Annotated in this window: 50 protein-coding genes (1 of these 50 cut by a window edge); 17 read left to right on the top strand and 33 right to left on the bottom strand. The window is 65.5% G+C overall.

All coding sequences use genetic code 11. The features are described 5' to 3' along the window. Window positions 1-844 precede the first annotated feature (844 nt). From ACODTW_RS01740 to ACODTW_RS01725, 4 genes are all read left to right on the top strand, one after another. Window positions 845-4,087: a TonB-dependent receptor gene (locus ACODTW_RS01740; protein WP_488944146.1), complete on the top strand. Its 3,243-nt coding sequence runs from the start codon at window positions 845-847 to the stop codon at window positions 4,085-4,087. Between the two features lie 108 nt (window positions 4,088-4,195). Next, window positions 4,196-5,716 (top strand): tryptophan halogenase family protein, encoded by a 1,521-nt coding sequence (locus ACODTW_RS01735; RefSeq protein ID WP_488944145.1) that lies wholly within the window; start codon window positions 4,196-4,198, stop codon window positions 5,714-5,716. Then, a complete protein-coding gene (locus ACODTW_RS01730) occupies window positions 5,713-7,224 on the top strand; it encodes a tryptophan halogenase family protein (RefSeq protein WP_488944144.1) in 1,512 nt (503 codons plus the stop codon). The genes ACODTW_RS01735 and ACODTW_RS01730 overlap by 4 nt, the downstream gene beginning before the upstream one ends. Before the next feature lie 51 nt (window positions 7,225-7,275). After that, complete coding sequence (locus tag ACODTW_RS01725; RefSeq protein ID WP_488944143.1) at window positions 7,276-8,355, top strand: glycoside hydrolase family 5 protein; 1,080 nt, start codon at window positions 7,276-7,278, stop codon at window positions 8,353-8,355. A gap of 7 nt (window positions 8,356-8,362) precedes the next feature. Here ACODTW_RS01725 and ACODTW_RS01720 read toward each other — a convergent pair whose 3' ends face one another. The 11 genes from ACODTW_RS01720 to ACODTW_RS01670 are packed head-to-tail and all read right to left on the bottom strand — an operon-like array spanning window position 8,363 to window position 16,574. Continuing rightward, on the bottom strand, window positions 8,363-9,133 hold the full coding sequence (locus tag ACODTW_RS01720; RefSeq protein WP_488944142.1) for a prepilin peptidase: 771 nt from the start codon (window positions 9,131-9,133) through the stop codon (window positions 8,363-8,365). Window positions 9,134-9,136: 3 nt separating this feature from the next. Further along, window positions 9,137-9,583, bottom strand: coding sequence for a type II secretion system major pseudopilin GspG (gspG, locus tag ACODTW_RS01715; protein ID WP_488944141.1), 447 nt, complete (start codon window positions 9,581-9,583; stop codon window positions 9,137-9,139). A gap of 17 nt (window positions 9,584-9,600) precedes the next feature. Further along, a complete protein-coding gene (locus ACODTW_RS01710; protein WP_488944140.1) occupies window positions 9,601-10,017 on the bottom strand; it encodes a hypothetical protein in 417 nt (138 codons plus the stop codon). Continuing rightward, the gene (gspM, locus tag ACODTW_RS01705; RefSeq protein ID WP_488944139.1) at window positions 10,014-10,589 is read right to left on the bottom strand and encodes a type II secretion system protein GspM; all 576 of its coding nucleotides are present in this window, start codon (window positions 10,587-10,589) and stop codon (window positions 10,014-10,016) included. The genes ACODTW_RS01710 and gspM overlap by 4 nt, the downstream gene beginning before the upstream one ends. Next, complete coding sequence (locus ACODTW_RS01700) at window positions 10,576-11,505, bottom strand: PilN domain-containing protein (protein ID WP_488944138.1); 930 nt, start codon at window positions 11,503-11,505, stop codon at window positions 10,576-10,578. Before ACODTW_RS01700 ends, gspM begins: the two co-directional genes overlap by 14 nt. After that, a complete protein-coding gene (locus ACODTW_RS01695) occupies window positions 11,502-12,308 on the bottom strand; it encodes a hypothetical protein (RefSeq protein WP_488944137.1) in 807 nt (268 codons plus the stop codon). The genes ACODTW_RS01700 and ACODTW_RS01695 overlap by 4 nt, the downstream gene beginning before the upstream one ends. Continuing rightward, entirely contained in the window at window positions 12,292-12,918 is a 627-nt protein-coding gene (locus ACODTW_RS01690; protein ID WP_488944136.1) for a prepilin-type N-terminal cleavage/methylation domain-containing protein, read from the bottom strand. Before ACODTW_RS01690 ends, ACODTW_RS01695 begins: the two co-directional genes overlap by 17 nt. After that, window positions 12,915-13,304, bottom strand: a complete 390-nt coding sequence (locus ACODTW_RS01685) for a prepilin-type N-terminal cleavage/methylation domain-containing protein (RefSeq protein ID WP_488944135.1) — start codon at window positions 13,302-13,304, stop codon at window positions 12,915-12,917. The genes ACODTW_RS01690 and ACODTW_RS01685 overlap by 4 nt, the downstream gene beginning before the upstream one ends. Beyond that, the gene (locus ACODTW_RS01680; protein ID WP_488944134.1) at window positions 13,291-13,704 is read right to left on the bottom strand and encodes a GspH/FimT family pseudopilin; all 414 of its coding nucleotides are present in this window, start codon (window positions 13,702-13,704) and stop codon (window positions 13,291-13,293) included. Before ACODTW_RS01680 ends, ACODTW_RS01685 begins: the two co-directional genes overlap by 14 nt. After that, window positions 13,688-14,884: a type II secretion system F family protein gene (locus ACODTW_RS01675; protein ID WP_488944133.1), complete on the bottom strand. Its 1,197-nt coding sequence runs from the start codon at window positions 14,882-14,884 to the stop codon at window positions 13,688-13,690. The genes ACODTW_RS01680 and ACODTW_RS01675 overlap by 17 nt, the downstream gene beginning before the upstream one ends. Window positions 14,885-14,888: 4 nt before the next feature. Further along, window positions 14,889-16,574, bottom strand: coding sequence for a GspE/PulE family protein (locus tag ACODTW_RS01670; RefSeq protein ID WP_488944132.1), 1,686 nt, complete (start codon window positions 16,572-16,574; stop codon window positions 14,889-14,891). A gap of 204 nt (window positions 16,575-16,778) precedes the next feature. On the opposite strand from ACODTW_RS01670, the gene gspD reads away from it, so the two are divergent. After that, entirely contained in the window at window positions 16,779-18,896 is a 2,118-nt protein-coding gene (gene gspD / locus ACODTW_RS01665; RefSeq protein ID WP_488944131.1) for a type II secretion system secretin GspD, read from the top strand. 4 nt (window positions 18,897-18,900) lie between these two features. Here the strand turns inward: gspD and ACODTW_RS01660 are convergent, their stop codons facing one another. The 6 genes from ACODTW_RS01660 to ACODTW_RS01635 all read right to left on the bottom strand — a co-directional run bounded on the left by ACODTW_RS01660 (window position 18,901) and on the right by ACODTW_RS01635 (window position 24,924). Further along, entirely contained in the window at window positions 18,901-19,533 is a 633-nt protein-coding gene (locus ACODTW_RS01660) for a TetR/AcrR family transcriptional regulator (protein ID WP_488944130.1), read from the bottom strand. Next, window positions 19,530-20,621 carry a glycoside hydrolase family 88/105 protein gene (locus tag ACODTW_RS01655; protein ID WP_488944129.1) on the bottom strand — a complete coding sequence of 364 codons (1,092 nt, stop codon included), beginning with the start codon at window positions 20,619-20,621 and terminating at the stop codon, window positions 19,530-19,532. Before ACODTW_RS01655 ends, ACODTW_RS01660 begins: the two co-directional genes overlap by 4 nt. A gap of 95 nt (window positions 20,622-20,716) precedes the next feature. Continuing rightward, window positions 20,717-21,985, bottom strand: coding sequence for an ABC transporter substrate-binding protein (locus tag ACODTW_RS01650; protein ID WP_488944128.1), 1,269 nt, complete (start codon window positions 21,983-21,985; stop codon window positions 20,717-20,719). A 3-nt stretch (window positions 21,986-21,988) separates the two neighbouring features. Then, entirely contained in the window at window positions 21,989-22,876 is an 888-nt protein-coding gene (locus ACODTW_RS01645; protein ID WP_488944127.1) for a carbohydrate ABC transporter permease, read from the bottom strand. Then, the gene (locus ACODTW_RS01640) at window positions 22,873-23,766 is read right to left on the bottom strand and encodes a carbohydrate ABC transporter permease (RefSeq protein WP_488944126.1); all 894 of its coding nucleotides are present in this window, start codon (window positions 23,764-23,766) and stop codon (window positions 22,873-22,875) included. The genes ACODTW_RS01645 and ACODTW_RS01640 overlap by 4 nt, the downstream gene beginning before the upstream one ends. 12 nt (window positions 23,767-23,778) lie before the next feature. Beyond that, window positions 23,779-24,924, bottom strand: coding sequence for an ABC transporter ATP-binding protein (locus ACODTW_RS01635; protein WP_488944125.1), 1,146 nt, complete (start codon window positions 24,922-24,924; stop codon window positions 23,779-23,781). 181 nt (window positions 24,925-25,105) lie between these two features. Here ACODTW_RS01635 and ACODTW_RS01630 point away from each other — a divergent pair, with 181 nt between their 5' ends. Then, window positions 25,106-26,638: a UxaA family hydrolase gene (locus ACODTW_RS01630; protein WP_488944124.1), complete on the top strand. Its 1,533-nt coding sequence runs from the start codon at window positions 25,106-25,108 to the stop codon at window positions 26,636-26,638. After that, window positions 26,638-28,089, top strand: a complete 1,452-nt coding sequence (locus tag ACODTW_RS01625; RefSeq protein ID WP_488944123.1) for a mannitol dehydrogenase family protein — start codon at window positions 26,638-26,640, stop codon at window positions 28,087-28,089. Before ACODTW_RS01630 ends, ACODTW_RS01625 begins: the two co-directional genes overlap by 1 nt. 75 nt (window positions 28,090-28,164) lie before the next feature. Here the strand turns inward: ACODTW_RS01625 and dksA are convergent, their stop codons facing one another. Together dksA and ACODTW_RS01615 are read right to left on the bottom strand one after the other, a co-directional pair. After that, window positions 28,165-28,596, bottom strand: a complete 432-nt coding sequence (gene dksA, locus ACODTW_RS01620) for an RNA polymerase-binding protein DksA (protein ID WP_488944122.1) — start codon at window positions 28,594-28,596, stop codon at window positions 28,165-28,167. 127 nt (window positions 28,597-28,723) lie between these two features. After that, a complete protein-coding gene (locus ACODTW_RS01615) occupies window positions 28,724-29,149 on the bottom strand; it encodes a flagellar assembly protein FliX (RefSeq protein WP_488944121.1) in 426 nt (141 codons plus the stop codon). 285 nt (window positions 29,150-29,434) lie between these two features. Here ACODTW_RS01615 and ACODTW_RS01610 point away from each other — a divergent pair, with 285 nt between their 5' ends. From ACODTW_RS01610 to sciP, 6 genes are all read left to right on the top strand, one after another. Then, window positions 29,435-30,577 carry a flagellar basal body P-ring protein FlgI gene (locus ACODTW_RS01610; RefSeq protein WP_488944120.1) on the top strand — a complete coding sequence of 381 codons (1,143 nt, stop codon included), beginning with the start codon at window positions 29,435-29,437 and terminating at the stop codon, window positions 30,575-30,577. Next, window positions 30,577-30,933 carry a rod-binding protein gene (locus ACODTW_RS01605; protein WP_488944119.1) on the top strand — a complete coding sequence of 119 codons (357 nt, stop codon included), beginning with the start codon at window positions 30,577-30,579 and terminating at the stop codon, window positions 30,931-30,933. Before ACODTW_RS01610 ends, ACODTW_RS01605 begins: the two co-directional genes overlap by 1 nt. Continuing rightward, window positions 30,930-31,373: a hypothetical protein gene (locus tag ACODTW_RS01600; RefSeq protein WP_488944118.1), complete on the top strand. Its 444-nt coding sequence runs from the start codon at window positions 30,930-30,932 to the stop codon at window positions 31,371-31,373. The genes ACODTW_RS01605 and ACODTW_RS01600 overlap by 4 nt, the downstream gene beginning before the upstream one ends. Before the next feature lie 297 nt (window positions 31,374-31,670). Continuing rightward, window positions 31,671-34,295, top strand: coding sequence for a flagellar hook-length control protein FliK (locus ACODTW_RS01595; RefSeq protein ID WP_488944117.1), 2,625 nt, complete (start codon window positions 31,671-31,673; stop codon window positions 34,293-34,295). A 30-nt stretch (window positions 34,296-34,325) separates the two neighbouring features. Beyond that, window positions 34,326-35,009, top strand: coding sequence for a flagellar hook assembly protein FlgD (locus ACODTW_RS01590; protein WP_488944116.1), 684 nt, complete (start codon window positions 34,326-34,328; stop codon window positions 35,007-35,009). Between the two features lie 114 nt (window positions 35,010-35,123). Further along, window positions 35,124-35,438, top strand: coding sequence for a CtrA inhibitor SciP (gene sciP, locus ACODTW_RS01585; RefSeq protein WP_488944115.1), 315 nt, complete (start codon window positions 35,124-35,126; stop codon window positions 35,436-35,438). Window positions 35,439-35,623: 185 nt separating this feature from the next. Here the strand turns inward: sciP and ACODTW_RS01580 are convergent, their stop codons facing one another. The 8 genes from ACODTW_RS01580 to ACODTW_RS01545 form a co-directional block, all read right to left on the bottom strand. Continuing rightward, window positions 35,624-36,829 carry a hypothetical protein gene (locus ACODTW_RS01580; protein ID WP_488944114.1) on the bottom strand — a complete coding sequence of 402 codons (1,206 nt, stop codon included), beginning with the start codon at window positions 36,827-36,829 and terminating at the stop codon, window positions 35,624-35,626. Window positions 36,830-36,927: 98 nt separating this feature from the next. Beyond that, the gene (der, locus tag ACODTW_RS01575; protein ID WP_488944113.1) at window positions 36,928-38,343 is read right to left on the bottom strand and encodes a ribosome biogenesis GTPase Der; all 1,416 of its coding nucleotides are present in this window, start codon (window positions 38,341-38,343) and stop codon (window positions 36,928-36,930) included. 12 nt (window positions 38,344-38,355) lie between these two features. Further along, window positions 38,356-39,726: a PQQ-like beta-propeller repeat protein gene (locus ACODTW_RS01570; RefSeq protein ID WP_488944112.1), complete on the bottom strand. Its 1,371-nt coding sequence runs from the start codon at window positions 39,724-39,726 to the stop codon at window positions 38,356-38,358. 21 nt (window positions 39,727-39,747) lie between these two features. Further along, a complete protein-coding gene (locus ACODTW_RS01565) occupies window positions 39,748-40,416 on the bottom strand; it encodes a tetratricopeptide repeat protein (RefSeq protein WP_488944111.1) in 669 nt (222 codons plus the stop codon). 254 nt (window positions 40,417-40,670) lie between these two features. Further along, window positions 40,671-41,345, bottom strand: coding sequence for a helix-turn-helix transcriptional regulator (locus tag ACODTW_RS01560; protein ID WP_488944110.1), 675 nt, complete (start codon window positions 41,343-41,345; stop codon window positions 40,671-40,673). Between the two features lie 600 nt (window positions 41,346-41,945). Further along, window positions 41,946-42,644 (bottom strand): LuxR C-terminal-related transcriptional regulator, encoded by a 699-nt coding sequence (locus ACODTW_RS01555; RefSeq protein ID WP_488944109.1) that lies wholly within the window; start codon window positions 42,642-42,644, stop codon window positions 41,946-41,948. A gap of 928 nt (window positions 42,645-43,572) precedes the next feature. Beyond that, window positions 43,573-43,959 carry a Cu(I)-responsive transcriptional regulator gene (cueR, locus tag ACODTW_RS01550; protein WP_488944108.1) on the bottom strand — a complete coding sequence of 129 codons (387 nt, stop codon included), beginning with the start codon at window positions 43,957-43,959 and terminating at the stop codon, window positions 43,573-43,575. 5 nt (window positions 43,960-43,964) lie between these two features. Further along, the gene (locus tag ACODTW_RS01545; protein WP_488944107.1) at window positions 43,965-46,424 is read right to left on the bottom strand and encodes a heavy metal translocating P-type ATPase; all 2,460 of its coding nucleotides are present in this window, start codon (window positions 46,422-46,424) and stop codon (window positions 43,965-43,967) included. Between the two features lie 413 nt (window positions 46,425-46,837). On the opposite strand from ACODTW_RS01545, the gene ACODTW_RS01540 reads away from it, so the two are divergent. The 4 genes from ACODTW_RS01540 to ACODTW_RS01525 all read left to right on the top strand — a co-directional run bounded on the left by ACODTW_RS01540 (window position 46,838) and on the right by ACODTW_RS01525 (window position 51,306). After that, window positions 46,838-49,213 (top strand): Tex family protein, encoded by a 2,376-nt coding sequence (locus ACODTW_RS01540; protein ID WP_488944106.1) that lies wholly within the window; start codon window positions 46,838-46,840, stop codon window positions 49,211-49,213. A gap of 65 nt (window positions 49,214-49,278) precedes the next feature. Then, window positions 49,279-49,713, top strand: a complete 435-nt coding sequence (locus ACODTW_RS01535; protein ID WP_488944105.1) for a hypothetical protein — start codon at window positions 49,279-49,281, stop codon at window positions 49,711-49,713. Window positions 49,714-50,040: 327 nt separating this feature from the next. Then, on the top strand, window positions 50,041-50,655 hold the full coding sequence (rpsD, locus tag ACODTW_RS01530; protein WP_488944104.1) for a 30S ribosomal protein S4: 615 nt from the start codon (window positions 50,041-50,043) through the stop codon (window positions 50,653-50,655). Window positions 50,656-50,856: 201 nt separating this feature from the next. Continuing rightward, window positions 50,857-51,306 (top strand): DoxX family protein, encoded by a 450-nt coding sequence (locus ACODTW_RS01525; protein ID WP_488944103.1) that lies wholly within the window; start codon window positions 50,857-50,859, stop codon window positions 51,304-51,306. A gap of 77 nt (window positions 51,307-51,383) precedes the next feature. On the opposite strand, the gene grxD is transcribed toward ACODTW_RS01525, so the two are convergent. The 6 genes from grxD to ACODTW_RS01495 form a co-directional block, all read right to left on the bottom strand. Continuing rightward, window positions 51,384-51,722, bottom strand: coding sequence for a Grx4 family monothiol glutaredoxin (grxD, locus tag ACODTW_RS01520; protein ID WP_488944102.1), 339 nt, complete (start codon window positions 51,720-51,722; stop codon window positions 51,384-51,386). A gap of 182 nt (window positions 51,723-51,904) precedes the next feature. Continuing rightward, window positions 51,905-52,690, bottom strand: coding sequence for a hypothetical protein (locus tag ACODTW_RS01515; RefSeq protein ID WP_488944101.1), 786 nt, complete (start codon window positions 52,688-52,690; stop codon window positions 51,905-51,907). 15 nt (window positions 52,691-52,705) lie between these two features. Beyond that, entirely contained in the window at window positions 52,706-52,942 is a 237-nt protein-coding gene (locus ACODTW_RS01510) for a BolA/IbaG family iron-sulfur metabolism protein (protein WP_488944100.1), read from the bottom strand. 139 nt (window positions 52,943-53,081) lie between these two features. Further along, a complete protein-coding gene (purL, locus tag ACODTW_RS01505) occupies window positions 53,082-55,304 on the bottom strand; it encodes a phosphoribosylformylglycinamidine synthase subunit PurL (RefSeq protein WP_488944099.1) in 2,223 nt (740 codons plus the stop codon). Beyond that, window positions 55,301-55,990, bottom strand: a complete 690-nt coding sequence (gene purQ, locus ACODTW_RS01500) for a phosphoribosylformylglycinamidine synthase subunit PurQ (protein WP_488944098.1) — start codon at window positions 55,988-55,990, stop codon at window positions 55,301-55,303. Before purQ ends, purL begins: the two co-directional genes overlap by 4 nt. A gap of 187 nt (window positions 55,991-56,177) precedes the next feature. After that, on the bottom strand, window positions 56,178-57,671 hold the 3' portion of the coding sequence (locus tag ACODTW_RS01495; protein ID WP_488944097.1) for a S9 family peptidase. It continues 492 nt past the right edge of the window; 1,494 of the gene's 1,986 nt are visible here — the last part of the coding sequence; its start codon lies beyond the right edge, outside the window; its stop codon occupies window positions 56,178-56,180.

The raw sequence follows: 57,671 nt of genomic DNA, 5'->3' as shown, positions 1-57,671 counted from the left end.
ATGATGCACCCGCCCTTTTTTTTGCCCGGACAGCCCGCCCGACAGCGGGTCATACCTGCCGCCAGCCGGCCGCCTGGACAGGGTACACAAAGGGGGCGCCGGCGCCCAATCCGCATCGTCAGCCGCGCCGAGCGGCATCCGTATGCCTTTGTTTTTCAATAAGAAGTCAGTTCAGAAGAGCTCACCCCTTGAGTTCGGGGAATTATAAAATCAAATTAATTGACAAAAGATTAGCTGTTTCTTAACCTCATGTTTGTGGGGCCCATCACCATTCCCGCTCGTCTGGGCGCACTGGTTAGACCCCATTTAATAAAGCAAATTAAAAAAAGACTGAGTGGGAGTGAACAATCATGAAGGCAGACATCAGACATCCCTTCATTCCATCCCGCACCAGGATGGAATATGGCGAAATCCCGTCCGTGAACAGCCGACGCGCTGACCACGAAGGCTCCGCACCGCAGGCGCATCACCGCTTATGCGCAGCGCGACGACAAAGCCCCGACTGATCCGGCACCGTCGTCAGCACCCACGGCGATGATCCCTCTGCACGGCCGATTGGCATCTTAGCGTGTGATTGCACCCATTCGCACCCGGATGTTCATGATCGCGTTCCCGTGCCGTCCGCCCGACTGACCGCGGGCTTGAGGAACATCGTCACCACAAGGGCGCTGCCAGCCATAGCCACCGTCTCTCGCCCCCGTTCCGGGAAGGCCGCCGCGTGTCCGCATCGGACGCGCGGCGGACGAACGGGAATCAAGAAAGCCACCAAACAAAGGGCCTCGCAAAGATCATGAGCCTCAGCAAACTCAAAGTATTAGCGCTACTTTCGGCTTCGGGTCTGGCATTGACGGTCACAGCCGCCGCTCAGGCGCAGCAGACTGACAGCGCTGGCACACTGGAAGAAATCATCGTCGTCGGCCAGCGCAAGGCCCTGAACAACGCGCAGGAAACCAAGCGCAACGCGGAGGAGATTGTCGATTCGATCTCCGCCGTGGATATCGGCGCCCTGCCCGACCGTTCGGTGACGGAAGCCTTGCAGCGCGTACCAGGCGTCAGCATCGGCCGCACCAACGAGGTGCGCGACATCGACCGTCTGAATGTCGAAGGCTCCGGCGTGCAGATCCGCGGCCTGACCTGGGTGCGCTCGGAAATCAACGGCCGCGACAGCTTCGGCGCCAAGAATGGCCGCGCGCTGGGCTGGGAAGATGTGACGCCCGAACTGGCCGCCGGGGTGGACGTACACAAGAACCCGTCGGCCGACATCGTGGAAGGTGGTCTGGGCGGCACCGTCAATCTGCGCACCTGGATGCCCTTCGACACTTCCGGTGAGAAGATGGCGGCCTCGCTGGACGCCACCTATGGCGACCTGCGCAAGAAGTGGACGCCGTCCGCGTCGGGCCTTTACTCGAACCGCTTTGATACCGGTATCGGCGAGATCGGCTTCCTGATCGACATCGCGCATTCCGAACTGAACAGCCGCCTGAATGCCATCGAGGTCGATCCTTACAACGTCCATTCGGCGACGACCAAGTCGTCCTATGACGGCGGCGCCTCGCTGAATTTCAACGGCAACAACAAGATCACGGGCCAGCCCAAGGATGTGGTGATGGTGCCGACGGGCGCCCAGTGGCGCCTGCAGGACCGTGACAAGACCCGCGACGGCGTCTACAGCGCGATCCAGTGGAAGCCCAGCGAAACCACCGAGATCTATTCGACCTTCTTCCTGTCAAAGTCGAAGCTGATCAACCAGGATCATTTCGCCCAGACCTCGGCCTGCTGCTCGGCCACCAACAACCAGAACTTCTCCAACCAGCCCGCGTCGGGCACCAATTTCACCTATGACAGCGATGGCAACTTCCTGACCGGCACCATCGTTGATGGCGGCGGCGGCGGCAATGGCGTTGCCAACAGCTTCCTGATGAACCTGGGCACCCGCTATGGCTGGGACAAGGCGCAGACCTGGGACAGTTCCACGGGCGTGAAGTGGGAAGGCGACCGCTGGTCGGTGAAGGCCGATTTCCAGCGGATCGAGGCCAAGCGCGACGTCTATGACATGACCGTCTACAACACGGTCACCATGCCGGGCGGTATCGGTCTGGATCTGACGGGCAGCGTGCCGAAGATCACGGCCAGCAACCTGACCCAGACGCCCAGCGCCTTCAATCTCTATGCCGCGATGGACCATAACGAGATCGACCGCGCCAACCAGAACACCGGCAAGATCGACGTCGCCTATGATGTCGATGGCGATTTCCTGAAGTCGCTGAAGTTCGGCGGCCGCATGACCGACCGTCACTCGGTGCAGAAGGATGGCGGCTATAACTGGGCCCTGATCACCGCCCCCTGGGCTTTCTCCCAGTCAGCGACGGTCGACAAGTTCCCGCAGTATCAGGAAACGGTCAGCTTCGATAACTTCTTCCGGGGCAGCAGCACGCCGCCGTCCCTGCTGATGCCGTCGATGGAATTGGCGAAGACCAATTCCCTGCTGTCAGCACATATCCAGAACCTGCTCTACACCCCCAACCTGGGCAAGGGCCTGTCGGCGCCGACCTCGAACGATTACGGCTATTACTGCTCCACCTGCGGTAACGGCACGATCCCGTCCTGGGCGGCCAATGGCGGCAAGTACAGCCCGTTCCCGGTCGGCAGCCTGGCCTCCTACCTGCCCATCTGGGCCGGTGCGCCGGTGGATGCCAACAACAAGCCGCTGAATCCCAGCCAACCGGTCGGGTCCAACATCAATTTCTGGACGCCCTTCAACGGCAACTACGAATTTGCTCCCACCTCCACCTCCGGCTTCGGCACCAACGACCAGACGGAACGCACCCAGGCCGCCTATGCCACGGCGCGCTTCGGATCGGACACGCTGTTCGGGTCTGATCTGGAATGGGATGGCAATGTCGGGGCGCGTCTGGTCCGCACGGAAAGCATTTCCAAGGGCTTCGCCCACTTCCCGTCCCTGTCGCTGACGGGCGACACCTCCGCCTATTCGGCGGCGGCCCTGGAAGCGACCAAGTTCGCGAACGGCGCCAATACCAAGACACGGTACAAGAACGATTACACCAACTTCCTGCCCAGCCTGAACCTGCGCTTCAAGCCGGATGACGACAAGGCGATCCGCTTTGCCGCCGCCACCTCCATCGTGCGGCCGGACTTCTACCAGCTGCAGCCGTCCTTCACCATGTACGGCACCTACCAGACCCGTCGGGCCACCACGGCCGACAATGTCTTCAACACCTCCACCGGCAAGTCCTATACCCAGGCAGAACTGGACAAGGCGGTCACCGATGGCAGCCCCGTCATGTACAACACGGGCGTAGCCTTCAATTACTTCTCCGGCAACCCCGACCTGAAGCCGATGAAGGCCCATTCGTTCGACCTGTCGTTCGAATGGTATGTGAAGCCGGGTTCGATGTTCGCCTTCGGCATCTTCGACAAGGAAGTACGTAACTATATCCAGGGTCAGCAGACCTCGCTGCAATTGACCAACAACGGCGTCACCCAGACCGTTGTCGGCACCATCCCGCAGAATTTCGGCAAGGGCCGCATCTACGGTATCGAAGGTCAGGCCACGTACTTCTACGACGAACTGCCGGGTATCCTGTCGGGCTTGGGGACGGACTTCAACTTCACCATCCTGCGAAGCTCTGGCACCCGTAACACCACCAGCAACGTCTTCGACGGTGTGCAGATCGGCGCGTCGAAGCTGAACCTGCCGCTGGAACAATTGTCCAAATACTCGTTCAACGCGGCCTTGCTCTATGCCAAGTACGGGTTCGATGTGCGCCTGGCCTATAACTGGCGTTCGCGTTACCTGATGTCGGCCTCGGCCTCCAACGTCCAGGCGCCGGCCTATATGGAGGATTATGGCCAGATGGATGCGTCGCTGATCTATTCGGTCACCGACAATATCAAGGTGGGCGTGCAGGCTGCCAACCTGCTGAACACCAAGAACGTCATCTCCATCGATCAGCGTGACAACTGGTATTACGGCACCCAGGGCATTATGAGCGACAGCCTGATCTACAAGCACAATTACACTGTCGCCGATCGCCGCTACACCTTCGTGCTGCGCGCGACCTATTGATGATCCGGTCGTTGGTGGCCTCTACGGCCACCAACGGTCTGTTGTACAATAGCGGCTCCCCGTCCGGTCCGCCGGCCGGGGAGTTTCGTCTTGATGGAGTATCCGGGCTTGGTCGCATCCCCCATCCGGCATCTGGTCATTGTTGGTGGCGGCACCGCCGGCTGGATGGCGGCCGCCTTCCTGTCCAACCTGTTCCCCGCGCACCGGCTGCGTCTGACCCTGGTGGAATCGGCGGAAATCGGGACCGTGGGCGTGGGCGAGGCGACGATTCCGCCCATCCAGTTCTTCAACCGCGCCGTCGGTATCGACGAGGCGGCATTCCTGAAGGCCACCGAGGGCACATTCAAGCTCGGCATTGAGTTTGTCGATTGGACGCAGCCCGGCCATCGGTACATGCATCCCTTCGGCCAGCCGGGACAGGCGATCCTGGGCGTGTCATTTCATGCCTGGTGGCTGCGCCTGCGGGCCGCCGGCTACACCGCCCCCCTGTCCGATTTCTGGTTGAGCGAGGTTCTGGCCTATCAGAACCGCTTCGACGTGCCGACCGGCGACCAACGCAACCCGAAATCCAGCCTGTCCTACGCCTATCATTTCGATGCCGGGCTCTACGCCCAATATCTGCGCACCATCGCCGAACCGCGCGGGGTGGAACGGGTGGAAGCGACCGTGGCCGACGTCGGCATCGACCCGCAGGACGGCAGTATCAGCCACCTGACCCTGGCCGATGGCCGCCGCATTGAGGGCGACTATTTCATTGACTGCACCGGCTTCCGCGCCCTGCTGATCGGTCAGGCCCTGGGCCGGGACTATGAGGACTGGTCGCATTACCTGCCGGCCAACCGGGCCGTGGCCGTGCCGTCCGCCCGCATGGCCGACCCCATCCCCTATACCCGTGCCACGGCGCGGCCGGCCGGCTGGCAATGGCGCATCAACCTGCGCCACCGCACGGGCAACGGCTATGTCTATGTCAGCGACCATCTGGACGACGCGCAGGCGGCCGACACGCTGCTGGCCAATCTGGATGGGCCGGCCCTGGCCGACCCGCGTTTCCTGCGCTTCACCACGGGCCGGCGGCGACAGTCGCGCTATAAGAATGTACTGGCCGTGGGGCTCAGTTCCGGGTTCCTGGAACCGCTGGAAAGCACCTCCATCCATTTCATTCAGCACGCGCTGATCAAATTCGCCGCGACCTTCCCCATGGGCAAGGATGATGCGCTGTCCGCCGCCCTCTATAATCGGATCATGGGGGAGGAACTGGAGCAGGTGCGCGACTTCCTGATCTTCCACTATCACGTCAATGGCCGCGTGGGTGAACCGCTGTGGGACCGGATGCGGCACATGGCAGTGCCCGACAGTCTGACGGAAAAGATGGACCTGTTCCGAACCCGCGGCTTCGCCATTTTCCCCAACCAGACCCTGTTCCAGGAACCGAACTGGATCGCGGTCATGCTGGGCCAGGGGCTGGACCCGCAGGGCTTCGACCCGCTGACGGAGGGGGCCGACCTGGCAGAGGTGCGCAAGGGCTTTGAGGCCACGCGGGAGATCATCGCCCGCACGGCCGCATCGGCCCCGACGCATGAGGATTATTTGAACCGTCTGGTGGCCCAGGCGGGACGGAGGCCGGCATGAGGAACCTGAACCGCATCCTGATCGTGGGCGGCGGCACGGCCGGCTGGATGGCGGCCTGTGCCCTGAACCAGGCCGTCCGCCGCATGGGCACGACGGTGGAGTTGGTGGAGTCCGAGGAGATCGGCACCGTCGGCGTCGGCGAGGCCACGGTGCCCACCATCCGCGACTTCAACCGCTCCATCGGCCTGGACGAGGTCGCCTTCATGAAGGCGACCAATGGCAGCTTCAAGCTGGGCATCCAGTTCCAGGATTGGCGCAGCAAGGGCAGCCGCTTCTTCCACGGTTTCGGCGATTACATCGTCAATGCCGGGCCCTTTTCCACCCTCAACCATTGGCTGGTCGCCCGGCATCTGACGGGGGAAGACGCTGTCGGATCATTCGACGATTATCATATGGCGGCCGTCATGGCCGAACAGGGCCGCTTCGCCGCCCCCGACAACGACCCCCGGTCGCCCTATCATTATTTCAGCTATGCCTTCCATTTCGACGCCAGCCTCTACGCCCGCCTGCTGCGCGGCAAGGCGGAAGCGGAGGGGGTGACACGTCATGAAGGCCGCATCATTGGCGTGGACCGCCACCCGGAAACGGGTTTCATCCGCTCTGTGACGCTGGCCGATGGGCGGGTGCTGGAAGCGGACCTGTTCATCGACTGTTCGGGCTTCATCGCGCTGCTGGCCGACAAAGCCTTGCAGGAACGCTTCATCGACTACAGCCACTGGCTGCCCGTCGATCGCGCCTGGGCCGTGCCCTGCGCCAGTGCCGGGCCATTGCAGCCCTTCACGCGTTCCACAGCGCTGGAGGCCGGGTGGCAATGGCGCATCCCGCTGCAACATCGCACCGGCAACGGCTATGTCTTTTCCAGCGCCCATATCGGGGAGGACGCGGCGCGGGAACGGCTGCTGTCCAACCTGGACGGGGCGGCCCTGGCCGAACCACGTCTGCTGCGCTTCAAGACCGGCCGTCGGGAACGGTTCTGGGTGGGCAACTGCGTGGCCATCGGCCTCTCGTCCGGCTTTGTCGAGCCGCTGGAATCCACCGCCATCTCCCTGATCCAGGGCGGCATCACGCGGCTGGTCAATCTGCTGCCCGATCTGGATTTCAACCCGGCGCTGGCGGCCGAATATAACCGCATCCAGGCCCTGGAATTCGACCGCATCCGCGATTTCATCATCCTGCATTATTGCCTGACCCAGCGTGACGACAGCGATTTCTGGCGCGAACGCCGCTCCATGCCCCTGCCCGACAGTCTGGCCAGCCGGATCGAGACCTTCCGCGAGACGGGCCATGTCGTGCTGCTGAACGAAGAAACCTTCGTCACGCCCAGCTGGCAGGCCCTGTTCATCGGCCTGGGCGTGATCCCCCGCCGCCTGGACCCACTGATGGCGGCACAGGACAAGGCGGAATTGCTGGAAACCCTGCGCCTGCGCCGCACCAGTCTGGCCCGCGCGGCAGAACGCCTGCCCACCCACGCGGAATTCATCAACCGGCATTGCCGGGCGGCCGCGTAACCAAATCGAACCGAATGCCACGGTCCCGAAATCGGGGCTGAAAGGAGAGCCATGTCCACGACCCGCCGACAATTCCTGTTGACCGGCGCCGCCCTGGCCGCCGCCCTGCCCGCGCGGGCCGGGGCCCCCGCTTTGCTGCCGGCATCGGCATCCAGCCTGCCGCGCTGGCGTGGCTTCAACCTGCTGGAAAAATACACGTTGAAGAACAACGGCCCCTTCCGGGAATGGGATTTCGATTTCATCGCGGAAAACAGCTTTAACTTCATCCGCCTGCCGATGGATTACCGGATCTGGACAAGGCCGACGGGCGGGATCGATGAGGCGCCGCTGAAGGAGATTGATCAGGCGCTGGACTGGGCACGGGCGCGCGGCATCCACCTGTGCCTCTGTCTGCACCGTGCCCCCGGCTATTGCATCAACCCGCCCAAGGAACCGCTGGATCTGTGGGCCGATGATGCCGGTGGCGGGGTGGCGCGACAGGCCTTTGCCGCGCAATGGCGCCTGTTTGCCGCCCGCTATCGTGGCGTGCCGTCCGATGCCCTGTCCTTCGATCTGGTCAATGAACCGGGCGAGGTGACGGGTGCCGCCTATCATCGGGTGGCCAATGCCGCCGTCACCGCCATCCGGGAGGAGGATCCGCAGCGTCTGGTCATCGCCGATGGCACGGGCGGCGGGCGCAACCCGGTGCCGGAACTGGCATCGCTGGGCATTGCCCAATCAGGCCGCGGCTATGAACCGTTCAGCCTGACCCATTTCCAGGCACCCTGGGTGAAGGGTGCGGATGCCTACCCCGTCCCCACCTGGCCCGCCCACGACCCCGCGACGGGGCAGATGATCGATCGCGAAACCCTGCGACAGCGCCATATCGCGCCTTGGCAGGCGCTGCAACGGCAGGGGGTGGGGGTGATGGTCGGTGAGTGGGGCGTCTATCGCCACACGCCCCATCCCGTCACCCTGGCCTGGATGGCCGATGTGCTGGCCAACTGGCGTGATGCCGGCTGGGGCTGGTCCCTTTGGAACCTGCGTGGCGATTTTGGCCCGCTGGACAGCCGGCGCAGCGACGTCCGTTACGAGGATCGACAGGGACGGCAATTGGACCGGGCCATGCTGGACCTGTTGCGCGCGGGTTGAGCGCGCCTTACGCGAACAGCGACAGCAGGTCCGCCGCCGCCCACCCGCTCTGGCCCAGCAGCACCAGGATCAGCAGCGCACCGGCCAGGGCGGGACCGAACGGGATTTCCCCGCTGCTGTCCCCGCCGCGCTGCGACAGCAGCGCAAACCCCAGTCCCAGCAGGCCCGACAGCAGCAGGAAGGGCGACAGGAAGCCCGGCCCCAGCCACAGCCCCGCGCCGGCCATCAGCTTCACATCGCCCAGGCCCAGCGCCTCCCGCCCGCGCCAGCGGCTGACGGCGAAGCGCACGCCCAGGGCCAGACCGCCATACAGCACCGCCCCGGCCAACCCATCCACCGGGTCCAGCAGACCCACCGCCATGGCACAGAGCCCCAGCAGCGCCAGGATCACCTGCCCGACATCGGGCAGATAGCGCCAGTCCAGATCGACCAGGGCCAGGAACAGCAGGTCGGTGCCCAGCAAGGCCAGCAGCAGCGCCTGCACCGGATCGGGGAACAGACAGGCGCAGGTGGCCCAATAAAGCGCCGTCGCCCCCTCCACCAGCGCATAGCGTCCGGACACGCCCAACCCGCAATGGCGGCAGCGACCGCGCAGCCACAGCCAGGACAGCACGGGCACCAGATCAACCGGGCCCAGCGCCGTGCCGCAGGATGGGCAGGCTGACCGCCCCCACATCGTCACACCGCGTGGCAGCCGCCAGGCCATGGCAGCGGTGAAACTGCCAAAACAGGCACCGGTCAGGCCGAAAACCAGGATAGGGAACAGGGCGTCAGCCATGGATCAATGGGCGGGCGCGGGCACGGCGATGTCGGCATCGGCCCCGCTGCCGCCCGGCTTGCCATCGGCGCCCAGCGACAGGATTGTCACATCCTGTCCACCCCGGCCGGGCTGGTACAGATAGGGACGATCCCAAGGATCGCTGGGAACGGCCCCTTCCAGATAGGGACCCATCCAGCGGCGGGCGGCCCCGGCATCGCGGGGCGGGGTGACCAGCAGCGCCAATCCTTCCTCCGGCGTCGGCAGGCGGCCGATATCCAGGCGCAGGGTCTCCAACGCCGTCTTCAGCACACGGGCCTGCGCCGTGGCTGCCGTCACCTTGCCGCGATCCACGTTCGACAGCAAGCGCATGCCGACAAGACCCAGCAGCAGGCCGATGATGACCAGCACCACCAGCATTTCCAGAAGCGTGAAGCCGGCCTGACGGCGGCGGCGGGGATGGCGGATCATCTCTTCTCTCTCAAGGGTCATTTCGAAGCCGGATCGGACAGGGACTGGCCAATATGCAGGCGGTACCGCTCCCCCCCGGGTGACAGCAGGTCGACAGCGTTGTTGCCCACCCCGACCAGCCGCCAGCCGGCCCAGTCCTGGCCCGGCGCCAGGGTGCGGGTGGCGCTGCCGCGGCGCAGCAGGGCCACCCCCTGCCCGTCGCCGCGCCGGCCAATGCCGGACAGCGTCAGCGCAGCCGTGATCGGCGCGGACGCTGGCGCCGCTGTCATGCCCTGGCTTTCCACCGCACCGCGCCGGCCCGGCACAAACAGCGGACGTTCGGCCACGGCCCGCAGATCCTCCAGCGGCGGCAGGGAATAGCCGGTATCCCCGACGTCCTGGGCCGCAACAGGCATCGCCACCACGCAAAGCAGAAGGGCAAAGGTCCGCCTCATGGTGCTTCCCCCCCGTCTGTGTGCCGCAGCCCGACGACCGTCAGCGACAGGGACAGGCGCGTCCCATCCTCTGCCGCCGGCCGCAGCTCCAGGCCCGTCACCACCAGACGCGGCTGCCCGCCTTCCACGACATGCAGCAGACGCCGCAACTGGTCATGGCCCAACGCGGCATCCAGGCGCACGCCCACCCGCCTGTCATCCTCGGGATCGGGGGGCAGGACCTGAACGCTGACCAGTTGCCCGCCCACCTGGGCCAGTTGCTGCACCAGCAGCCCCTGCAAACCGGCGCCGGCCAGCGCCGGACCGTCGCCGGCCACATAATCGACCGACAGCCCGTCCAGACCGGCCAGCGCCGCCTGTTCGGCCAGCAGCCTTTCGCCGCGCTCGGCCAGACGGGCCTGTCCCGCTCGCTCCACGCTCAGGGCGGCGATCTGCGCCCGCTGGTCCAGCAGCAGGTCGGCCAGCGGCCAGACCAGCAGCAGCAGGACCAGCAGCGCCAGCCCCCCATTGATCCCGGCATAAAGCCGGCGCGCCGCGGCCGGATCGGTCAGCATCGTCTCAAGCCGGGGCATCGGCGCTCACCTTCACGGACAGATGGAACCGGTCGCCACGCGGCCCGGCGCGCAGCAAGGCCGCCTCGAACCGCGCATCCTCGAAATGCGGGGACGCGTCCAGCAGCGACAGCAGGGCCGCCCCATCGGCGGCATAGCCTTCCAGATGCAGCCGCCCCTCCTCCACCCGCAGCGCCGTCAGGTGGCTGTCATCGGGCAAAAGCCGGCTCAGCCGATCCAGCATCAGCAGCAGGGATGGCGCATCGCGCCGGGCCGTAACGGCGGCCAGGATGTCGGCCCGCTGCCGGGCGATGCGGTGGCCCAGGCTGCGCAGCTGCTCCTGTTCGGCCTGCCCCGCCGCCACCTCCATCCGCAGGCTGGCCAACTGGCTTTCATTCACAATCGCCGCCGACAGCGGCAGGGCCAGCAGCAGCAGGGCGGCCAGCGTCAGGCGCGGCGGCAGGCGGCGCCCCGCCGGCTCCACCAGGGGCAGGTCGCCCCCCTTCCCCACCCGCACCGACAAAGGCGCCCCCAGCGTCCCCGCCGCCGCCAGTGCGGGTTCCAGCACGGATCGCGGCAGCAGATCGATGCGCAGATGCAGCCCGTCCACCCCCGTCCCCTCCACCGTCACCCCGAACAGGGCGGTATCGGGCGTCAGCGGCGACCATTGGCCCAGTTGCAGCGCCACCACCCGGCGCAGATGCGGCAGGGCCGACAAAGGCAGGGTCCGCCGCAGGGTCAGCACCGGCACCTCTGGCAGTCCCAGGCACCAGGGCCCGGACCGGATCGGCCCGTCCCCAGCCGGCAGCAGTGCGGCCCCCGTCCAGCGGTAAAGCACAGGTTCCCGCAGCCCCGTCAGCCAGCGGGGCAGCAGCGCCAGCGTGCGGTCCAGCCACCAGCCGGCAAGCAGGCGTGTTTGATCGAAAAGGGCCGTCATTCCACCTCCGGGTCCGGATCGATCTCCGGTGCGGGTTCGCGCCATTCCAGCACGCGGAAGGCCTGGGGCCCGGCGATGCTGATCCAGATGACGGCTTCAGCACTGGCACTGGCGCCGTCGGGTGTACGGGTGCGGACGCGCAGCGTGTACAGGCTGCCGGGCGGCCCGCCACGCGTCAGGCCGATGGCCGACAGCGCCGCCGCGTCGCCCTCCCCCACGCCCGACAGGCCGGGCCAGGCGGTGCGCAGGGCCGGGGCCGCATGGCGCAGGTCGACACGGCCATCAGCCATGGCCGGACCATGCACCGTCAGCAGCGGATAAAGCCGGGCAAAGGCGGCGGGCGGCAATATGGCGCCCAGTTCCATGACGCTGTGCCAGGGTTCCCCCTGCCGCCGTCGCGCCGCCATTCCGGCCGACAGGGCGGTCGCCGCCTCAGACCCTGCCACGCGGGACGCGACGTCCGTCAGGAGGGCAGGATCGGCACGGTTCAGGTCCAGCCGCCCGCCCTCGTCCCACAGGCGCAGGGTGATGTGCCCTTCCGGCTCCGCCCAGGCGATCGGGCGGCCATCGGCGGCCAGGCGGCGGGCGGGATCGGGATGCGCGGCCAGCATCACGCCCAGGCTGATCCCCGTTTCCAGCAGGGCGCGGGCAGCCAGCACCTGATCCTGTCCCGCCTGACGGCGCGTGGCCTGATCGGCGGTGGCGGCGATGCCGGCGGCCAGCAGGGCCAGCGCCATGCCGGCCCACAGCGCCATGGGCAAGGCCACCCCCCGCTGTCGCCGATGGTCAGCCCGCACGGTCACGGCACCAGCCCTCCCCCAGCGACAGCACACAGCCCCGGTCAGTATCGGCGCGCACCGGCACCACCAACGCTGGCTGGTCCACCCCGCCCGCCGTCACCGACAGGCGCACCAGGCGCGGCCAGCGCCCGGCATCGGTCCATTCATCGCGCCACCCCTCCCGCGGGTCATCCCCGCGATAGGACAGGCGGAAGCGGAAATCCCCCTCCGCCAGCACGCTTTCATAAGGGATCGCGCCCGGCCGGTTCTGGCGATAGACCAGCCGCTCCCCCTTGCCCGCCGGCTCCACCACGATGCTGGCAAAGGCCAGCCCGCCGCGGCCGGGCAAGGGCGCATCGGCCAGCGGAAAATCCAGCCGGTCCGGCCGGGCCACCAGGCTGTAACGCTCCCGTCCGCCCTCCATCAGGGTCAGCGGCAGGGCACGCGCCACCTGCCGGCGCAGCACGTCGCGGACCAGGGACAGTTGCTCGGCCCGGTCGGCAATGGCACCGACGCGGGTGCGGGTGCGGCCCATGGTGCCCATGGCCGTCGCCGCTACGGCCAGCACCAGCCCCAGCACGACCAGCGCCACCATGGCTTCCAGCAGGGTGAAGCCCTTCTGTGTCGCCCTCATGGTGCCGCCACCAGCTTGGTGACGCTGAGATCGACCAGGGGGCCGCGCCCGTCCGCCACCTCGATCCGCGCGCGATAGGCCGCCATGCCGCGTTGCGCTGCGGCGTCGAAGGGGGCATCGGTGCGCGGCGTGATGGTCAGCGACCAGCGATACCTCCCGCCCTCCCCGTCATATCGGCCGAGGGCCAGCCGCCGTTCCACACCCAATGCTGCCAGTTGCGCCTCCGCAATGGCCTGCGCCTGGGCGCGGCGTTCCACCGACCGCCCCGCCCGCGCCCCACCGGCCATCAGGCTGTAGGCCGGCACCAGCACCAGGGCCAGCAGCATTAGCGCCACCAGCGTTTCCAGCAGGGTGAAACCCGCTTGTGCGGGATCAGTTCGCGTCATGGCGCACCCGTCCCGTCAGCCAGTCCACGGCCACGCGCCGTTCCCCGCCATGCTGGCCGTTCAGGCGGATATCGGCGCCGCTGGCGCTGCCATCGGGCAGGAAGCGGATGCGGGCGATGCCATCGCCCATCAACTCCGCATCGCCAACCACGCGCAGCCCTGCCGTGCCTGGCAATGGCATATCCAGCCGCACATCCACCGCCCGGCCCGTCCGCACCGCCTGTTCGCGCGCGGCCGACAGGGCGGCAGCCAGGGTGCGGGCATCGGCATCCAGGGCCGCCCCGCCCAGCGACAGGCGCGGCGCCACCAGGGCCGTGGCCAGCCCCAGCAGCAGCAGCACGACCAGCATTTCCAGCAGGGTGAAGCCCGCCTGACGGCGGCGATCAGAACGGCAGGTCATTGATCGACACCAGGGCCAGCAGGATCGACACGACAATGCCGCCCACGAACAGGGCCAGCAGCAGGATCAGGGCCGGTTCCAGCAGGGCCAGGAAGCGCTTGATGGCGGTCTCCAGCCGGTCCTCATACATCTCCGCCACCTGCTCCATCACCTCGGGCAGCCGCGCGCTCTGTTCGCCGATGCAGATCAGGGTGACGGCCAGATCGGGCAGCGGATGATCCTTGGGCAGGCCGGCCACCAGCGACCGTCCATCGCGCACCCCGTCGCGCATGGCCAGGGCGGCCCGCGCCAACACGCGATTGCCGGCAATGTCGGACGCCAGTTCCAGGGCGCGTGGCAGCCCCACGCCTGCCCGCAGCAGCACGGAAAGCCCGCGTGAAAACCGCGCCACGCCGGCCATGACCGCCATGGGCCCCAGCAGCGGCAGGCGCAGCAGCAGCCGATCGCGCCCGTCCGCCATCCCCGGCCGGCGCAGCAGCAGCCAGCCGGCCAGACCCGACAGCAGCAGCCCCGCCAGCGCCACATCGCCCCAGTCGCGCAGGAAGCCCGACAGGGCCATCACCCCGCGCGTGGCCAGTGGCAGGGCATGGCGGCTGTTGGCCAGCAGCGGGGCGAATTGCGGCACGACATAAAGCAGCAGCAGCAACAGCGACACGACCGCGACAAAGGCCAGCACCGCCGGGTAGATCAGGGCGGAGGTGACGGCGCGCGCCACCCGCCGCTGCCGGTCCAGCAGCAGGCAAAGCTGTTCCAGCACCAGATCCAGCGCCCCCGCCCCTTCGCCCGCCCGCACCATGGCGGTATAAAGCGGCGGGAAACCGCCGGCCGCGGCCAGCGCCTCGCCCAGCCCCTTGCCATCGCGCAGCCGGTCCAGCGCACGGCCCAGCGCCGGTTGCAGCCGGGCCGGCGCCAGCCCGCCCGCCAGTTGCGCCAGGGCCCGTTCCAGCGGCAGCCCGGCGCGCAGCAGCAGGCGCAGTTCCTTGGTGGCCAGCAGCAGGTCGCCGGTACCGGGTCCTGCCGCCGTCAGGACAATGCGCCGCCGCCCGGCCGGGGTGACCTTTACCGGCAGCCAGCCCTGCCCCTGCATCCAGCCCAGCAGCGCCGCCGCGTCCGCTGCGTCACGCCTGCCATCAATGGTCCGTCCGCCCGCATCCAGGGCGCGATAACTGAATTCGGGCATCGGGTCAGTCCCCGATCTCGGTCACGCGCGCCACCTCGGCAAAGCTGGTCAGGCCGGCCAACACGCGGGCCAGGCCATCCTGACGCATGCTGCGCATCCCCGCCGCCTGTGCCGCCGCCGCCAGGGCCCCGGTGGGCGCCCGCTCGATCACCAGCCGACGCATGGCCTCATCCAGACGGAACAGCTCAAAGATGCCGGCGCGCCCCTGATAGCCGGTGCCCCCGCAATGGTCGCAGCCCACCGGTCCCATCAGCAGGGGCACGGGGGCGCCCGGGGCCAGCAATCCCACCTCCCTAAGCGCCGCCACACAGGCCGCATCCGCCGGTTCCGGCGCCTTGCAATGTGGGCACAGCACCCGCACCAGCCGCTGGCCCACCACGCCGCGGATGGTGGAGGCCAGCAGGAACGGCTCCACCCCCATTTCCATCAACCTTGTGACGGCACCGGCGGCGGAATTGGTGTGCAGCGTGGTCAGCACCAGATGGCCGGTCAGCGCCGCCTGCACCGCGATATCCGCCGTTTCCGTGTCGCGCGTTTCGCCGACCAGAATGACATCCGGGTTCTGGCGCAGCATGGATCGCAGCACGGCAGCGAAATCCAGCCCGATGGCCGGATGCACCTGCACCTGATTGACCCGCGCCATCTGATATTCGACCGGGTCTTCCACCGTCAGCACCTTGCGCATGTCAGCATCGATCAGGCGCAGGGCGGCATACAGCGTCGTCGTCTTGCCGCTGCCCGTGGGGCCGGTGACCAGCACCAGCCCGTGCGGACTGGCCATCATCCGGCGCAACCTCCCCTCATCCGGCGCGGACAGGCCCAGGGCCGGCAGTTCCAGCCCGCCCACCGACCCGTCCAGCAGGCGGATCACCACGCTTTCCCCATGCACCGTGGGCAGGGTGGACACACGCAGGTCGATGGCGCGGTGGCCTGTGCGGTGGCGCACGCGGCCGTCCTGTGGCAGACGGCGTTCGGCTATGTCCAGCCCGGCCAGGATCTTGATGCGGCTGACCAGGGCACGGGCCAGCGACAAGGGCGGCTGCGGCCGCGCCTGCATCACCCCGTCAATGCGATAGCGCAGGATCAGGGCATCGGCGAAGGGCTCGATATGGATGTCAGACGCGCGGGCCTTCACCGCCTCGTCAATAATATGGGCAACCAGACGCACGACGGGGGCTTCGCTGGCCTGGTCCTTCAACCGGTCCAGCGCCTCCTCCTCCGCGCGCCCATCGCCGGCGGCATCATCGACGATGCGGTCCAGCGCGCTGCGCCCGCCGCCCTGGAACCGGTCAAAGGCCTGTTCCCATTCCGGCGCGGGCAGGAAGGCCAGCCGCACCGGGGCCGCCAGCGCCAATGCTGCCATGGACAGCACCTCGTCCGCCACCGGATCGGCGGCGGCCAGCAGCACCGCGCCCTCGATACGGGTCAGCGGCAACAGCCGATGCTGGCGCAGCCAGGAAGCCGACAGGGGCGGCAGATCTTCCGGCGGTTCCTCCAGATCGTCCAGCCGCAGCAAGGGGGTGCCGATCATCTGGGCCAGCGCCGCGGCACGGTCCAGCGGCGTCACCAGCCCCATTTCCACCAGCACCTGATCGACAGGCCGACCCTCACCCGCCGCCAGACCGCTGGCGCGGCGCAGGTCGGCATCGCCAAGGCCGCGCTTTTGCGCCAATATGTCCAATATCGTCATGGGCCAGGTCCGAATATCCGCCACAATGACGGATCAGACATCCCTATGACTTATTTTCGTAATGGTTTCGCGTCGCAATTCTGACAGTAATATTACAAACTCCAGAATTATTACAGATTAATTACGTACGCAGTTTGGGCTTGTCATTGTTACAGCCCGCACGTCATTTACGCGGCATCCTTCTGCTCCGGATTGATGATGCGCGTGCCGTTCTATCGCCTGCGGGTTCCCGTTGTCGCCCTGACCGCAATCGCCCTGCTGTCCGGCTGCGCCCCATCGCCGGCCCCTGACAAGACGCCGCTGACGCTGACCCATCTGGGCCTGTCGACCGCGGCACGCGGCGACACGCGCCCAACAGAGGCGAAAGCGGCAGCGATAAAGGCGGCCCCTGCCCCCGTCATCGTCAAATCCAGCGGGCCGCGCGTCCCCACCGGGGCCGATGAATTGCCCCTGCCGGCGGGACCGGACCTGCAATTGCGCTTCACCGATGCGCCGCTGGCAGCCGTTGTCGATGCCGTGCTGGGCGACCTGCTGCACCTGCCGCACACGATCGACCCCACACTGACCGGCACGGTCAGCATCGACAGCGGCCGGCCGCTGTCCCCGCGCGAGGCTGTGCGGCTGCTGGAAACCGTGCTGACCGGACAGGGGGCGGCATTGGCGCGGGGCGGTGACGGGGTGCTGGCCGTGGTGCCGGCGGCAGACGCGCTGGGCAATGGCCGGACGCTGGGGCTGGCCAGTCCGGGGGCACCGGGCCGCGCCGTCTCCGTGCTGCCCCTGCGCCATATCGCGCCGGACGTGGCCCAGGCGCTGGTGGCGCCGCTGGTCAAGAACGGCACGGTGGCGGCCGAACCCCGCCTGAACCTGCTGATTGTCACCGGTCCCGCCCCGGAACGGCAGGCGGCGGCCGATCTGCTGCGCGGTTTCGATGTGGACTGGATGGAAGGCCGCTCGGTCGGGCTGTTCCCGCTGACCCAGGCGGGCCCCGGCGCCGTGGTGCGCGAAATCGGCCAGATCCTGGGCGATGAACAGGCGGGCGTGCGGGTGGTGCCGGTGGAACGGCTGAATGCCGTGCTGGTCATCGCCAGCGATGCGGCGCAATTGGACAAGGCCGCAGCCTGGGTGCGCCGTCTGGACGGGGGCGACGCCGACACGCCCCGCCTGCATGTCTTCACCCTGACCCACGCCGATGCCGCCAAGGTGGCAAAGCTGCTGGGCCGCCTGTTCGGCGGCAGCGTCAGCGATGGCAGCAGCGCCGCCCCCGGCCGCCCCGTCACCAGCCTCTCGACACCCTCCGCCTCCGCCAACATGGGCAGCAAGTCCGGAAGCGGCGACATGGCCGACAATGCCGCCCGCCTGTCCAGCCTGACCGCCGATGCCGGCGGGGCGGCACCGCGCGATGAAGCCCCCGCCGCCAGCAACGGCGTGCGCATCGCCGCCGACCCATCCAACAATTCCGTGCTGGTCCATGCCACCCCGCGCCAGGCGGAGATTGTGGGCGAGGCGGTGCGCAAGCTGGACGTGGCCCCGTCACAGGTGCTGATCGAAGCCACCATCGCGGAGGTCACCTTGAATGACGAACTGCGCTATGGCGTGCAGAGTTTCTTCAAGGGCGATGGCGGCGACATCGTGGGTGGCATCACCCGCAACAGCACGTCCGGCAGCCTGCTGCCCATCACCCAGGTGCCGGGCTTCAATCTGGTCCTGTCGCGCAATGGCAGCCCGCGCGCCGTATTGTCGGCCCTGGATCAGGTGACCGATGTGCGCGTCGTCTCCTCCCCCCAGGTGGTGGTGATGGACAGCCAGGTGGCGCAGTTGCAGGTGGGCGACCGCGTGCCCATCCTCAGCCGCACCTCCCAATCGGTGGACAATCCCGACGCGCCCATCGTCAGTTCGGTTGAATATGTGAATACGGGCGTCATCCTGCGCGTCGTGCCGCGCATCAGCCAGAGCGGCATGGTGACGATGGAGGTCTATCAGGAGATTTCCAACGTCTCCACGACGCGCAATTCCGGCGACCTGACGCCCACCATCTCCCAACGCCAGATCACCTCCAACGTCGCCGTGGATAATGGTCAGACCGTGGTGCTGGGCGGCCTGATCTCCGAACAGCAGCAGGCGGGGCATGACGGGCTGCCCGTGCTGTCCGGCCTGCCCGGCATCGGGGCCCTGTTCGGGGAAAAGCGGAACAAGAGCGTGCGCACGGAACTGATCGTCTTCATCACCCCCCGCGTCATCCGCGACGAACGCGAGGCAGAGGCCGTCACCGCCGAAATGGTCGGCCGCCTGAAGGGCATCCAGCCGCTGGGTGCAAGCCGGTAGCCGCCTACCGCCCCACGGCACGGGTGAACATGTCGGCCAGATGCGGGGTGATGCCATCGGCATCCGCCTCCATCAGGCCCAGCACGGTGTTGCATTGCAGGGCGGCGACCATCTGCATCAGGGCCCAGCGCACCCGGCCCAAATCCACGGCCTGGCGCCCGCCATCCAGCGCGCGCAGGGCATCGGCCACACGGTCGGCCATCACCTCCGTCTCCGCGGTAAAACGCTGGCGCACAGCCGCATCCGGGCATTGCAGCACGGCGCGGTACAGGTGCCGGTCCGCCCGGTAATGGTGCAGCAGGAAATCGGCCAAGGCCTGGGCAAAGGCGATCAGCGGCCGGCCCGTCCAGCGATCGGGCGCCAGAAAGGCCCTGATCCCGTCCGCCGCCTCCGCCGCATGCAGTTCGAACAGCACGCCCGTGAACGTGTCCTTGTCCTTGAAGCGGGCATAGATCGAGGGCGGGGAACAGCCGGCCAGGGTTGCCACCTCCTCAATCCGGATGGCGTCCATGTCCTTGTATTGCAACAGCTTGCGCATGGCCGCCACGATGCGGCGCATGGTGGTTTCCGCCCGCGACTGGCGCGGCATGCGCACCCCGTCCAACGTCTCCAGCGGCGCCAGTTCGATCATGCTCATGGCCGGCGCATCCCTTCAGACAGGGCCATCATCAAGGCACCTACCCCTTTGGGGTCGTTGGGCACGATCGGTTCGGAAAGGTAATAATCGTAGGACCCGTCACGATAGGGATCGTTGCCCAGCCCGGCAACGCCGCAGATGCCGCCCAATTCCGTTTCGGTCAGGTAATGATCTATGACTGCCTGCAAGGCCGCCTTGCCGGCCTGCCCGTGTGCGGCCGGCAGCAGGCCCAGCCGGGCCCCGGCCATCAGCGCATAGGCGATCATCAGGCTGGCCGACACCTCTTCGTAATTGCCGGCATCCCCGCCGCGGTCCAGCACCTGCCACCACAGGCCACGCGGACTGCGCACCGCCATCAGGGCGATGGCCGCATCCTGGAACATGGCGATCAGGGCCGCGCGTTCAGGCCCATCGAAGGGTGCCGACAGTTCGATGCAATCGACCATCGCCATCATGAACCAGCCCATGGCCCGGCCCCAGAACTGCGACGAACAGCCCGTCACGGGATCAGCCCAGCGTTCCTGTCCGCTTTCGTCCCAGCCATGGTAGTAAAGCCCCGTGGCTGCGTCGCGCAGATGGTCGCGCACGACCATGAACTGCCGGACCACATCCTCCCACGCCGCGCGATAGCCGATCTCCACGGCATAGGCCGTGACCAGCGGCTGGGCCATGTACAGCCCGTCCAGCCAGACCTGCCAGGGATAGATCTGCTTGTGCCAGTAATTGCCGGATTTCGTCCGCGGATGGGTCTTCAGCTGCATCAGTTGGGTGATGGCCGCCCGCTTGAACCGTTCCTCGCCCGTGCGGTCATGCAGGGGGAAGAAGATCTTCCCGGCCTTCACATTGTCGATATTATATTCGTCGGCGTCGAAACCGCTGATGCTGCCATCCTCACCCACGCGCGGGCTGACCTTGTCATAGACGAAGTCGGAAAATTCCGACCAGCCCGTGGCGTCGGCCAGATCCAGGCAGCCTTTGAAGATGCAGCCATCCTCATAATTCCAACTGGGTTTATAGAAATCCCAGTTCCCCAGATAATGGCGCAGGAACGGTAGGACTTGCGGGCCGAAACGGCGGAAATCGTTCATGAAGGGTCCGTTATGCGCAAGGGGGGGCCTGGCATGGAAAGCGGTGTCAGTGCCGTGAAGCGGGCGGGAGCGCTGCAAACCCAAACTGGTCATGCTCATCGGATCACCCGCCGCAGAATGCCGTTGATCTCGCGTTCCATGGCCTCGCCCGCCTGTTCGGGCGTCAGCATGCCATAGCCGAGTTTCTCCAATATGTCGTTGAAGCCATCGCGCACGCGGGCATGCTCGTAATAACCCGACAGGACGATGCCGCGCGGCAGGCTTTCGATCTGGCGCTGGCCTTCCAGGGCAAGCCCCGTCAATTGCCCGTCGGCTTCCAGGATGCGGCGCGCGGCAGCACTGGCCGGCACCCCGCGCCGGGCGCCCAGGATGCGCACCCCCTGCGGATCGTTCAGCAGGAATTGCAGCAGCAGCGCCGCCTCCCGTGGGTGGGCGGTATTCTTATTGATGGCGTACATCATGGCCGGCTTGTACAGCAGGCCCGGATCGGCGGCACCCGGCAGGATGGGATAGGGGGCCAGCACCATCTTCTGCCCCGGTTCCAGCGCTTCCACATATTTGCCGACCGCACTGGTCCATTGATACAGCCCGGCATAGCGGCCGGAAATCCAGGACCGTGTCTCCTGCAACTGGACATTGCCGAAGCTGGCGCGTTCGCGGGCCGAGGGCACGACATGGTTCTGCACCATCTGCTGGTAAAGCCGGGCCGCCGCCGCCAGCAAATCGCGGTCGGGCAGCAGCCGCTTGCCCTCCTCATCGATGAAGGGGGCCTGCCGCTTCTGCGCCATCCAGCTATAAAGCAGGCCGACCGTATCCTGGAAATTCATATCCAGCGGGTAATAATCCGGGCCCAGCCGGTCACGGAACACCGGCCCTGCCGCCATCAGCGCATCCCAGCTGTCGGGGATGGGCAAACCCGCCTTGCGGAACGTCGTCTCGTTGAACCAGAACAGCCGCGCCGTCATGTTGGGCGGCAGGCCGTTCAGCTTGCCGCGCACCGACGACATGGCGATGGCATCGGGGTCGAACTGGTCCAGGTCGATGATGTCGGCCACCTGATACAGGTTATAGAAACCGTCGCCATCGCGCGAAAACAGCTTCAGCCAGTTCCAGTTGACCATCATCACATCGGGTGCGGTATCGCCCGCGATCTGGGTCGTCAGCCGCTCCAGATGGCCGACCCAGCCCGTATATTCGGCCCGCACCTTGATATGGGGAAAACGCGCCTCAAACGCCTCCAGCGCGCGCAGCTGCGCCTTGTGGACATCATTGCCGCCCCACCAGGACATGCGCAGATGCACCACTTCCTGCGCGGCGGCCAGCGGGGCGATGAACAGGGCCAGAAGCAGGATCAGCAGCCGCATGCCCTACCCCTTCACCGCGCCAGACGTAATGCCTTCCACGAAATAGCGCTGGGCCAGGAAGAAAACGATCAGCGACGGCAGCAGGGCGATGGTCGACATGGCCAGCACCTGGTTCCAGGCCGTCGCCTCCGTCACGTCGATGGCCATCTTCAGGGCCAGCGCCACCGGGTATTTGCCAACAGATGACAGATAAATAAGGGGATAGAGGAAGTCGTTCAGGCTCCACATGAACTGGAACAGGGCGACGGAAATGATGGCCGGCATGATGACGGGTACGACCACATGCCACAGCACCTGCACCGAATTGCAGCCATCGATGACCGCCGCCTCCTCCATATCCGGCGGAATGCCGCGCAGGAACTGCACCACCATGAAGACGAAGAACCCGTCTGTGGCAAAGGCGCAGGGCACATAGAGCGGCAGATAGGTGTCCAGCCAGCCGAACTGCCGGAACATCAGATATTGCGGGATCAGCAGCACGCTTTTCGGCAGCAGGATGGTCGCCACCATCAGGCCGAACCACAGCCCCTTGCCCGGCATCCTGAACCGCGCGAAGCCATAGGCCACCAGGACGGAGGAAATGACGGTCAGCACCACCTTGGGAATGATGAAGGCGAAACTGTTCAGCAGGTAGGTGGCAAAGCTGTATTCCGTGCCCGTGCGCCAGCCCTGGATGACGCCGTCCAGCGTCGGCGATTGCGGCCACAGGCCGATGGACCCGAAAATCTCATGATTGGGCTTGAAGCTGGCCGCCACCATCCAGAACAGCGGATAAAGCATGACCAGCCCGACGCCGATCAGCACGCCATAGCGGACGGAAGCGTTCAGGCGCATGATCCAGGCGGCGTCGCGGCGGGGCCGCAGGGTCTGGGCGACGGGCAACAGGGTCATTCCTGCTCCTCCCGCTCATTGCCGTAGAAGACCCAGTAGCGGGACGACGCGAAGGCGATGATGGTGAAGACAGCGATGATGATGAACAGGGCCCAGGACAGGGCGCTGGCATAGCCGACATTGAAATATTTGAACGCTTCTTCATAGATCATCAGCGGCAGCAGATAGGTGGACTTCAACGGTCCGCCGCCCGTGATGATGTAAGGCCCGTTGAATTCCTGAAACGCCTGCACGATCTGCATGATGAAATTGAAGAAGATGACGGGCGTCAGCAGCGGCAGGGTGATGGTGAAGAAGATGCGGCCCTTGCCGGCCCCGTCGATGGTCGCCGCCTCGTAAAGGTCGGTGGGGATGTTCTGCAAGCCGGCCAGGAACACCACCATGGCCGACCCGAATTGCCACAGGCGCAGCAGCACGATGGTGAACAGGGCATAGCCCGGATCGCCCAGCCAGTTGACGGGGTCCAGCCCCATGGCCCCCATGGCCTGATTGATCAGCCCGTCGCCGGCGAAGACATAGCGCCACAGCACGGCGATGGCGACCGACCCGCCCAGGATGGAGGGCACATAATAGGCCGTGCGAAAAAAGCCGATGCCCCGCAGCTTGAAATTCAGCACAAAGGCGATGAACAGCGCGAAGGCCAGCTTCAGCGGCACCGTGATGAACACGTAAAGGAAGGTCACGCCCAGCGCATTGTGGAACGTGTCGTCGCCGGCCATCTGCACATAATTGTCCAGCCCGATGAAACGCGCATGCGCCACCGGATCCTGCAACTGATGGTCCGAAAAGGACAAAAGGAAGGAGGACAGGAAGGGGAACAGGGTGAAGGTTGCCAGGCCCACCAGGAAGGGCGCGATATAAAGGTAACCGGACAGGCGGTTTTCATACATGCTGGCCGCCCCCTACGCCGCCACGGCGGCGACGCGGGCACTGGGCGCCCCCACCGCGCGCCCCTCGGCGTCGAACAGATGTGCATGCGGCAGGCGCAGGCCGACGCGCAGGCCCGCCCCGATGCGCAGCGGCACATCGCCGCCCATCTTCACCACCAGCACCCCATCCGACAGGCTGGGCATGCGCAGATGGGCCAAGGTCTCGCTGCCCAGCCGTTCGACCAGATCGATGACGGCATCAAATTCCGCCACCTGATCATCCTTGGGATCGACGGGCGGTTCGCCCACGCGGAAATGCTCTGGCCGGATCCCGACCGTCACCTTGGCGCCCGCGGCAATGGCGGCATTGCGGCGCGGCAGGCGCAGCGACCCGCCATTCAGCCGCACGGTCACGCTTTCCGCATCCGCCGCTTCCACGATGCCGCCCATGAAATTCATCTGCGGCGACCCGATGAAGCCAGCGACAAACAGGTTGGCGGGGTGGCGGTACAGCTCGATGGGGGCGCCCACCTGTTCGATGCGCCCGGCATTCAGCACCACGATCTTGCTGGCCAGCGTCATTGCTTCCACCTGATCATGGGTCACATAGATCATGGTGGCGCCCAGCTTGGCATGCAGGCGCGCGATCTCCACCCGCATCTGCCCGCGCAGCGCCGCATCCAGGTTGGACAGGGGCTCGTCGAACAGGAACACTTCCGGTTCGCGCACGATGCAGCGGCCGATGGCCACCCGCTGGCGCTGCCCGCCCGACAGGGCGCGGGGCTTGCGGTCCAGAAGATGGGTCAGTTGCAGGATCTCCGCCGCCTGCGCCACCTTGGCCTTGATGGTCGCCTTGGGCAGCCCGGCGATCTTCAGGCCGAAGCCCATATTCTCCGCCACGCTCATATGCGGGTACAGCGCGTAGGACTGGAACACCATGGCGATGCCGCGTTTGGCGGGATGGGCCAGGGTGACGTCGCGGTCGCCGATCATGATCGTGCCACCCGTCGGCAGCTCCAGACCCGACACCAGCCGCAGCAGGGTCGATTTCCCGCATCCCGAAGGGCCGACGAACACCGTCAACTCCCCCGGCGCGATGTCCAGATCGACGCCCTTGATCACGTCGGTGGCACCAAAACTCTTCACGATGCCGCGAAGTTGCACCCGTCCCTTGGTCACGGTTTCCCTCCCCTTGCGTCGTTCATTGCGGCGCCATGCGGGTGCCAGCGGTCTTGATCGCCACCTGACCCCTTGATTTTATCTGGTAACCGGTGTCAATTGCAATGGCGCAGACGAGGGACAGCCCGGAATTCGTCGGGACATCCTTTGCCGACCGCCATTTCCCAAGGATGACGCCAAGATGAGTTGCGTGCAACCACCAGCTCCCACCCTGGACGACCTGCCGCCGGCCTACCGGGTCGATCCGGCCGATGATGTGGCTGTGGCCGTCCGCGCGCTGGACAAGGGCAGCCGCATCGATCTGGCCGGACAAATTGTGGAACTGCGCGATGACATCCCGCGCGGCCATAAATTCGCCCTGCATTCGCTGCGCGCGGGTGAGCCCGTGCACAAATATGGCTGGCCCATCGGCGTCGCCACCGTCGACATCGTCACCGGCCAGCATGTCCATTCGCACAATCTGGCAACGGGTCTTTCCGGCACTTTAAGTTACCGCTACCAGCCAGCACCGGCCAACGCCGCCTGGCTGGACCAGCCGCGCGACGGCGGCAGCTTCCTGGGCTATCGCCGCGCCGACGGGCGCGTCGGCACGCGCAACGAAATCTGGATACTGTGTACGGTCGGCTGCGTCGGCCGCACGGCCGAACGCATCGCCACCCTGGCCTCCCAACGTTTTGCCGGTCAGGTGGACGGGGTGGTGGCCTTCCCGCATCCGTTCGGCTGTTCGCAGCTGGGCGACGATCTGGCCCATACCAAATCCATCATCGCCGGCCTGGCCCAGCACCCCAATGCCGGCGGCGTGCTGCTGCTGGGGCTGGGCTGCGAATCCAACCAGTTGGACAAGCTGCTGCGCGACGCGCCGGGCATCGACCGCTCGCGCCTGCGCGCCTTCACGGCGCAGAGCAGCAGCGACGAAGTGGAGGATGGCGTCAATGCCGTGGGCGAGCTGGTGGCGATTGCGGCCGGCGATGAACGCGTCCCCTGCCCGGCATCCGATCTGGTGATCGGGCTGAAATGCGGCGGGTCAGACGGGTTCAGCGGCCTGACCGCCAACCCGCTGGTCGGCCGCATGGCCGACCGGGTGACGGCGGCGGGCGGCAGTGCGGTGCTGACCGAAATCCCGGAAATTTTCGGGGCGGAGGAACTGTTGATGCGCCGCGCCGTTGACGATGGGGTGTTCAACGGTGTCGTGGGCGTGGTCAACGGCTTCAAGCGCTATTTCCTGGACCATGACCAGCCGGTCTATGAGAACCCCTCGCCCGGCAATATTGCCGGCGGCATCACGACGCTGGAGGAAAAGTCGCTGGGTGCCGTGCAGAAGGGCGGGCGCGCGCCGCTGTCAGACGTTATCGCCTATGGCAACCAGCTGCGCGGAAAGGGCCTGACCCTGCTGGAGGCGCCAGGCAATGATGGCGTCTCCTCCACGGCACTGACCGCTGCGGGGGCGACATTGATCCTGTTCACGACCGGACGGGGTACGCCGCTGGGCTTCCCGGCCCCGACCCTGAAGATCGCGTCCAACAGCACGCTGGCCCGGCAAAAGCCGAACTGGATCGACTTCGACGCCGGCTTGGCGCTGAGCGATGCGGGAGCAGACGGGGCCGCCGATGCGCTCTGGTCGTTGATCCTGGACACAGCCTCGGGCCAGCAGACGCGCTCCGAAAAGAACGGCCAGCGCGAAATTGCCATCTGGAAGAACGGAGTGACCCTGTAATGCCGTCTTTGTCCGCCGCCACCCTGGCGCAGTTGCCCGCCGCGGTCACTCAGCCCGCCTATGATCGCGATGCGGCCGGCATCGGCGTCGTGCATTTCGGCCCCGGCGCCTTCTTCCGTGCCCATCAGGCTTTTTATTTCGACGAGGCACTGGCGCAGGGCGGCGATTGGGCCATCTGTGCCGCGGCCCTGCGCAGCACGGATGTGCGCGACGCCCTGCGCCCGCAGGACAATCTCTATATCCTGGCGGAATTGGAGCGGGAGACGCGCTATCGCGTCATCGGCGCCATCAAGGAGACGCTGGCGGGCCCTGCCGACCGCGCCGCCCTGCTGGACCGGCTGGCCAACCCCGCCACCCGCATCGTCACCATGACCGTGACGGAAAAGGGCTATTGCCTGAAGGGCGATGGCAGCCTGGATTTCGTCCATCCTGACATCGCCCATGATGTCGCCAGCCCGCGCGCCCCGGTCAGCCTGATCGGCCATCTGGTGGAAGGGTTGCGCCGCCGCCACGCCGCCGGCACGGCGCCCTTCACGGTCATTTCCTGCGACAATCTGGTGGATAACGGCCACAAGCTGGGCCGGGCCGTGGCCGATCTGGCGGAAAGGCAGGACGCGGCCCTGGCCGCCTGGATCCGGGACAAGGTGGCCTTCCCCCGCACCATGGTGGACAGCATCACGCCCGCCACCGATGACGCGCTGCGCGTGCGGGTGGCGGCCGATACCGGCCTGTCGGATGCCTGGCCCATTCAGCGTGAGCGCTTCACCCAATGGGTGATCGAGGACAGGTTCTGCAACGACCATCCCGACTGGGCACGCATCGGCGTCACCCTGACCAAGGATGTCAGTGCGTATGACCGGGCCAAGCTGCGTCTGCTGAACGGCCCCCATTCGACGCTGGCCTATCTGGGCAGTCTGGCGGGGTATGAGACGGTGGCCGATGCCATGGGCGATGCCGATCTGGCCGCGTTCGTCCGCCGCCTGATGCTGGACGATATCCGCCCGACCCTGAATCCGGACGCCGGCATCGATTACCCGGCCTATATCGACGCCATCCTGGCCCGCTTCGCTAATCCCGGCATCCGCCATCTGCTGGCCCAGATTGCCTGGGACGGGTCGGCCAAGCTGCCCTTCCGCCTGTTCGGTACCATTGCCGAACGGCTGGAGGTCGGCGCGCCCGTGGACAGGCTGGCCCTACCGGTGGCCGCCTGGATGCGCTTTGTCCGGACCAAGGCCGCCGATGGTTCCATCCTGACCGATCCGCTGGCAGAGTCGCTACTGACCATTGGTCGCACCTGCACGGGCAACGCCCACGGGGATGTCGCCTGCTTCTTCGCACTGACCCAGGTCTTCCCGCCTGCGCTGACCGGCAGTGCCTGCTTCCGTGCCGCCCTGGAACGGGCCTATGGCCTGCTGGATGGCGGGGTCAAGGCGGCGTTGCAGGGGATATGAACCCCACCAGCAACGAAAGGGCCGGCGGAGACACCCCCGCCGGCCTTTTCCTGTTCCGTCACCTGTGATCGACGATCAATCGTCGCGGTGGGTGCGTTCCATCCGCTCATGCCGTTCCTGGGCTTCCAGGCTCATCGTCGCGATGGGGCGGGCTTCCAGGCGGCGGACGCCGATCGGGTCGCCCGTCTCCTCGCAATAGCCGTATTCGCCATCATGGATGCGCTGCAACGCGGCGTCGATCTTGGAGATCAGCTTGCGCTCCCGGTCGCGGGTGCGCAGTTCCAGCGCCCGGTCCGTCTCCAGCGTCGCACGGTCGGCGATATCCGGTTCCTGCAACCCGCCATCTTCATGCAGGCTGTTCAGCGTTTCGGAAGATTCGCGCAACAGCTCGGCGCGCCATTGCAGCAGCCGGTGCCGGAAATAGGCCCGCATCAGCGGGTTCATATATTCCTCGTCTTCCGACGGGCGGTAATCGGGGGGAAGCAGAGGCAACGTATTCGACGACATCTGTCTGGTCCGATCCTGGGCCTGGAAACGGCGCGGAGTATATGGATAGAGGCGTCAGCCCGCAACAGTCGCGCAACGTCGGCCGCAAACTTCTAATGTGCTGAAACGGAACAATTTCCGGGAAAACTCACGCCTGCGGCGTCAGCTTCGCGATCTCCACCTGCGCACGCAGGTCGATCTCATCCAGGATTTGCTGGAGATGCGGATCGTCCTCCGCCATGTCGCGGCGATTCTGGACGATCCGGACCAGCTCATGCAGCTTTTCAACGGGAAAGCTGCCATTCAGCAGGCCAAGACGCAGTTCATCCAGGCGATCCAGAATATCCTCGCCGCGCGCCTGCGCCCGGCGCTTCTTGCCGGACAGGGCATCGTCCACCTCCTGCAAGGCGAACAGGGGATTGATCCCCGCGGCTGTTTGCGGGCCCGATGACCGGGAAACGCCATCATCCTCATCCCCCGCCTGGATATGGCGCAGAAATTCCCCGCCACCACCGCTGCGTGTGGCCTTCTTGACCTGACCGGGACGGGATGAAGCGGGACCCTCGATCTTCATGGCGCGGACAATAACTTTCCCTGGCGATGGGCCGGCGATGCCGACCCCACATATGGGGTGCCATCGCGGACTTAACTATAGGTATCATCGGGCGGCGGTCGATACCTAGGGCATTTTTTGCCCCGCCCGCCGACCTAGCCATTTGCGTTGCGCGCCCGTGCTTGACCCGCCCGCCGCAAAGGCGCGGAATATCAGGGTTGGCACATTTCTGGCATATACCGGACCGACAACAGGGGACAAAAGTTCCCGAACCGTGACACGCGTGACAGAATCGGATCGACCATCATGGTGACGCTGCCCAAGACCGCCAAATCCCGCATCGGCCAGTTGGTCGCGGCCATCCTGACCGCGCTGACGCTGATGGCACCGGACATGGCCCATGCGCAGAGCCGAATCAAGGATATCGCCGATGTCGAGGGCGTGCGCGACAATATGCTGATCGGCTATGGCCTGGTTGTCGGCCTGAACGGCACGGGCGACACGATCAACAATTCGCCCTTCACCGAACAGAGCCTGATCGGCATGTTGGAACGGCTGGGCGTGAATGTCCGTGGCGACACGATCCGCACCAAGAATGTGGCCGCCGTGATGGTCACCGCCACCCTGCCGCCCTTCACCTCCCAGGGATCGCGCATCGATATCAGCGTCGCCGCCATGGCCGACGCCAAGAACCTTCAGGGCGGCACCTTGCTGGTGACCCCCTTGCTGGGTGCCGATGGCGAGGTCTATGCCGTGGCCCAGGGTGCGGTCGCCATTTCCGGCTTCAGCGCGCAGGGGGCCGGCGCCTCCATCACCCGTGGCGTACCGACCAGCGGCCGCATTGCCGGCGGCGCCATTGTCGAACGTGAAATCGACTTCGCCTTGTCCGACCTGCCCTATCTGCGTCTGGCGCTGCGCAATCCGGATTTCACCACGGCCGTGCGTGTGGCCAATGCCATCAATCAGTTCATCGGCCCCCAGACGGCGAAGGCGACGGACCCGACCAGCGTGCTGATCGACGTGCCGCCGCAGCGCAAGGCCGATCTTGTCGCCTTCCTGGGCGAGGTGGAGCAGCTGCGCGTCCAGCCCGACCAGGTGGCACGCGTCGTCGTGGACGAGGCGTCGGGCGTCATCGTCATGGGCGAGAATGTGCGCATCAGCACGGTCGCCATCGCCCAGGGCAACCTGACCATTAAGATCACCGAAACGCCACAGGTGTCGCAGCCCGCCCCTTTCAGCCAGGGTGGCCAGACCACGGTCGTGCCGCGCACCGACATCCAGGTGGATGACGGGTCGGGCAAGAAACTGGCGGTCATGCCGTCCGGCGTCTCGCTTCAGGAACTGGTCAACAACCTGAATGCGCTGGGGGTGGGGCCGCGTGATATGATCTCCATCCTTCAATCCATCAAGGCGGCCGGCGCGCTCCAGGCCGAGATCGAGGTGATGTGATGTCCGACAGCATGAAGCTTTCCCCCCCTGGCATCGACACCCAGGCGCTGGCCCAGAGCGGCGCCATGAACCGGAGCACCACCGGCGGCAAGGCCGACCCCAAGGATGTCGACAAGGCAGCGAAGGAGTTCGAGGCCGTCTTCATCTCCCAGATGCTGAGCCACATGTGGGAAGGCGTGAAGGCCGACGAGACCTTTGGCGGCGGCGAGGCGGAGAACACCTGGCGCGGCATGATGGTCGAACAATATGGCAAGCAGATCGCCAATGCCGGTGGCATCGGCATGGCCGACGAACTGAAGGCCGAAATGCTCCGCATGCAGGAGCAAGGATCCAACAAGAAGAAAGGAATGCCATGACAGCAGACACACGCGTGGGCGCGTTGATCGACGCCATGGTGCGGCTGACGGAACTTTTCCGGGGCGAGAACCAGGCGATCCGATCCCGCGACATCCGCGCACTGACCCTCGTCGCGGAAAAAAAGCCGCTGATGGTCCGCACCTATGAGGATTGCGTCCGCTCCTTCCGGGCGGAAACCGACAGCCTCAGGGACATGCCTGACGACAGCAAGCAGAAGCTGAAGGCCGCTTCCGACGCCTTTGTCGAAGCCACTTTGGAACATGCGCGCCTGGTCAGGGCCGCCACCCAGGTGACGCAGTCCACCATCAATACCCTGGTCAATGCCGTCAACAAGGCGCGGGCCGACCGCGGGGCCTATACGCGGCGCGGCGGCATGGTCATGCCGGCGGCCTACACCCGCAAGGGCGCGCCAGCGATGGCGTATAACCGCTCTTTCTAAGGATTGAACGCTTCGGCGGGTGATCGCTGAAGCGTGGGGCCGCCCCCTTTCCGGGGGCTCTTCTCCTGACAACCCGTTCCAATCGCCCGGCAGCCGCCATGGTTGCCGCATCGCCCCTCTTTTGTCTGCGATGCTTCCGTCTCCTGCCCGGCAAGCCTTGCCCAGCCGGGGCGGCAGCTTCTTCCCCCGGTAACGGCAGTGCCGGCCCCCCGGCCGCCGGAACCGGCAGTATCCCTGAATATGTATGTTGGCACGATAGGTGCACGGCCCCATCGACCCCAGCGCAGGAACCCCGCCATGGACATTTCGACCTTGCTCACCTCGCAATCCGCCCCCGCGCAGGGGGCCCTGTCCATCGGCGGCGGCCAGTTGGGAGGCTCCCGCGTCAACGGCGCAGAGGGAGAGGATGCGGTCGACCGCTTCAACCAGCTTCTCTCCAACTTCCTGACGGTCACGGGGGAAGACGGGCTGGTACTGGACGGTGAGGCCGGGGTCGACGGCGCGGGGCTGACCGGGCTGACCCTGACGGGAACGGCCGCGGGCAGCAACGGCACCGGCGTCACCATCGCTGTGCCACAGGGCCTGCGCGGTCTGGCCCTGGCGGCGGGCAACGGCAAGGCCGGGGCCACCGACGGGCGCTGGACGCAGGCGGGCCTCAATCTGCTGGCGACCGGCGGCCTGCAGGGGCAGGAACTGAATGAAGAGGTGGTGGCCTTCCTGAACGACCTGTCGGCCGCACTTGGCAACAAGGACGGGTTGGCATCGGCCGACATGCAGGCAGCATTGGCCGCCCCCGCGGAGGAGGATGCGCAGGGTGGCATTGCCGATGCCCTGTCGCTGATGCAGGGAGAGGGCGCCGTGCCGGCGCTGACGCCGGCCGTCAGCCCGACCAACACCGTTACCATCAGCGTGATTCCGCAATTGCAGGCCAATGCCGCCCCTTCGGCGCTGGGCGTTCCGATGCTGGCCGATGGCACGGGTGCAGCACTGGACAGCGTACCGCAAGGCGATGCCCTGCCCGCGATCCCCATCACCGCCGCAAAGGTCATTCCCAAGCTGGACAAGTTCGTGGACGCGCCGGCCATGGCCGCCGTGAACACGGGCATCGTCGGGCCGCAGGTCGCCGGGGCGGCTGAAGCCCCCGTGACCGGCAACGATCCGCTTCTCCCGGCAACGGAACCGGTCGTCCCCCCTGTCGCGACCGCGGCAACCGCTGCCACGGCTGGCACCACGATCGGAACCACCACCACCGGACCGGCCCCGTCCAGTCAGGCGCAGGCCATGGCCGCGCCGCCCGTCGACACCCCGCAGCCGCCGGGCGCCATCGCCTTGCCGCAGGGTATGCAGGCACCAACCGAGCCGGTGAAGGCGGCCGTGCCGAAGCTGGCGGACATGCCGACCGGCACCCCGGTCCAGCAGAACAGCGCAGCAGATGGACAGGCCGCCAGACAGGCGGCAGACGGACAGGCCGAGGCGTCGGTCATTGACCTGGCCTCCCCCGCCGGCCAGAAACCTCCGTCCATCAAGGCTGGGTCTGCCCCCCCTGAACCCGCCCCGGCCCTGACGGCATCGACGGCGCCCGCATCCGCACCGACACCGGCGACGGCGGCAACGGCCGCCCCTGCCGCCGGGGTGGTGTTGCCGATGACGGCCAAGCCCACGCTCGAGAAGGCAGCCTCCCCGGCGCCAGCGGTGACGAAGACAGCGGCCATGGCGGCGGCCGCCCCTTCCACTGAACCCACCCCCTCCACGGGCGATCAGGTTGAGCCGGCCGTGATTGTCACGGCGGATGATGCCACCGCACAGGCCGCGGTCGCAGCCAAGACGACGGTCACGACCGCGCATGCCAGCACCGGCCGCGCGGAGAAATCCGCCGCCAAGGTCGCGAGCGCCACCATCTCGGCGCCGGCCACCACAACAGAGGCCAGTGCGACAGCCGACCCTGAGCTGGCAGCGAACCCGTCGACGGACGAGCAGACCGAGGCCAAGGGCTCCGAACGTAAGGCTGCGGCCGCCCCCAAGGCAGCCGTCGCCGCCAAGGACCAGCCGGCTGACGACAGCGTCGCGGCCAGCGATGTGCCTGTCGCCGAACCCTCCACCAACACCGACAAGGTCGAGGATGAAAGCGTCACCAACCGGCGCATGCTGGCACCCAAGCATGTGAAGGAAGGGGAAGACGGGCAGGCCCGGACCGAACTGGCCGGGGCGGCACAAACTGCCGGGCAGAATACGACCGGCACCCGGCCCGATCCGACCCCGGTCGCTGCCCTAACGGCAGCGGCGCGCGGCGACAGCCTGTTGACCCGCGCTGTGTCGGCCAGCACCAAGGTGGAAGGCAGCGGCAGCTCCACCGATGCCGCCGCGCTGACCGGCACCGACAGCACCGGCGCCGAACAGGCCGCCCTGGCCATGGCAACGGCCGATGGCAGCAAGCCGGGCGCCACGGATTTCGCCCAATCCCTGCGCCAGGCCACCTCACCCCACCGTCCCACGGCCTACACGCCGCCAGCCATGCAGGTGGCGGTGCAGGTGCAGCAGGCGGCGGAGGACGGCAATGACCGCGTCTCCATCCAGCTCACGCCCCATGACCTGGGCAAGATCGAGGTCCAGCTTGAATTCGGGGCCGGCGGCAAACTGCGGGCCAAGGTGATGGCGGAAAATCCGCAGACCCTGGAAATGCTGCAAAAGGATGCCAAGGGCCTGGAGAAGGCGCTGCAAGATGCCGGTCTGAACACCGATGCCAACAGCCTGTCCTTCTCCTTGCAGCAGGATAACGGCGACCAGGCGCAGCAGCGCCAGCAGGGGCAGGACGGCAGCAACTATGGCACGGCCCTTGCTTCTGAAGACGCAGAGGAAGAGGACCCGGCAATAATCGCCCAGGCCCAGATCATGGAGCTTGGACGCGTGGATGTCAGGGTCTGATGCCAGCCCATTCCGGGAAGGACCAAAGCCATGTCCGTTTCAAGCGCCGCCAACGCCCTTAGTACCGCCAAGAGCACCACTACGACCGGCACCAGTACGACCAGCAACTCGTTCAGCGCCCTGTCCAGCAATTACGAGACGTTCCTGACGCTGCTGACCACGCAGCTGAAGAACCAGGATCCGACGCAGCCCACGGATACGGGCGAGTTCACCAAGCAGCTCGTCCAATATTCTCAGGTCGAACAGCAGATCCAGACCAACAGCAAGCTGGACGCCATCCAGACGCAGCTGAAGAACGGTCAGATCGACCAGGCGCTGGGCTATCTGGGCAAGACGGTGGAGGTGCAGTCCAACGGGCTGGCCCTGCAGAACGGTGAGGTCAAGATGACCATCAGCACCGACACGGCCGCCGCCAGTTCCTCTTTGCAGATCAGTGACGGCAAGACCGGCAAACTGGTCCGGACCATCGCCCTGACCAAGAGTGCAGGCAGCCAGGAAGTGGTCTGGGATGGCAAGGATAACAGTGGCAATCAACTTGCCGACGGGACCTTCAAGGCGGAAGTCAAGGCCAGCGACGCCAATGGCAAGGCCATTACCGGCACCATCATGTCCTTCGGCAAGGTCACGGGCGTCGATATGACGGCTGGTGAGCCCTATCTGGCCTTGGGCGACATGTACATCACCACAACGAATGTTCTGTCGATCAAGGAATAACACGACTGTAAGCGGGGATGCTTTCCTTCATAATTTCCGCGTCGCCTTCACGGTTTCTTAAGGGCGGGTCGCCTATCGATGACCAATCTTCAGTGATTGGAGGCGAGTACCACCATGAAACCCCTCAACATGGCCGCGACCAGCCGTTTGCGCGCGGAGTCGGGCGGCGACGTGGCAACCCTCACCGCCGGGAGCGGCCGTCTCACGCTGGACGATCTGCCCCCGCCGGATACGCGCCGCTGGGTGATGCGGCGCAAGGCCGAGGTGGTGGCCGGCGTCCGCGCGGGCCTGCTGACCGTCGCAGAGGCGTGCGGCCGCTATGGCCTGTCGGAGGAGGAATTCAATTCCTGGCAGGCGACGATCGACAAGCACGGCGTCCAGGCCCTGCGGGTGACGCGTCTGCAGGATTACCGCCGCCGCGAGGATTGACGATTTATATCATCGGTCAAATTCATGACCGACGATATGGCGGCGCCCGGCGCCTGAGACATGGACACACCAAGGGGCATGGAACATGACCCTTGAAGGCCGGCGACTGCCGGCCCGGCGCCTATGCGCCGTAAGCCAAGCCGCCGGATGGCGGCGCCCGGCGACTGAGGGAACATGGACATATCTCAGCGCAGATTGTCGGCGACGCTGTGCAGCCCCTGGGCGCGCAGCAGTTCCTGACGTTGCCGCAAACGGCGCCGCTCGATCGACTGGTGTGTCCGTTCGCCGCCCAGGATCGTGCCATCGTCGCCCGTCATGCAGGCGGTCAGCTGATCCAGCAGTTCCGGCTCCCTTTCAGGGGCCCTGTGGTCCAGCGGCCGGTCGCTGTTGATCTCCCGCAGCAGACGGTCGGCCAGAATGCCCTGGCATTGCGGCAATTGCCCCTGCGGGATCATCGTCGCGATGATCTTCAGTGTGGGATTGGCGACCTGGTCCGCAGCTCCCTTCCTGCACAGCACCACACCGCTCATCTGCATCAGGGCCGAACCCAGATTGGTGTGGGGGGCAAACAGTTCCTGCACCACTTCCGCGAACATCAGGCTGTCGGCCAGCATGCCATCCACCTGCCGGACCAGCCCCGTTTCCACATTGTCCTGCGCCAGCCGGGTCAGGCTGTCGACCTTGGACAGAAGTGAGCGGTGTTCGAACAGCCAGATGGTGACAATCGATGCCAGGATATAGTCATGGTGATCGAGACCGGCCTTGTCGATGATGGCGCTGCTGAGCTTGCCCAGCTCCTGTCCCTTGAAATCCGGATATCCACTACGCTCCGCGGCAAAGGCGCGGGCCTTGTGCTGGGCCTGCGTGACCAGACCATCCAGCAGCTGCATCCGTTCCTTCACGGGCACGCCGATCGCGGCCGCCTGCGCCGACGCCACCCGATGCAGGGCGGCGTTCACCAGCCCCTGGGCATCCTGCAGCTTGCGGAGATGGCTGAAACTGTGCAGCAGCTCCGTGGCGGAGATATTGGCACGCTGAAGATAATCGCGCATGACCTGACCGACGGTCCGCCGGCCATCGGCCGTGTACAGATCATCGACGGTCTTGCACAGGGCCAGTTCGCCCACCGGTGTCGAAACGGTGATGGGCTTTTCCTTGGGCGGGGTGGCCGTCGCCTCATAGACGACGGTTTCTGCCGTGGTCGCACTGGAGAGGATGCGGTGGCGCACAACCTTCACCGCCGTCGTCTTCGACGTGATCAGAAGATTGCGCGCCTCATCGATCGCTTCCTGTTCGTGATCACACAGAACATGAAGCTGCCACCGGTCATCCTTTTTCAAGAAGACTTCGAAGGTCTTCTTCTTGTTCCAGAAGCTCACCCCAAAGAGCATGTCCGGTCCCCATTACCCCATTAGGCATAGTCTAATGGATAAGGCCGTCCCGGCAAATGCCCGATTTCGCCGGCCACACGGTTAACGGGGTAACAGGATCAGTCGAACGGATTGGTGCTGCCTTTGCGCAACAGCATGCGGATGGGAACGCCGGGAAGATCGAAGCTCTCGCGCATGCCGTTGACCAGATAACGCGCGTAATGGTCCGGCAGATCCACCGGCTTGCTGACGAACAGCGCGAAGGTCGGCGGCCGGCTCTTCACCTGGGTCATGTAGCGGATCTTCAGCCGGCGGCCATCGACCAGCGGCGGCGGATGGCTTTCCGTCATGTCCGCCAGCCAGCGGTTCAGCTGCGATGTCGGGATGCGGCGGTTCCAGATGCCGTAGGTATTGACCACCGTGTCCAGCAGCTCATCCAGCCGCTGCCCCTTCAGGGCGGAGATGGTGACAGTGGGAATGCCCTTCACCTGCGGCAGGGAGGTCTGCAACCGGTCGGTCAATCGCCGCAGGGCGGCATTCTTGTCCTGGACGGCGTCCCACTTGTTGAGCGCGATGACCAGGGCGCGGCCTTCCTCCACCACCAGCCGGGCAATGGTCAGGTCCTGCTTGTCCAGGATGCCGTCGGCATCCAGCACCAGCACCACGACATGGGCCATGCGGATGACGCGCAGCGTATCCTGGTTGGCCAGCTTCTCCAGCTTGCCTTCCACCCGGGCCCGCTTGCGCAGACCGGCCGTGTCGACCAGGCGGATGGGACGGCCCTTCCATTCCCATTCCACGGCGATGGCGTCGCGGGTCATGCCGGCCTCGGGGCCGGTCAGCACACGCTCTTCCTCCACCAAGGCGTTCAGCAGGGTGGATTTGCCGACATTGGGACGACCGACAATGGCCAATTGCAGGGCCTTGGGATCCTCCGCATCGCCGGGCTCGCCTTCAACTTCCCGGCGGACGGCGGCCTCGGCCTCGGCTTCGTCGAACGCCTCTTCCGCCTCCGGCTCCTCGTCCTTGGGCATGAAGGGTTCCAGCGCCTCGACCAGATCGGCCATGCCTTCGCCATGTTCGGCCGACAGCGGCACCGGCTCGCCCAGCCCCAGTTCGAACGCCTCGATCAGGCCGGGCCGCCCCGCAACCCCTTCGCACTTGTTGGCGACCAGGATGGTGGGCTTGCCGGCCTTGCGCAGCCAGGCGGCGAAATGCTTGTCCATGGCGGTGACGCCCGCGCGGGCGTCGATCAGGAACAGGGCCACGTCGGCGCGCTCGATGGCGCGTTCAGTCTGGCGCCGCATGCGCGATTCCAGACTGTCATCGAACACGTCCTCCAGACCGGCCGTGTCGACCACGGTGAATTCCAGGCCGCCCACGCGCCCGTCCGCGGCGCGCCAATCGCGCGTCACGCCGGGCGTGTCGTCAACCAGCGCAATCTTCTTGCCGACCAGCCGGTTGAAGAGGGTGGACTTGCCGACATTCGGGCGCCCGATGATGGCGACCGTCAGCCGGTGTGTGGCCTTAATCACTCTGATACTCCGTTACCGATAGGCGACCAGGTCGCCTTCTTCCGTCAAAATATAAAGGGTTTCGCCCGCGACGACCGGCGCCTGCAGCGTCGGGCCGGGCAGTTCGGTCTTCTTGATGGTCTTACCATCGGCGGCCGACATTTCCAGCATCTCGCCCAGATTGTTGGTCAGGATCAGGCGGCCGCCGGCAACCAGGGGACCCGTCCACAGGACCGGGTCTTCCTTGTCCTCCGGATCTTCCCATTGCTGCAACGGGGCGATCCAGCGGATGCGCCCGTCCTTGCGGGTCAGCGCCACGACCTGGGCGTCGTTGGTGGTGATGAAGATCCAGTCGCCGACCACGGCTGGCGTCGTGATCCCGCCGACATCCTGTTCCCAGATGCGCTGGCCGGAGCGGATGTCCACGGCCACCGTGCGGCCGGAATGGCTGACGGCATAGGCGACACCATCGGCGATGATGGGCAGGCCGCGAATGTCCGACAGGCCCGTCAGGTTCTCACCGCGGCGCAGGGCACCCAGGCTGTCCTGCCAGGACTGGCGCCCGTTCTCGACGCGCAGCGCGAACAGCTCGCCCGACGAATAGGGGACGATGACCGTGCCCCCTTCCACCGCCGCAGCAGATCCGCCCAGCAGCGCCGCCGACTCCAGGAAGCCGGTGTGGTACCATTGCAGGGTCCCGTTCTCGGCCGACAGCGCGATCAGCTGATTATCGACGGCCGAGACATAGACGCGACCGTCCAGTACCGTGGGGGCCGACCGAATCGGGCCGGCGATACGCCGCCGCCAGACCAGCTCGCCATTATCGGTGTTCAGCGCCACGGCCTCGCCGAAGCCGTTGGTGGCATAGACGCGGCCATCATGCACGGACACACCGCCGCCGAAGGCCTCGCCCTCCTGCTTCTCGCGCAGGATGTTGCGGGTCCAGATCGCCTTGCCGGACTTGGCATCCAGGGCATGCAGATCGTAATCGGTGTCCAGCACATAGACGCGGCCGCCGGCCACGACCGGACCCGCCAGCAGGCGCCGGCTGCTGTCCGATCCGCTGATCGAAATGCTCCAGGCCTTGGTCAGCGACCGGCCCAGGGCCACATGCCCCGGATAATGGGCGGGATTGCCGCCCGCCTGCGCCCATTCGGCATTGGCGACGGCATCGGGCAGCGTCACCTCGGTGGCGCTGACCTGCGGATCGACCTCCAGCTGCTGCTGAAGCTGCAGCACGGAGATGCGGTTGCCGCCCAGCTTGGGCGTATCATCATCGCTGTTGAACCAGTCGGTGATGCCGCAGCCCGAGAGCATCAGGCAGGCCAGCAGTGGGGCCGCGACCTTTGCTGCCAACGGATAGCGGCGACGGGACGGGGCGGCGGAACGGGTGGTGATGACCATTTTCTTCCTGGTTCCCGGACTTTATTTCGTCGCCGCGTAAAGGGCGGCCAATTCATTGGCGCGGGCGCGCAGCGCCTGCGGGGCGCCGGCATCCTCGGATGCTTCCTTGAACAGCCGGCCGGCCTCCGCCTTGTCGCCGGCCCGCACGGCCAGCAGGCCGGCGGTTTCCGACGCGGATGCCCGCCAGGCATTGCCCGTCTTCAGCAGCGGCTCCAGCCGGGTCCGCAGCGCCTTGACGTCGCCCGTATCCACCTGCTGCTGCACCGACAGAAGGGTTGCCAGATCCCGCAGGCTCTGGTCCGCGTCGGCACTGCCGGCCACCTGATCATAAAGCGCGATCGCCTGATCGGTCTCGCCATTGCGGGCGCGCAGGCCGGCCTCGTAAAGCCGGGCCAGAACGGCATGTCCGCCGCCCAGTTTGCCTGCGGCCTGGGACAGCGCCTCGGCGGCACCCTTGGTATCGGGCTGGGCGCCTTCGGCTTCCGGACGCAGCTTGGCCAGCGCCTCGCTCAGCACGGCGGTACGCTCCTCCATCCGGGTGGTGCGCCAATGCTTCCAGCCGACATTGCCGGCCGTGGCGGCGACGACCAGGACCGCGGCACCGACCACGATCCCGCCATACCGCTTCCAGAACTTCACGAACTGGTCGCGGCGGAGGTCCTCGTCAACTTCACGAAAGATATCGGACATACATCACCCTCGGCCGGTCGCCGATCCGCATGAATAAAGGGGGGCGATAGCAGACACCCCGCCGATGGTCAAGGCGGCTGCCCCCGCAAGCCCACCCCTTGCACGCCCTGGGGGCACAGAACAAGCGGTGGGATCAGACATCAACATACGATGCTTTCTGGCATTTGCAGGGCAAAAAGCAAAAAGGGCGGCCCCGGGACCGCCCTTTTCATCGCACCCATCATCACGCGGCGCCAAAATCGGGTGATGCAAAATCAGACCGGGGTGACCAGCGGCTCTATCGCCGGCAGGTCCAGCCAGTCGGCAGCCACCATGGCCTGCGTGCGGTTGCGCACGCCCAGCGCCTTGAAAATGGCGGTGATGTGGATCTTCACCGTTCCCACGGTCAGGTCCAGCGCCTCTGCAATCTCAAGATTGCTGCGGCCGGCGCGGATCATGGACAGGATTTCCCGCTGACGCGGCGTCAGCTGCTTGCCCGCATCCTCCCGGAAGAATCCCGCCGGAACGGGGCCGGCAACAGTCATCAGCGGCTCCCCGCCCGGACGCATGGCAACGACCGGCGGCACGAAGACGCCGCCGTCCCGCACAACTTCCAGCGCGCTGGACAATTCGTCGGCCACGTCGGAGCGGCGGACATAGGCGCGGGCACCTTCACCCAGCGCCGCCCGCATGCGGTCGGGATCATTGCCGCCGATGGCGATCAAAGGCACCTGCGGGCAATGCTGCACGAATTCCTTGATGGCACCGCGAACGGCCATGGCAATGGATACGATGCCGACCAGCGCCTCGGTCGGGTGCGCCCCCGCATAGCGGCGCAAGTCCGCTAAATCAGCCACTTCCTCGACCGTGTCCACCACGCCGCTGCGGCGCGCCAATTGCCGGACGCGAGTGACGAACGCGGCTTCATGATCGATCAGTATCAGACGCATTGTTTACAGGCCTCTAGGTTGAACCCGCAACCTGTCATGGATGCCGGTTACCAGATTTTCCCTACTATACACGAGCTTTCCGCTTCCTACAATTTTATGCAGCGCATCGCATGAAATTGGCAAGAGCCACGGAAAGGCACCCAATCAGCGCCGGGCGAAAAGCACCGGACGCCAATCGAAGTTACTACTCGATGGGTGTGCAGACATTGCAGTCATAACGGCCGCGCCAGCACCTCGGGTATCGACAGGAAATGTTTTGATGATGTCTCCTTGTATGTATCAACAACTTCCCTCAAAATTTTAGGAAATTATTAACAAATAGGCCGGAAACACATCGTCTCTCATGAATTTATAGCAAAACGCCGGAAATGTAATACCTCTGTAACGCACTATACGTCTGGATAGACACACGGCCGCATCGCACCGCGTGCATGGCGGCGGAGCAACAGGACCTCCCCTGCGCAGGCCTGCCACAAACAACATACTGGAATATGCCAGTTGTATCGCGCATATGCGGCCGACCCTGCAGACCGGACACACGCCGGGCTTCCGCCCGGCGTGTGTCGGATCGTCCGGAATGCTGTTATATGCAGGGACAGGTCAGGCGGTGATGCCGACCGAATCCGTCCGCGCATCGGAATTGGCCGGGGAAGACCCGTCAGCCTGGGCGATGCCGTTATTCATTGCCCAGATCGCGGCCTGGGTGCGGTTCACGGCGTTGATCTTGCGCAGCAGGCTCTTCAGATGGACCTTCACTGTTGCCTCGGTGATGCCCAGCGTGTTGGCGATGACCTTGTTGCTGTCCCCGCCGATCAGGCAGCGCAGGATCTGGGTCTCGCGCTGGGAAAGCCCCTTGCGCAGGGAAGCGATCTCCGTCGGCGGGGACTGCATCTGACCGGCCAGCAGCAGGTCAGCCAGATGGGTGGGGAATACCTTCTCCCCCGTCCGCACCAGCCGCAGGGACTGCGCCAGCGCATCGGCGGACATGTCCTTGATCAGATAGCCATTGACGCCGGCCTCCAGCGCCGCCGTCAGACGGCGGGCACACAGCCCGGTGGTCAGGATGACGATGTGGGCGTCGGGATGGCGCTGCCGCAGCGGCCCGACAGCAGCAAAGGCAGCCGGTTCCTGCCCGGGATCGATCAGGATCAGTTCGGCCGGCCCCAGATCGGCCGCCAGCATCTCGTCGACGCCGCAAAATTCCCCGACGACCCTGAATTCCACATCGGCCAGCAGTCGACCCAGCCCCTCACGGAACAGCTTGTTCATGTCGATCAGAATGACGGTCGGCTTTTCCATCTCAATTGCTCCTGCGCCTGACGGGACACCCCGGCGCGCCAACGCGCACCAGCAGGGGCGGCCCCTAAGAATGGCCATGTTCAACTGATTAGATCATAGTCTTCACAGAATGATAAGAACACCCATCGAACGCATTAACGCATATTCACTTTAGTCCTATACCAATATCACAGCCACTGAATTGCCAAATTCATGCCCGTCTTTTGACCATATCAGCCAAAAAATCCACCACATTTCAGATTCCCTGATTCATCCTCGGGCTTGGAATAGATCGATTAACGGAATTATTTAATTATAAATTTGATGAAATCATGGCACCTGTCGCCACTTACTAACACTACCTCCAATTGGAATTTAGGGCTTGATATGCATCAATATCATGATTGATATCGATCAAGCACATGGCGTTCACCGCACCGCAACATGGCGGTGGCGGGGTGCGCGCTCGATGGAATTGCGAATTTATGAGCCGCCATAAGGGGTTAACCCGAATGGGCATTCAGTTTGAAAATGGCGGATTCTTGGGGAGTTGGGCCGACCTGCGGCCAAATGTCTACCGGTGGCAACGAAAATGCCGACAGCCCCGTCAACGGGGCCGTCTTAACGCTTGCGTTTATGGTGCCACGGAGTCATATTGTGCATCGCAGCACGTTGTGCTGCTTGCCCTTATCGGGCGTTTCCTCCCTAAACTCAGGCCGCTCTTGTAGCGGCCTTTTCTTTTTTCGGCCTGCCACATCAGGAAGATTTGTTGCTTACGCAACAAGTTTCCTATTCCGCCCTGGGTGAGGACTATTTGTTTCAAATCGCCGGGACGGTCAAGCAGTTTTCTTCCGATTCATAAAAAAAAGTCGCAACTGCCGGCATTTTTACAGGGTCGGCATTTTGGCGCCTTTAATGAATCATTAACATTTCAAGGACTTGGGCGAAATCACCCCGCCAGCCCCTCCAGGATCGGGCAATCGGGCCTGTCGTCGCCCTGACAGCGATCGGCCAGTTGTTTCAGCGTGGCGCGCATGGATTGCAGCTCGGCAATCTTGCGGTCCAGCGTGTCGATATGATCAAGCGCCAGCTTCTTCACCTCGCAACTGCTGCGCCCGCGGTCGCGCCACAGGCGCAGCAGCCCGTCCAGATCCTCCAGTGAAAAGCCCAGGTCGCGGGCGTGGCGGATGAAACGCAGGGTATGGATGTCGGCCTGGTCATAGACGCGATATCCGGCCTCCGTCCGCACCGCCGACGGGATCAGGCCGATGCTTTCATAATGGCGGATCATCTTGGCCGACACGCCCGACGCCCGTGACGCTTCTCCGATATTCATGGGCCTCACCCTTCCCCGCCCGGACGCCAGCGGCGCAGCGTCAGGGCATTGGTCACCACACAGACCGACGACAGGGCCATGGCCGCGCCGGCAACCATGGGGTTTAACAGGCCGGCCATGGCCAGTGGCACCCCCACCAGATTATAGATGAAGGCCCAGAACAGATTCTGGCGGATCTTCACCACCGTGCGGCGTGACACGGCAATGGCGTCGGCCACCAGGGCCGGGTCGCCGCGCATCAGGGTGATGCCGGCCGCACGCATGGCCACATCGGTACCGGTGCCCATGGCGATGCCGACATCGGCCGCGGCCAGGGCCGGGGCGTCGTTGATGCCATCGCCCACCATGGCCACCACAAGGCGGCCGCCATCGCGCAGGCGGTTCAACGCCTCGCCCTTGTCCTGCGGGGCCAGTTCGGCCAGCACCTCGTCCACGCCCAGGCTGGCTGCCGCCGATGCCGCAGCCCCGGCATTGTCGCCGGTCAGCATGACGGTGCGCACGCCCATCGACCGCAGCCGGGCGATGGCGGCCGGGGCCGTCGGCTTGATGGCATCGCCAAAGGCCAGCAGTCCCAGCACCAGCCCGTCCCCCGCCAGATAGGACAGGGTGCGCCCCTGCGCCGCCAGGCCCCGCGCCACACTGTCCAGGGCCGCGACATCCACGCCGCGCTCTGCCATCAGCCGGGCATTGCCCAGCAGCAGGTCCCGGCCTTCCGCCCGCGCCTCCACCCCCAGGCCCGGCAGCGCGCGGATATCCGCGGCGGCGGGCACATTGGGCCGGGCCGTCAGCACGGCATGGGCCAGCGGGTGGGAACTGCCGGCCTGCACGGCGGCGGCCAGACGCAGCACCTCGTCCACCGAACCGCCCGGCACGGGCTGCACATGCGCCACGGCCGGCTTGCCGTCGGTCAGGGTGCCGGTCTTGTCGAAGGCGACCACGTTGATGTCGCGCGCCCGCTCCAGCGCCTCGGCATCGCGGATCAGGATGCCGGCGCGCGCGGCCGTGCCGGTGCCGACCATCAGGGCCGTGGGCGTGGCCAGCCCCAGCGCACAGGGGCAGGCGATGACCAGGACAGACACGGCATTGATCATCGCCGTCTCCACGCCCGCCCCCGCCAGCAGCCATCCGGCCAGCGTCAGCAGCGCCAGCACCAGGATGGCGGGCACGAACACGGCGCTGACCTTGTCGACCAGCCGCTGGATGGGGGCCTTGGCCGCGCCCGCCGCCTCCACCATGCGAATGATGCGCGACAGGGTGCTGTCGGCGCCCAGCGCCTCGGCCTGCACGGCGATGAACCCGTCCAGGTTGGTCGACCCGCCGGTCACCCTGGCACCGGGCCCGCGCGACACGGGCAGGCTTTCCCCCGTGATCAGGCTTTCATCCAGATGGGTCTGCCCCTCCAGGATGGTGCCATCCACGGGCACCGCCTCCCCGCCGCGGACCAGCACCACATCGCCGCGCCGCAGCCGGGCCAGCGGCAGCATCCGCTCGCCTTGCTCCCCACGCACACGCGCCACCTGCGGGCGCAGCGCCATCAGCGCCTCGATCGCCTCTCCGGTGCGGCGCTTGGCCCGCCCCTCCAGCCAGCGCCCCAGCAGCAGCATGGCGATGATAACGGAGGAGGCTTCATAATATAGGTGCGGCACATGCCCCGGATGGGCGTTGATCAGCATCCATCCCGACAGGCCCCACCCTGCCAGCGTACCCAGCACCACCAGCACATCCATGCTGGCCGCCCCGTGGCGCAGGGCATTCCACGCCCCGGCATAGAAGGGCCAGCCCAGCCCGAACTGCACCAGGCTGCCCAAAGCCAGTTGGGCCAGCGGCGGCAGCGCCGGCCCGCCAAGCATGGGCAGCAGCAGCGGCAGCGACAACAGGATGGCCCCCGCCGCCCGCACGCCTTCCCCGCTGCCATCCGTCGTCGCGGCATGGTGATGGGCGGCGTGGTCATGCCGGACAGGGGCGTCGGCTGCGGTCCCGCCGATCTCGCACGCCTCACCGTCGGGACCGGGCTGGCCGCCACCCGGCGGCCCCCCGTCCCCGTCATCGGCGACGCCATAGCCCGCCCCCACGACCGCGGCGACCAGATCGTTGCGGTCGATGCCGGCGGCATCGATCAGGGCGACGCTGGTCGCCTGGGAGATTTTCACATCGATCACGCCGGGCACAGCCCGCAGCGCCTTTTCCACGCGCCCCACACAGCCGGCGCAGCGCAGACCCGTCAGTTTCAGGCGCAGCGGCTCCACCTGCGGGGTGAAGCCGGCATCGGTCACCGCCTTGACCACTGCCGCCGGCATGGCCTGATCGGCATTATCGGCGGGCGTGACCAGCACCCGGGCCCCGGCCAGATTGACGGTGACCGACGCCACCCCCTTGACCTGTCCCACGACCTTTTCAATCCGTCCCGCGCAGGACGCGCAACGCATGCCCTGGACGGGCAGGGAAATCACAGCGGACGACATCATTCTGCTCCCGTTGGCGCCGCTGGGGCGCCCTGTGGCGAATGGCCGGAAAACATATGGGCGACCCACGGCCCCTTGGCATTGACCTGAGGCAAAGCGGTCGCCCTGCCGGCAACGTCCTCCCTTTCTGAACCTTCCCATGATGGGAAGGTCAAGGACAAAAAAAAGACCCTGTCGCCACGGAACGACAGGGCCTTCAAGGCGGGAACTTCTGGGAGGGAAACAACAGAAGATGTTGCTGAAGATGACTATAGGGACCGGGGGTTAGTGATTGGTTAATGGCCCCCGGTGTCAACGCCTGTCTGCACTGCGTCCGGCGCACGCTTCCGCCTATATACCCATGCCGGATACCTTTCCTCCGTCCCGGCGATGCGCTATCACCGCCGCCCCAGATGCTGTTTCAAGGTCCGTTCCGCATGTTGTCCATCGCCCATCGCATCGCTCAGGAACTCGCCGTCCGCCCCGCCCAGGTGGAAGCGGCGGTTGGCCTGCTGGATGAAGGCTCCACGGTCCCCTTCATCGCCCGCTACCGCAAGGAAGTGACGGGTGGCCTGGACGATACGCAGCTGCGCAATCTGGAAGAACGCCTGCGCTACCTGCGGGAGATGGAAGAACGCCGCACCACCATCGTTGCCAGCATCAATGAACAGGGCAAGATGACGCCCGAGCTGCAAAAGCAGATCGAGGACGCCGACACCAAGACCCGCCTGGAAGACCTGTACCTGCCCTACCGCCCCAAGCGCCGGACCAAGGCGATGATCGCGCGCGAGGCCGGGCTGGAACCGCTGGCCGACGGGTTGCTGTCCAACCCCGCCCTGTCGCCGGAAGCCGAAGCCGAACGTTTCGTTTCCGCCGACAAGGGTGTGGCCGATGTGAAGGCAGCATTGGAAGGCGCGCGTTCCATCCTGGTGGAACGGATGGGAGAGGATGCGGGCCTGGTCGGCCGCCTGCGCGATTTCGCCCAGACCCAGGGCAAGGTCGCCTCCGTTCTGGTGGAAGGCAAGGCTGAGGAAGGCGCCAAGTTCAGCGACTATTTCGATTTCAGCGAGCCCTTGGGCAAGATGCCCTCGCACCGCGCCCTGGCCCTGTTCCGGGGCCGCGCCGCCGGCATCCTGGACCTGAAGCTGGCCGTGGGCGATGAACCGCTGCCCGGCCAGCCGCACCCGGCCGAAGGGCTGATCGCCGCCGCCTTCCGTATCCAGGATCGGGGCCGCCCGGCCGACCGCTGGCTGGCCGATTGCTGCCGTTGGGCCTGGAAGACCAAGATCTCCCTGCATCTGGAACTGGACCTGCTGAACGTCCTGCGGGAAAAGGCGGAGGATGAGGCCATCCACGTTTTCGGCCGCAATCTGAAGGATCTGCTGCTGGCCCCGCCGGCCGGGCAGCGCGCCACGCTGGGCCTGGACCCCGGCATCCGCACGGGCGTGAAGGTGGCCGTGGTCGATGCCACGGGCAAGCTGCTGGACACGGGCGTCGTCTATCCCCATGAACCGCGCCGCGATTGGGAAGGTTCGCTGGCCGCCCTGGCCGCCCTGGTGAAGCGCCACAATGTCGACCTGATCGCCATCGGCAATGGCACGGCCAGCCGGGAAACGGACAAGCTGGCCGCCGACCTGATCGCGCGCCTGCCCGATGTGAAGCTGACCAAGATCATGGTGTCCGAAGCCGGTGCGTCAGTCTATTCCGCGTCCGAAGTGGCGGCGCTGGAATTCCCCAAGCTGGATGTCAGCTTGCGTGGCGCCGTCTCCATCGCGCGCCGCCTGCAGGACCCGTTGGCCGAACTGGTGAAGATCGACCCCAAATCGATCGGCGTCGGCCAGTATCAGCATGATGTCAGCCCGGCCAAGCTGTCCCGCGCCCTGGATGCCGTGGTCGAGGATTGTGTGAACGGCGTGGGTGTGGACCTGAACACGGCGTCGGTGCCGCTGCTGGCCCGCGTGTCGGGCCTGTCGGAAACGGTGGCCAAGAATGTCGTCGCGTTGCGCGATGAAAAGGGCGCCTTCCGCTCGCGCCGGCAATTGCTGGACGTGCCGCGCCTGGGGCCCAAGGCCTTTGAACAGGCGGCGGGCTTCCTGCGCATCCGCGACGGGGAAAACCCGCTGGACGGCTCGTCGGTCCACCCGGAAGCCTACCCGGTGGTGGAACGCATCCTGAAGAAGACGGGCCGTCCGTTGGCCAAACTGATCGGCGATGTCGGCTTCCTGCAATCGCTCGATCCGGCCGACTTCACGGATGACAAGTTCGGCATCCCCACGGTGACCGACATCCTGAAGGAACTGGAAAAGCCCGGCCGCGATCCGCGCCCGGAATTCAAGACCGCCACCTTCAAGGACGGGGTGGAGGAATTGAAGGACCTTCAGCCCGGCATGGTGCTGGAAGGGGTGGTGACCAACGTCACCGCCTTTGGCGCCTTCGTCGATGTCGGCGTGCATCAGGACGGGCTGGTCCATATCAGCCAGCTGTCGCACAGCTTCGTGAAGGACCCGCATACGGTTGTTAAGGCCGGTGACATCGTGAAGGTCAAGGTTCTGGAAGTGGACCTGAAGCGCAAGCGCGTGGCCCTGACCATGAAGCTGGACGAACGTCCCGCCCCGGCCAAGCCCGCCCAGGGCGGCCCGGATCGCCGTGATACCCGCCCGGACCAGCGCCGCGACGACCGGCGCGGTCCGCCGCCCGCCCGGACCAGCGCCCCGCCCCCGCCGCCCAGGAAGCCCGCCGCACCGGCCCCCGCACCGGCCGACAGCGCCTTTGCCGCCGCCTTCGCGGCCGCCAAGGCCAAGGGCAAGCGCTGACGCCCGCTTTCCGCCGCAATCCCGTTGAATAACCCGATCGGGGTTATTCAACGGGGGCGGGCAGCATGCGGATCGGCGCACGGGTTTCAGGGCTGCTGGCCCTGCTGCTGCTGGCCGGCTGTGCGGACATACCGCCGCCCGGCCCGCCCCCGCCACCCACGGCCGTGGATAACGGCCAGGGCAGCGAGCATGGCAATTACCCGACGTTTGAGACGGGGGAGATGCATAACAGCCCGCAAGGCCCCTGCCCCGTCTATGCCTGGGACCGGCCACTGACCGGCGGGCGGCAGGTGATCCGCTATCTCTCCGCCGCCTGCCCCTATCCGGGCCGGCCGGGCTTTGTGCGCATGGTCGACCTGGGCTCCGTGATCATTCCCTTCACGAAAAGCCCGCTGGCGACCTTCGTGCCCGAACCGGTCCCCACCTACCCCGTCACCCCGCCGCCGCCCAAGGTCACGGTGCAGGTCACGCCCCTGAAACCACCGACCAAGAAGAAGTGATCCCAAACTGCGGAGGGGTTGCCCTTCAGCAGTTTGGAGGCTGGCGACCGCCAGCCCGGCGCACATGCGCTCGCCAAGCCAAGCCCGCGGATGCGGGCGCCCGGCGCTTGAGGGAACATGAAATCCATCCCGACAGGCTGGGTTGCGCGAAACGGCGATGGTTGGGTTTGACAGGGGCCCGTTGATCCCCTATACCCCCCGCATTCCTGGGAAGGCGGGTGCCGAGCATTTGGCGCCCCGTCCCCGTATTTGCCGTTTGCGGCGAAGGACGGGGAACTACCGGGACAACAGCGCCGGTCATGCGGATCGGCATAAACGGAGTTCGTTATGAGCAAGCGTCAAGAAGCCAAGTACAAGATTGACCGCCGCTTGGGCGTGAACCTGTGGGGCCGCGCCAAGTCCCCGGTCAACAAGCGTGAATATGGCCCCGGCCAGCATGGTCAGCGCCGCAAGAAGCCGTCGGACTTCGGTCTGCAGCTGATGGCCAAGCAGAAGCTGAAGGGCTATTACGGCAATATCGGTGAGAAGCAGTTCCGCAAGCTGTACCAGGAAGCCGTTCGCCGCAAGGGTGACTCGGGCGAGAACCTGATCCAGCTGCTGGAGCGCCGCCTGGACGCCGTCGTCTATCGCATGAAGTTCGCCCCGACCCCGTTCTCGGCTCGCCAGATCATCAACCATGGCCACATCCTGGTGAACGGCAAGCGCGTCAACATCCCCTCCTATCAGGTGAAGGATAACGACGTGGTCGAGGTTCGCGCCAAGGCCAAGAACTTCGCCCTGATCATGGAATCCATCCAGTCGAACGAGCGCGACTTCCCGGATTACGTGACCGTCGACACCGGCAACTTCAAGGGCACCTACCTGCGCGCCCCGAACCTGACCGACGTTCCGTACCCGACCCAGATGGAACCGAACCTGGTCGTCGAATTCTATTCGCGCTAAGTCCGGTCGCCTTCGGGCAACAGATCAGGTCGCGTCCTTCGGGACGCGGCCTTTTTTGTGCCCGCATTGTCCCGATTTTCAGGACAATAAATCGCGACCAGCGCGCATTGTCGCAACGGTTCGGCGGGCGTACTTTCGGTTTCAAGAGACGACGGCGCCGATGCCGGCGCCCTTCACCGAAATCCCGAAAGGAACCCCATCATGAATACGCTGATCGCCAACAATGCCAAGTATCTGCCCGTTGCCGGCCGCGTTCTGCTGGCCGCCATCTTCATCTCCTCGGGCCTGTCGAAGGTGACGGGCTGGGATGGCAGCCTCGCCTATATCGAAAGCGCCGGCGTGCCCCTGCCCTCCACCCTGCTGCTGCTGGCCGCCATTGCGACCGAACTGGTGGGCGGTGCCTTCATCGTCGCGGGTTTCCAGACGCGGGCCGCAGCCTTGGTCCTGGCCGGCTTCTCCCTGGTCACGGGCGCCCTGTTCCATAATTACTGGGCCGTGACGGATGCGCAGATGGCTTATTTCCAGTCGATCATGTTCTGGAAGAACGTGTCGATGGCCGGCGGCTTCCTGGTGCTGGCCGGTTCCGGCGCGGGCGCCCTGGCCGTCGACAATCTGACAGCCGCCGCCCCCCTGGCCGCCAAGCGCGCCTGATCCAGCGGCATCGCCACAACAAAATGGCCGCCCCATCGCTGGGGCGGCCATTTCCATGACGTCCTGAAAGGATAGGATCAGGCGGCGTCGGCGAAGGCCACGCCCTTGTCACGCAGCAGATCCTGCAGCTCGCCCGTCTCGTACATCTCGCGCACGATGTCGCAACCGCCCACGAACTCACCCTTCACATAAAGCTGCGGGATGGTCGGCCAGTTGGCGAATTCCTTGATGCCCTGGCGCAGGGCCGGATCGACCAGAATGTCGATGCCCTTGAACTTGACGCCCAGGTGGCTCAACACCTGCACCACAGCGGCGGAGAAGCCGCATTGCGGGAACACGGGCGTCCCCTTCATGTACAACACGACGTCATTGTCGGCGATATCGCGCTTGATGCGCTCGGCAACCGTCTGGTCCATCTGTCACTCTTCCTCAAGTCCCGTCGCCTGCCCACCCCAGCGGTGCCGCGACAAATCTTCCGACATATAGCGCTGAACGGTATCCCTTAACAGGGGGTTCGTTCGGCCAGCAAATCAGGCATGCTTGGCGGCCCAAACAGTCACACGGATGAAACAGGCAAAATCCGATCTCGCTTCGGCCCTCAATTGATGCGAGGGGGCGCATGGAGTCTCCATTCTGGAATATTGACCCGCACCAACCTCTTCTGGACCTTAACAGCAATCTCCGGCGGCAATCCCGCAACAAACTCATCGTATCGATCTTCAGTCTGCATCTTGATATAGGGAGTTTTTGCGAACATCTTCTTCATCATATCCTCGTGGCTCTTGACAGCGATCTGTCCCTGGAACGCCAAGCCGTCTAATTCTCCCAAATACGAGATCACAATATGGCCGATGTAAATCCATTCCCCAGGCCCCACCTCAAAACCAATTATCCGGTCTGGACGCTTTAATACTTTTTCAACTAACTTCCCGTCTTCGGTAACTACATGGACAGTGTATTCCTTCTCCTCAGGTATCTTTAACCCATCAAGAAATTGCCATGACTCAGTGCCATCTTTATTATGAACCCAGGCCCACATCCAGCCATAACGCCCCGGTGGCAAACCGTATTTATCGACTACGTTTGAGCCGACGATGTATCGGGAACGACGGGCATCAGGGCGCCAAATTGGGATGGATGCCGCATCTGTGCCATTTGAGAAATCAAACGCAGCTTCGTCGACCACAGACCGCGCGTCAGGCGCAATCTCGACAGTCATGAAAACCACCGACTTTGTTGGATCAGCCAATGCGTCGGCAGTGGGTATATTCAAATACCCATCTGCCGACCGGTCGGCTGCCTTGACTATGCCGCAATAGAAAATGAGCAAGCAAACTAACGGATACGCGTAACAGGCCTTTGGAAACAAGTTACGCGTGCTCATGATACGCTCCCCCTGTCACACCTTCGGCACCGCCGTGGTCAGCATCAGCGCGTGCAACTCGTTGCCCATACGACCTTTAAGGGCAGCATACACCAATTGATGCTGGGCCACACGGGTCTTTCCCTTGAAGCTCGGGCTTTCCACATAGGCCGCGTAATGGTCGCCATCGCCGCGCAGGTCGTCGATGCGGACGATGGCGTCGGGGAACGCCTCGCGCAGCAGGGCCTCGATTTCGGATGCGTGCATCGCCATGGGTCGGGTCCTCTCACAAATTGGGGCCCCTTCAACCGTCACCCCGGCGCAGGCCGGGGTCCAGGATCATAGAGCAAGGTGCTCGGGACTCTGGACCCCGGCCTGCGCCGGGGTGACGGAAGAGAGAGCGGTAAGGGTCTTACCCCACCTTGCCATTCATATAGTTCGGCAGCCAAGCCTCGTTCGCTTCAATCAGGTCCGCGACCGAAATAATGGCGCCCGAAGCCCCCGTCAGGGCGTCGCCGCCCACGGTGCCGATGCGGGAGAGCGTGACGCCGGCCTCGGCGGCCTTGGTCTCCACCGCGTCCAGATCGGCCGGCTTGACGGTCAGGACGTAGCGGCCCTGATCCTCACCGAACAGCTCCGCCACATGCCAGCCATCCAGGCCGGACAGGTCCGCCCCCTTGGTCCCGGCCATGGCCATTTCGGCCAGCGCCACCTGCAGGCCACCATCCGACACGTCATGCGACGCGGTGATCAGGCCGGCCTGGATGGCATCGCGCACGAAGGTGCCGTGACGCTTTTCCGTTTCCAGATCAACCGCTGGCGCCGGACCTTCCTCCAGCCCCAGAATTTCGCGCAAATACAGGCTCTGGCCCAGATGCCCCTCGGTCTCACCGACCAGCAGGATGATGTCGCCATCATTCTTGAAGCCCAGACCCACGGCCTTGAAGCCGTCGGCCAGCAGGCCCACGCCGCCCACCGTCGGGGTCGGCAGGATGCCCACGCCGTTGGTTTCGTTGTACAGCGAGACATTGCCCGACACGACCGGGTAATCCAGCACGCGGCAGGCCTCGGCCATGCCTTCGACGCAACCGGCGAACTGCCCCATGATCCGGGGCTTTTCGGGATTGCCGAAATTCATGTTGTCGGTGATGGCCAGCGGCAGGGCGCCGACGGCCGACACGTTGCGATAGCTCTCGGCCACGGCCTGACGCCCGCCCTGCACCGGGTCGGCGAAGCAGTAGCGCGGGGTCACGTCGGACGACAGGGCCAGCGCCTTGTTCGTGCCATGCACGCGCACAACCGCCGCATCGGCCTGACCGGACAGGAAGCGGGTATCCGCCCCCACCTGGCTGTCATATTGCTGCCAGATCCAGCGCTTGGAGGCCAGATCGGGGCAGGCGACCAGCTTGGTCAGGATCTCGCCCAGCGACAGATCCTCCGGCCACAGCTCATCCTCGTCCAGGTCGAGCGGGTCCTGGGCCGGCGTCTCTTCCGTCGGGCGATGGTACAGCGGTGCCGCGTCGAACAGCGGGGCCAGTTCCAGGTCGCAATAGGTGTCGCCGTTCATCTTCAGGACGAAACGGCCCGTGTCGGTCAGATGGCCGATCACGGCGAAATCCAGTTCCCACTTCTCGAAGATGGCACGGGCCACGTCTTCGGAACCGGGCTTCAGGATCATCAGCATGCGTTCCTGGCTCTCCGACAGCATGATCTCATAGGGGGTCATCCCCGTCTCACGCTGCGGCACCTTTTCCAGATGCAGCTCGATCCCCAGACCACCCTTGCCCGCCATTTCGACGGAGGAGGACGTCAGGCCGGCGGCCCCCATGTCCTGGATGGACTGGATGGCGTCGGTGTTCATCAGCTCCAGGCACGCCTCGATCAGCAGCTTTTCCGTGAACGGATCGCCGACCTGCACCGTGGGGCGCTTGGCCTCGCTATCCTCGGTGAACTCGGCCGAGGACATGGTGGCGCCATGGATGCCGTCGCGGCCCGTCTTGGACCCGACATAGACCACGGGGTTACCGACGCCGGCCGCCTTGGAATAGAAAATCTTGTCCTGGTCGGCGATGCCAACGGTCATGGCATTGACCAGGCAATTGCCATTATAGGCCTTGTGGAAATTGGTCTCGCCGCCCACGGTGGGCACGCCGACGCAATTACCGTAATGGCCGATGCCCGACACGACGCCAGCGACCAGCTGGCGGGTCTTGGAATGGCCCGGCTCGCCAAAGCGGAGCGCGTTCAGGTTGGCGATGGGGCGCGCGCCCATGGTGAACACGTCGCGCAGAATGCCGCCCACGCCCGTCGCCGCCCCCTGGAAGGGCTCGATATAGGACGGGTGGTTATGGCTTTCCATCTTGAAGATGGCGGCCTGATTGTCGCCGATATCGATGACGCCGGCATTCTCGCCCGGACCGCAGATGACCCAGGGGGCCGTGGTCGGGAACTTCTTCAGCCAGACGCGCGACGACTTGTAGGAGCAATGCTCCGACCACATCACGGAATAGATGCCCAGCTCGGTGAAGGTCGGCTGACGGCCGACGATCTCCAGCAGACGGACATATTCATCGGCCTTGATGCCATGTTCGGCGGCAAGCTGCTCGGTGACGACGGGTTCCTTGCGGGCGCTCACGACAGGGCCTCCACCAGGCTATCGAAGAAGGCACGGCCATCAATATTGCCGTGCAGCGGATCAAAGGCGCGTTCGGGATGCGGCATCATGCCCAGCACGTTGCGCTCAGCGTTGAAGATGCCGGCAATGTCGTTGGTGGCACCGTTCGGGTTGGCCTGATCGGCCGTCTGGCCCGGCAATGCTGCATAGCGGAACGCCACCAGCCCTTCGCCTTCCAGACGCTTCAGCGTCTCGGCGTCGGCGACATAGTTACCCTCGCCATGGCCGACCGGAATGCCGATCACCTGGCCCTTGGCGTATTTACGGGTAAAGTCGCTGTCGTTGTTCTCAACGCGCAGGCCGACCGTGCGGCACACGTACTTCAGCGACTGGTTCCGGATCAGGGCGCCGGGCAGCAGGCCCGCCTCCGTGATGATCTGGAAGCCGTTGCAGATGCCGACGACGCGCACACCCTTGGCGGCGCGTTCCTTCACCACCTTCATGATGGGCGAATGGGCGGCCATGGCCCCACAGCGCAGATAATCGCCATAGGAGAAGCCGCCAGGGACGGCGATGACATCGACGTCCGGCAGGTCATTGTCCTTGTGGAAGGCCATGTGGGGCTTCGTGCCGGAAGCCTGTTCCAAGGCAACCGCAATGTCGCGGTCGCAGTTGGAACCAGGGAAGACGATGACGGCGGACTTCATCCCGCAAACCCGTTCCGTTGGTGGAGGGAAGGCGGCGGACCGTCACCGGGACGGCCCCCCGATGCGGCCGGAACCTAATGCCGACGCCCGTCCAATGCAAGGTCGGGGGTCCCCCGATGCGGCCATGGCAGGGCGGCGTTATCGGTGGGTGGGGCGCCCGCCGTCACGGACGCCCCACCCCGCACCCTCACTTCTTCCCGAACACCTTCTGGAAGAACTGCGCCTGCGCCATGCTGGCCACGAACTGGTTCGACTTCTTCTTGAAGCCGTGCCCTTCATCCATGGCCAGCACATAGCCGACATCGCCGCCATTCTTGCGGATGGCCGCCACCATCTGCTCTGCCTCGCCCACCGGCACGCGCGGATCGTTGAAGCCCTGGATGACCAGCATGGGCTTGGTGATCTTCGACGCATTGGTCAGGGGAGAAATCTTCTGCAGGAATGCCCGCATCTCCGGATCGCGCTCATCGCCATATTCCGGACGGCGCAGGTCGCGGCGATATTCGGCCGTGGCCTCCAGGAAGGTGATGAAGTTGGAAATGCCGACCGTGTCGGCGCCACCGGCCAGCTTGTCATTGTAATGGGTCATGGCGGCCAGCGTGGCATAGCCGCCATAGGAACCGCCGGCCACGACGACCTTATCCTTGTCCAGATCGGGCTGGGTGGCGATCCAGTCGATCAGGGCGCCGATATCCTTGATGCTGTCCTCGCGCTTGAAGCCGTTATCCAGGCCCAGATAGGTCTTCCCGTACCCGTCGGACCCGCGGATATTGGGCAGCAGCACGGCCGCCCCCAGCTCATTGGCCCAGAACTGCACCGTGGCGCTGAAATTGGGCCGGCTCTGCCCTTCCGGACCGCCATGGATCAGCATGATGACGGGCAGCTTGCCCGTGGCATTCTTCGGCTTGAACAGAAAGGCGGGGATCTGCCGCGCCTTGCCGTCCACCTGATCAAAGGTCGGGAACTGCACCAGGGAGGCGTCGGCGAAATTGGCCGTGTTCAGGCCGCCCACCTCACTCTTGGTCCATTGCTCGACCTTGCCCTTGTCCAGGTCGATGACATAGACGTCGGCGGGGGCGGTGGGCGTGGTCAGGGACAGGCCCAGCTTCTTGCCATCGGGGCTGAAGGACACCCCACCGATGATCCCCTTGGGCAGGTCGGGCAGCCTCAGCGGCTTCAGGCTCTTGGCGTCGATCAGGCGCAGCGTGGACCAGCCGCCCTCGTTCAACAGATAGGCCAGCTTGCCACCGTCATGCGACAGGGCGGCCCCTTCGACGTCCCAGGGATCGTCGGCCGTGATCCATTTGGTCGTGCCCGACGCCAGATCATGCAGGCCCAGGCGCTTGAACTCCCCTTCCTCGTCTGACGTCAGGAACACGCCCTTGCCATCGGCGGTGAAGCCGACACCGGAAAGGGCGATATTGTCCTTGCCCGGCATGATTCGGGTCAACTTGCCTGTGCCCGTCTCTACCACCGAAAGGGTGGATTTGGTGATGGACACATATTGCCCGACCAGCAGTTTGCTATCGTCCTGTGAGAAGGCGACGGCCCCCCACGACCCGGTCTGCGCCACCAGCGGGGCAACCGTGGCGGCATCCTTCAGCCCGCCGACATAGACATCGGTATTCTTGCCGTCGCGGCGCGTGCTGGAAAAGGCGAAACGGTCGCCCTTGTGGTTCCA

Source organism: Niveispirillum sp. FG148, from assembly GCF_057809655.1.
The sequence above is the reverse complement of the archived record's forward strand: the minus strand, read 5'-3'. Positions and strand labels throughout refer to the sequence as shown.

Coding starts and splice junctions, on each gene's coding strand:
- ACODTW_RS01730 (WP_488944144.1), top strand. CDS start 5,713: ATGAGGAACCTGAACCGCATCCTGATCGTGGGCGGCGGCACGGCCGGC.
- ACODTW_RS01725 (WP_488944143.1), top strand. CDS start 7,276: ATGTCCACGACCCGCCGACAATTCCTGTTGACCGGCGCCGCCCTGGCC.
- ACODTW_RS01720 (WP_488944142.1), bottom strand. CDS start 9,133: ATGGCTGACGCCCTGTTCCCTATCCTGGTTTTCGGCCTGACCGGTGCC.
- gspG (WP_488944141.1), bottom strand. CDS start 9,583: ATGATCCGCCATCCCCGCCGCCGCCGTCAGGCCGGCTTCACGCTTCTG.
- ACODTW_RS01710 (WP_488944140.1), bottom strand. CDS start 10,017: ATGAGGCGGACCTTTGCCCTTCTGCTTTGCGTGGTGGCGATGCCTGTT.
- gspM (WP_488944139.1), bottom strand. CDS start 10,589: ATGCCCCGGCTTGAGACGATGCTGACCGATCCGGCCGCGGCGCGCCGG.
- ACODTW_RS01700 (WP_488944138.1), bottom strand. CDS start 11,505: ATGACGGCCCTTTTCGATCAAACACGCCTGCTTGCCGGCTGGTGGCTG.
- ACODTW_RS01690 (WP_488944136.1), bottom strand. CDS start 12,918: ATGAGGGCGACACAGAAGGGCTTCACCCTGCTGGAAGCCATGGTGGCG.
- ACODTW_RS01685 (WP_488944135.1), bottom strand. CDS start 13,304: ATGACGCGAACTGATCCCGCACAAGCGGGTTTCACCCTGCTGGAAACG.
- ACODTW_RS01680 (WP_488944134.1), bottom strand. CDS start 13,704: ATGACCTGCCGTTCTGATCGCCGCCGTCAGGCGGGCTTCACCCTGCTG.
- ACODTW_RS01675 (WP_488944133.1), bottom strand. CDS start 14,884: ATGCCCGAATTCAGTTATCGCGCCCTGGATGCGGGCGGACGGACCATT.
- ACODTW_RS01670 (WP_488944132.1), bottom strand. CDS start 16,574: ATGACGATATTGGACATATTGGCGCAAAAGCGCGGCCTTGGCGATGCC.
- ACODTW_RS01660 (WP_488944130.1), bottom strand. CDS start 19,533: ATGAGCATGATCGAACTGGCGCCGCTGGAGACGTTGGACGGGGTGCGC.
- ACODTW_RS01655 (WP_488944129.1), bottom strand. CDS start 20,621: ATGAACGATTTCCGCCGTTTCGGCCCGCAAGTCCTACCGTTCCTGCGC.
- ACODTW_RS01650 (WP_488944128.1), bottom strand. CDS start 21,985: ATGCGGCTGCTGATCCTGCTTCTGGCCCTGTTCATCGCCCCGCTGGCC.
- ACODTW_RS01645 (WP_488944127.1), bottom strand. CDS start 22,876: ATGACCCTGTTGCCCGTCGCCCAGACCCTGCGGCCCCGCCGCGACGCC.
- ACODTW_RS01640 (WP_488944126.1), bottom strand. CDS start 23,766: ATGTATGAAAACCGCCTGTCCGGTTACCTTTATATCGCGCCCTTCCTG.
- ACODTW_RS01630 (WP_488944124.1), top strand. CDS start 25,106: ATGAGTTGCGTGCAACCACCAGCTCCCACCCTGGACGACCTGCCGCCG.
- ACODTW_RS01625 (WP_488944123.1), top strand. CDS start 26,638: ATGCCGTCTTTGTCCGCCGCCACCCTGGCGCAGTTGCCCGCCGCGGTC.
- dksA (WP_488944122.1), bottom strand. CDS start 28,596: ATGTCGTCGAATACGTTGCCTCTGCTTCCCCCCGATTACCGCCCGTCG.
- ACODTW_RS01615 (WP_488944121.1), bottom strand. CDS start 29,149: ATGAAGATCGAGGGTCCCGCTTCATCCCGTCCCGGTCAGGTCAAGAAG.
- ACODTW_RS01610 (WP_488944120.1), top strand. CDS start 29,435: ATGGTGACGCTGCCCAAGACCGCCAAATCCCGCATCGGCCAGTTGGTC.
- ACODTW_RS01605 (WP_488944119.1), top strand. CDS start 30,577: ATGTCCGACAGCATGAAGCTTTCCCCCCCTGGCATCGACACCCAGGCG.
- ACODTW_RS01600 (WP_488944118.1), top strand. CDS start 30,930: ATGACAGCAGACACACGCGTGGGCGCGTTGATCGACGCCATGGTGCGG.
- ACODTW_RS01595 (WP_488944117.1), top strand. CDS start 31,671: ATGGACATTTCGACCTTGCTCACCTCGCAATCCGCCCCCGCGCAGGGG.
- ACODTW_RS01590 (WP_488944116.1), top strand. CDS start 34,326: ATGTCCGTTTCAAGCGCCGCCAACGCCCTTAGTACCGCCAAGAGCACC.
- sciP (WP_488944115.1), top strand. CDS start 35,124: ATGAAACCCCTCAACATGGCCGCGACCAGCCGTTTGCGCGCGGAGTCG.
- ACODTW_RS01580 (WP_488944114.1), bottom strand. CDS start 36,829: ATGCTCTTTGGGGTGAGCTTCTGGAACAAGAAGAAGACCTTCGAAGTC.
- ACODTW_RS01570 (WP_488944112.1), bottom strand. CDS start 39,726: ATGGTCATCACCACCCGTTCCGCCGCCCCGTCCCGTCGCCGCTATCCG.
- ACODTW_RS01565 (WP_488944111.1), bottom strand. CDS start 40,416: ATGTCCGATATCTTTCGTGAAGTTGACGAGGACCTCCGCCGCGACCAG.
- ACODTW_RS01560 (WP_488944110.1), bottom strand. CDS start 41,345: ATGCGTCTGATACTGATCGATCATGAAGCCGCGTTCGTCACTCGCGTC.
- ACODTW_RS01555 (WP_488944109.1), bottom strand. CDS start 42,644: ATGGAAAAGCCGACCGTCATTCTGATCGACATGAACAAGCTGTTCCGT.
- cueR (WP_488944108.1), bottom strand. CDS start 43,959: ATGAATATCGGAGAAGCGTCACGGGCGTCGGGCGTGTCGGCCAAGATG.
- ACODTW_RS01545 (WP_488944107.1), bottom strand. CDS start 46,424: ATGATGTCGTCCGCTGTGATTTCCCTGCCCGTCCAGGGCATGCGTTGC.
- ACODTW_RS01540 (WP_488944106.1), top strand. CDS start 46,838: ATGTTGTCCATCGCCCATCGCATCGCTCAGGAACTCGCCGTCCGCCCC.
- ACODTW_RS01535 (WP_488944105.1), top strand. CDS start 49,279: ATGCGGATCGGCGCACGGGTTTCAGGGCTGCTGGCCCTGCTGCTGCTG.
- rpsD (WP_488944104.1), top strand. CDS start 50,041: ATGAGCAAGCGTCAAGAAGCCAAGTACAAGATTGACCGCCGCTTGGGC.
- ACODTW_RS01525 (WP_488944103.1), top strand. CDS start 50,857: ATGAATACGCTGATCGCCAACAATGCCAAGTATCTGCCCGTTGCCGGC.
- grxD (WP_488944102.1), bottom strand. CDS start 51,722: ATGGACCAGACGGTTGCCGAGCGCATCAAGCGCGATATCGCCGACAAT.
- ACODTW_RS01515 (WP_488944101.1), bottom strand. CDS start 52,690: ATGAGCACGCGTAACTTGTTTCCAAAGGCCTGTTACGCGTATCCGTTA.
- ACODTW_RS01510 (WP_488944100.1), bottom strand. CDS start 52,942: ATGGCGATGCACGCATCCGAAATCGAGGCCCTGCTGCGCGAGGCGTTC.
- purQ (WP_488944098.1), bottom strand. CDS start 55,990: ATGAAGTCCGCCGTCATCGTCTTCCCTGGTTCCAACTGCGACCGCGAC.